The sequence below is a fragment of the Clostridium sp. MCC345 genome (genome assembly GCF_018785345.1).
Taxonomy (GTDB): domain Bacteria; phylum Bacillota; class Clostridia; order Lachnospirales; family Anaerotignaceae; genus Anaerotignum_A; species Anaerotignum_A faecicola.
In genome coordinates this window covers 3,103-60,773 of sequence record NZ_WQPP01000035.1, presented here as the reverse complement: position 1 = coordinate 60,773, position 57,671 = coordinate 3,103, and the positions used below count along the sequence as shown (strand labels likewise).

Below are 57,671 nucleotides of genomic sequence, written 5' to 3'. Positions count from 1 at the left end.
TTCACCAAAATACCCACATTGGTATGAAAACCACCCCAACATTGATATTCCCAAAACCAGACCAACAATATTGGAACCTTTTCTACCGAAAGGAACTCTAGATAACATTGATGTAGAAATGCCTTGATTTGCTCCGATTCCCCCAGTTAGCGAAGCAAGTATGGCCAAAATCACACTGCCTACAACAATTGCAATCGTGCCTTCTTTAAAATTCATAACTTCCGCCAGTGCTGATCCTGTATATAAAGTTGACATAGCAACTGCCATCCCAGTTGTAACTACAGCAATATTGATTGGACTTTTCCGTTTGTCATGTGGTACAGGTCTATCAGGATAATCATAATATTTATCCTCTGGCGTATAAACATTTTGATCCATAACAATTCTCCTTTCAGACTCCTTAAGGTTTATACGTCAACATATACAATCTTATTTATTTCATACGTTCTTCTACTGGAACATAGGAAATATCTTCGAAACCAAAATATTGAGGGTCTAATACCTTTTTGATTTTGTCTTGTCTCAATCTCTCATCACAAGGCAAAACAATGATTGCCACATCCTGCGCCTGACGCATCTTCGGATTTGGAATTGGTTCACCTGTATGACGATCAACAACACAAATCAAATCCGGACTGGAAACAAATGGTTCTCCATTTTTCCAGCATACATGGTTTTCATTTTTAAACCAGATTTTGTATTCATCTCCAGCATCGCTCTGAATGGTTGTCGTTCCCCAGTAGTATCCGATTCGATCTTCATCTTCAAAGTCTGTTCTTTTTCCTTCTGCCAACACCCAACCGCCAACTTTTTCTGCAATTTTCTGAGGAATATGATCCAGATGCGCTTCCTGAGCTTCACGAATAAACTTACCAAGTTCATAAGATTTGGAGAGAGTTCCAGCAATTACGGTTTCTTTCAGTTCTTTCCCACTCATAATAAAACCTGCCTGACCGGCCAAACCATATGCACCAGCGCTAATAAGCTTACCAATTCTTTCAACTACACGAAGATTGGTTGCCTTTTTGATAATACAAACATTATCCCATTCATCAACAGAAGCGACAGGAAGCCATTTTCTGTCATACAAATATGGTGTAATCTGCAAAATTTCCGGAATAGCACGTCCACAATAATCTCCATCAACTGCCATCATACCCAAAGAACTGCCTGCAGAAATGGGGCCAGAAGTATTCGCACCTGCCAGTTCAATAGGAACAACTACTGTTGTTTTTACCCCTATATATGCTTCCAGTTCCTGAATTGCTTTTGCCAGTCTGGCTTTTTCTTTATTTACGCCATCAATAAAACCAAAACCTGCCATTTCCTTAAGAGTTGCTTCATCATGCGGTGCAATAGAACCCATCAAAAACGGGCATACAGCAACAGCATCATCGGGAATCTCTGAAATATCTGTTATTTGTACAAAGCCTTTTTCATTAATTTCGCTCATCAAAGACTCAATCCCATTTTCAGGAAGTCCGCCCCCGCCAGTTGCATAAAATGTACAACCTCTTACAAAATCTGTTGCTTCCTGAATGTTTGTCAATTTTTTTGTTGCCATAATTACCACTCTCCTGTTTTGTATTTTTCTTTAATTATACAAATCCATAATTCTGAAACAATTGTCAAAAAAACAAAAATGCAAACCAAATTTTATAAAAAAAACAAACCAAGTTATGGTTTGTTTTTTTACACTTTATTCACTTTTCTTTCATCTTCATAAACAAAGCCAATGTATATAATGTATCCATATCTGATGGCCTTTTTAAGTTGATCTGCAGGAGTTCCTCAATTTTCTTCATTCGATATTGCACTGTGTTATAGTGGATAAATTCTGCCTTTGCCATCTCTTTCAAATTCATTTTATATTCTAAACAACAGTCAACAATCATTTTTTTCAAATTGCTTTTATTCTTCTTATCGTATATATCCAGCCTATTTTGCATGCTTTGATACAGTATCCGCATTGGTGAATGGAGAAGAAACTGCATTTGAAGAATTGATTGAATTTCACTTCGATCATATATTCTACTGTTTTTTATTTCTTTTAGACCAGCAAAAACCTCAATTACTTTAGGCAGAAATAAGAATAAATCTTCCTTTCCATATACTGTTGCTACAATTGTATGATACGGGAAATTAGATATATTCTCAATGGAATTCTTCACATCCAAAAATTTATTTTCTTCATGCCCAAATAATAGATAAACAGATTTTTGTTGAACTTCTGTGTGTACAACTCTAAATCCTTCTTGCTTTATAATAGAATCCATGAGTATCTTTATATTTCTATTTTTCTCAAAATCTCCTTGCTTCGCAATACAAATAACACCTACAGCTTTTTCCAGATCAATTTTCTGCTTTTCTGCAACAGCAAATGCCTGCGACCTATTATCACTCAAAATTGACAAAATCAATTCATGCTGACTCTTGTGAAGAATATCTTTTTCCCATATATCTATAATCATCTCAAAACTTTGCATAATAAAACTTACATTATGCAATTGCTGTGTTCTTGAAAACATGCCCAACCATAAATACGTATTATTATGCCATATCTTTTTCCAAACACACCGATTTCCATCATCAATGAAAAAAAAGACATTATCCTTTCTATCATCAAACAAACCCTGTTTTTTCAACAGCTCCTTCATCTGCAAGATATCTAAACCGCAGGAACAAATCTCTTCCATACTATTTTCCAATAGCATCAGTGTAATATCATATGAATCACTTAAAAATTTTAATCCTTCTGAAAAAGATCTTTGTTTCTGATTTAGTTCCATTATCCCCTTTAGAATAGTTCTCTCTTTCTTTGATTCATGTTCACTTTTCCTCATTAAAAGACCCATTATATCATTCATCACAGAAGCATAAGATATTTGGGGATCATTAGGTGGGCAAATTAATGGAAGATCCAGCTTATCACATAACGCAATCACACTATAATCCAAACTTTTTATAACATAGCCTATATAAAATAAAACAATACCTGCTATTTTTCTTTGTTTTAACGCATAAATTAACTGAAGCTGCTTTTCAACATTTTCTTTGATATCATTACAAGACGTAATTACAATTTCTCCTTGCTTCAGATTTAATAAAGAACTCCCCTCTTCATTTAGATCAGACATTTCTAAGACAGTAACACCAGATATCTTATTATTCAAACCTCTGCTTCCCGCTAAAATAGTTGTATTTCTTAATGAATTTGTATTATGTAATAAAGCATTGATGGTATCCATAACACACCTCTTTCCTTTGCTATATAGTGTTGTAATAATTGTTCGTTTCACAACTGCATGATGTTCTTTTTTTCAAAACACATATATAAATCAATCCCACATAGTTAATCCACAATCATTCTAGTTCCTTTTTATATTTAAAACCCCTAATAGACAAAGATCCACATTTATAAAAAAGTATATCACAAAGATTCTAGTACAACAACCTCTGTTAATTTACCAATATTGGCAAATATAGGTTTAAAATTCTTTCATGTTCTTCCATAAACATTCCATCCTTGTAGGTAGCACTTTATGTAAAACTTAAGATTTATAAAAATAAATCATTTCCTCTGTATTCAATTTTTTAAAGACTTCAGGATGTTCATACAACTTTACTTTTGGCACTTTAATGACATTTTCCTTCAAAATTTGTCGAAAAAATTTTTTCAAAAAATGGTTATATTTTTGGAAACCACTTTTTTGTAGATTTTCAGAGACGAAAAAAGGCCGTGAGATTTTTTTCACCTCACTGCCCGAAAATCGGTTTTTAACTCCAAAAACGCTATGTCATCTATAAAATTCGAATTTTTGGGGCTTTGAAAACCGCCCTCAAAAACCGCTGGAAGCCTTGATTTTACTGACTTTGCGGCTATGTCATCTATTTTGATCACTCATCCCATTTTGATTTAACTAAAAGTATGCCTGATGAAGCTGGTTGCCCCTTGCATAGGGTTATTTTTCAAAAAAGTGTTGCTCCTTATTTCTCTAAAAAATAGTGGAAACAAAAAAATCTAGAATGGTGATTTATTTTACATTCCAGATTTTTTTCTTTTCATTATGTATTGATATTATCCTTTTAATATTGTATCTTTCTCCATTTAACAATAAACTATATAAAATAGATTTATGCTAAAGAAATGATACTTGGTTTATACAAGCTATATATTATTTTTTAGATTAATTTTTTATTGCCTACCCCCACTATAAAATCACTTTATAGCAACATCATTTTATTTTGTAGCATTAAAAATAGTAATTTTCTATATCAGTAACAGATATTCGGTATGAAGACGTTGTCGTTGGTGTTCCGCATTTTTTAATATATTCATAAAATGATTTGCTTTGAAGTATTTCTTTGGCCTCATTTAAACCACTTTTATACTCATCTAAAGTTCGAATAAATACTCCAGCATACGGAATAGTATCAATTCCAGCATTATAAACATTTACATTATTTGTAATAACCACTGACATAATAAGTTTTTCTACAAAAATACTATTAATTGCTTGAACTCGACCATATTCAAACCATTGTACGCCTTCGCTAGATTTGCGCTTTAGAAGTTTATCCTTGTTTTTTAGCAGATAAGCATAGCATTCGGGAAATGTTTGTCTAAATTCTTTTTCAGAATAAGAAAAAATTTTTTTACCTATTATTTTATAAGGGAAAATTATTTTATCACGCTTCTCACTTTTTTGATATTTTTTCTCACTTTTAACACTAACCGCATCAAAAACTAAATCTTTCTCGATTTTTCCGTCTTGAAGATAAAAAAATAAATCATCCTCTTCTTTAGCTTCAAACACAAAAGCATCATTATACAACGTTGCAACACTATTTGAAACTTTAAAATAATCACCAAAGCGTCGCAAACTTTCTTCTTGTTCTTTATCAAAAATCCATTTACCAATTAATGATTCTTTTGATAAGTTTTTTTGTACTCCATCTTTCTTACTCCAATAATATATATTATCATTATTTTCTTTATTACACATAATAATAATAGAAGAAGTAAGTATTTTAGGAAAAAGTTGTATTCCTTTATAATCAATAATTCCTTTAAGGTATTCTTTAATCAACATCCTTACTTTTTCAGCATGTTTATTTCGTATCACACTATATGGAATTAGATAAGCTAGCTTTCCATCATCAGCAAGATCCCTTAAACCTGCTTCTATGAATGCATAGCAATAGTCAAAACGACCTTCTTTGCACGTTTCAAAATTCTCTTTTAAAAAAATTCTATGTTCTGTAGACAAATCATGGTATGTAATATAAGGTGGATTTCCAATAATAAAATGAAAACTATTTTTCTTACACTTTAAATAATCTTGCTTACATATATTCCATCGAATACCGGTTAATCCATATTCCTTCGCAACTGCATTTAACGTATCAATGCATTTAGTTATACACTTATGATCAATGTCATATCCTGTAATATGATTTTCTAACCCTACGATTATCTGCTCGTTACTATATCCATCTTCTAGTGAACTTGTTATATATCTTCTGACTATTTCTTTCAATATATTGCCTTCTCCACAAGAATTTTCCAATACTGACTTATCATACAAACCATGAGTATATCCAATACAATCCAAAAGTTCATTAGCATATTTTTGTGGAGTAGGCACTTGACAATTATTCCCCATGAACTCCACCTCTCATATATATTTTATTATCAGCAGCATTGACTAATAAAGTTTTATACTCCTCAACTAAATCAATGATAATTTTAAAAGTTGTTAAAAAATCTTCTTTATCCAAATCAGAACGTTCTCCATGAACAACTTTGTGACGTTTTTCTAGCAATGAACTATCTATATATGTAGCTTTTGTCTCAAATATGTCAGATTCAATACCAATCGTCTCTAAAATCTCTTCTAGTTCTGCAGAACTCGGATTTGAATGAGTAGAAATAAAAGGATTGTTTTCATCATATTTCTCTATAAATCTTTTTGTTAAAAGCTCCTTGTGCAAGATCAATAATTTTTTATGCACACTATGTTTATCCGATTTTGAACAAGACTTAAACTCTTTTTCCATCTTTAGTGCAGTAAAATTTTCTTTTAACTCACTATATAATTTTTTTTGTTGCGAAACATATCCTACATAACAGTTTGACGCTCGTTTTATAAATCCTTCAAAATGTGCACATAATAATGCAATTCCCGCTCTAAGCAAAATGGGTTCATTTACTTTATCTTTTTCAACTAAAATTTTCAATGAAATCATTTCTTTTTTCCTCCAAGCAAGATCTTGTACTAAAAGTTCTTCTAACTGTTCAACTGTTTTAATTTTAATATTACTCGCCACGTAAAAATATCTCCTTGCTAAATTCTGCTAGCCTTTTAATCCTTCCAACTGGTCTAACCCCTCTTTTGATCGCAGCTAAATACCCATCAGAACTATATACTTGTTTTATTACCTCACTAAGTTCCTCTGTATTTTCTTGATAATAATCAATATTAGCTGTCAATCCAGGAATTATCGCTTCATACGCTCCCACCAAAACAGGTCCATAACTCTTATTTTTTTCTTTGTCATATTTCTTAAAGGCATTTTCATCCATTACTTCGTATAATAAATCAAATGTCTTTTGAAATATGTCTTTTTCTTCTTCAAAATCGATATTATTTTTATTTATTAACTCCAAAATTTCATCAGTTAAAAAATTATTATAATTTTCAGAGTCACTTACATCAAACTTTGAATACCTAAGAATAAAAAATTTTACTACAAATTCTAAATAGCCCTGTTCTTCCGAGTCTTTTTCTGATATGGGAACTGAATTTATAAAATTAGTATATTTGCTCATATCACGCAACTTTTTATAAAATTCTTCATTTTTCATTACTATAATACAGTTACGAATTTCCTGAGGACTCAAATGACTTCCACCAGTATTCAAACGCTGGAACATCTCATACTGAGCAAACTCATCACTACTTTTATCAATAATTATAATAAGGATCTTTGATCTTTTTATATATCTACGTTGTGCATCAGTTAATGAAATATCTTCATCTTCATTATCCCAATATTTTCCTTCTAATGATGGTAAAAATTTTGTACAGGTCAAAGGTTCAACCTCAACCTCCTCTGTTGATCCATCCTCTGATTCGTTTTTTAAGATACCCATAAATTTGAAAATAGTTGACAATCTTTGCTGACCATCAATTAAATTCCATTTTCCCTTTTCATTTTGATATACATAGACAGGGGGAATCGGAATATTTAATAGAATTGATTCTATCAACGCAGACTGTTGTGTTATGTCCCATCGAAACATTCTTTGATAGATGGGATTTATTTGCAAGTCTCCATCTAGATAAAGATTTGCCAATTCCCCTATAGACATTGGATAGTTATCTGTTTTTATTGACTTAGCCATTAAATCAATCTCTTTCTGTAAGGAATTTTCCATTTATTTTATCCTCCCATAAGTAATCTTATTCATATATTTCTAATTTTAATGCAAACTGCATTTTTATATAGTCTTAAGTGTATATATAATATTGGGTTAAATTCTTATAAGTTCACCCTTAAAACATCTAATGATGAAATATTAACAGCTAAACAGATACAGAAACTACAAAGAGAAAATGCTCAGCATAAGGAAAAAACCTTAATCAAGAAAGTAATTGCCATCTTTATACTACACCCAAACAAAGATTAAGTTATATTTTATAATCTTTGATTTTTACATACTACCAAAATACTCTCCCCCATACTCAACATAAGCCGACGTATCATAATTTAGTAAAAAGTATTGCTATCTGTTTCTCTTAAAAACAGCAGAAACAAAAAAATCTAGAATAATTATTTTCTCTTGCTATTCCAGTCTTTTTTCGTTGTTTACCGTAAATGGAATTATCTCATCTAACTGAGGTTTATATTAATTTGTCATCACCTTGAATTTGAGGTAAATGCTGCACACTCAAAGATTCTATTGTTTCAAGCTGTTTTATCGCTAAATCATGCAAAAGAACCAATCTTTCTGATTGCGTCTTCCCCTGTTCGATTAAAATTGCATTATAGCTTTCCATATTCGCCAATACCAAAAGTTGCTGGATTGTTGCCTCATCCCTCATATTTCCCTTCTTCCCTGGATTAGCATCTCTCCACTGCTTCGCTGTCTGACCAAATAAAGCTACATTCAATAAATCTGCTTCATTCGCATATGTATAGACAATCTGTTCCTGTGTTAATTCAGGCGGAATTAAGTTTTGCTTGATCGCATCGGTATGAATGCGGTAATTCAACTTTGCCACCTCTCGATTCAAGTTCCAATTCAGAGATAAACGGCTGTTCTCATCCGCTTTCAGGCGTTTGTAATCTTTGATAATATACAGTTTGAATTCAGCAGAAATCCATGAAGCAAACTCAAAAGCAATGTCAGAATGTGCAAATGTACCGCCCCATCGTCCTGACTTTGATACAATACCAATGGCATTTACTCCGGAAATCCATTTTGTAGGTGACATCGTAAAAGCATTCAGCCCTGCCTGATTTCTAAACCCATCGAATTCGACGGGTTTAAAATTTGGATTATGAAGACTTTCCCATAAACCAAGAAACTCTATGGTATCTCGATTTCTCATCCAATTCCTAATCACATCATTTGGTTCATCACTTTTATATCTGGCAATATCCGTCAAAGAAATAAATTCATTTTGAAAATCCGTAGTATAAATTCCAATCTCAACACCCTTGGCATGGATCGTTTCTTTTATTGGTTTTTTGGGCATATGATACCTCATTTCTCTTTTTCATAATTACTTTCCACTTAAAATGGTTTCTTCTATATAAAATAAATAAAATGTCGAATGATATAAATTGTATATAACATAAATACACTTTATCTTAATCTATATTTATTATTTTACCACACAGCCTGATACAAAATCAAAAAATTTAATGCATTTATTTGTTGATGGCTGTTTCCAACTTTAAAACAACCACCAACTTTTTTCATCATCGTGTATTTAATATTCCGGAAGCATCTTCTCAACTATAATTCCAGATTTGAATACTACCTCTATCTTTCTTGCATTCACCACGTTGATATTCTGAATCAGCTGCCGCACCAATTTATCGTCATATTCTGTCAGTACGCAGTTTGTTTTGTCCAGAAAACGCCCGATATCTTCCATCTCTCTGCTTTTCTCGCCTCTGCTAGCTGCTTTGATCTGCTTTATTTCCAGTGCTTCTATCTGTGCTGTGATCGCCTGACAGCATTCCTCAAATGCGGTTTTATCGCCGTTCTGCTTGGCTTGCTGCTGTATCAGTTCCGCCATAGCTTTCTGCAAGTTTTTCTTTTCTTCAGCATATTCGGAATCCTCTGTGTCATGCGTCAAGGCTGTGACTACATTTTTTCTGAATGTCTGGACGAAGTCACCTTTGTTTTCAAGAACCTGATTGATAGCATGTAATACTGCTCTATGTAATACATTTTCCTCTATAGTCGGGGATTCCTTGCAGTATCTTGTCCCATTTCTCAGCCTGTTTTCGCATCTCCACACCGCTTTCTTTTCCCCATACTTAGACCAGATTTGTCTGCGGTACTCACATCCGCACTCTTTGCAAATGGTAATTTTCGACAAAGCGTATTTTCCACTATGCTTGCCCTTTGATTCTGTTTTCAGTTTACTGGACTTCTTATATATATTGGCTCGCTGATGCAGTTTTTCCTGCACTTTATAGAATACTTCCCTTGGAATAATTGCTTCATAGGTATTTTCCACATAATATTTTTGAAGTTCCCCTTGATTCTCTTTTCGTGTTTTGGTCAAATAATCTATTGTGAAAGTTTTTTGTGCCATGGCGTCACCGATATACTTTTCATTAATCAGGATTGTACGGATTGAATTCACATTCCATTCTGTATTGCCCCTTATGGTTTTAATACCCTTTTCTTTCAGTATGCGAGCGATACTGTTCAGGCTTTCCCCCTCCAGATATTTTCCGTAAATCAATCGTACCACTTCTGCTTCTTCTGGAATGATATACAGCTGTCCATCTGTGCTTTTGCCATATCCAAACATTCTTCTGACCAGCATCTCTCCTTTTTCATATTTTCGTTTTAAGCCCCATTTCACATTTTCTCTGATATTTCGACTTTCTTCCTGTGCCTGACTGCTGAGTATGGTGATCAGAAGTTCTCCTGTGGATTCCAGTGTGTTGATATGCTCTTTCTCGAAGTAGATAGCGATATTTCGTTCTTTCAGCTTTCGGATACAGGACAGACAGTCAACTGTATTTCTGGCAAATCGGCTAATGGATTTTGTCAGAATCAGGTCGATATCTCCATCTTTTTGCAAGCATCTTTCCATCATGGCATTGAAGTTGTCCCTTTTTTTCATATCCGTTCCTGAGATGCCGTCATCCGCATAAATACCTGCTAACTGCCAACTGGGGTTTTCTGTAATCAGCTTAGTGAAATATGCCACCTGCGCTTCATAACTGGTTTCCTGGTCCTCCTGTGCGGTACTGACTCTGCAATAGGCGGCAACATTGATTTTTTTACTTTCTTTTTCTTTTCTGTATTCATATTAGCTTTGGGCGGAATTATTTTGATTTTTCGATCAGTCGCTGTGCTATTCATAATATACTTCCTTTCTTTTTATGCTATTTTTTCTTCCATACTCTTTACACCGTTTTATGGCAGCATTTCTGTTACATTCACTCCGTTTTTCAGTGTGAACATCACTCTGCCATCTTTGTATATGGTAATTGTTTGGGTTATAAATTCGAATAAGTCTTTGTCGAATGTTTTTTCTTCTGTCTGCTCTTTATGCTGCTGAAGCAAGTCTAAAATTTTATTTGTATAGTATTCTGCTCCGCCATCATCGGAGTCTTCATACTGTAACGATGCTCTTTTATATATCAGCTCCAGCAATTCGTCTATGTTATGACTGCTGTCGTTTTTCAGAAGCTCTATTTCATGCTCTACTGCCTGTAAACGGATATTTCTTTTGAATATATGTATCGTAATTTTTCTAATCTTTTCCGGATGGTTTTTCATTTTAGTTACTGCCTGCATAAATAATTCTTTGATTTGGGCTTCCTGTATATGCTGATTTCTGCAGTGTACCCTGCCTTTTACAATTCGTTTACTGCAATCCCATATCTGTTTATCTCCATGCTTGTAGCAGTGATATTCACTGCCACATTCTCTGCATTTCATTTTATCACCCAGAAGGAAGTATTCTTTATAATAGATATAGGACTGTTCCTTGCCTATTGCTTTGCGTCTTTCCTTTTTCATTTGCTGTACCGCTTCAAATAATTCCGGTTCTATAATCTTTGGGAAGTTCTCATCCCCCATATACCTTTTGTCGCTGAGCATATCATTGAGCTTTACTCGATTGATTTCCAGTCCCTCAATATGGTCTTTTAGCCTTGATACTGAAATGCCGCTGTTATATACATTGAATATCTCCTGCACAAATCTACTTTGTTCCTTATCTGCCTGCAATATGCCATTTTTAAATTGATAGCCGTATACTGTTACTTTTCTTCCCATATTTATTTCCTTCTTTCTGTTAGCTTTAATCCGTTTGTCAGTTCAAATACTAACTCGTTGGGATTTACAATAATCTTTTTTACGATTGCTTGGAATAATGTCTTGTCATATACTTCCAGATATTGCGGTCCTTTTTTGAACTGCTTAATCAGTTCTTTTGTCTGTATCAATTCTTTTCTCTGTCTAGATTTCTGAAGATATTGCTCCTTTGCTCTCTGATACTCTTTTAGGTTTTTGCTGATCATATTTTGCTGTTCCATATAAAAAGCAGAGTCGATCATCTCTCCACTTGCCAAGTGGTTGAGACTCTCTCTCTGCTTTTTCTGTTCTTGTATTCGTTTGTCTAATTGTTCCAACTGCTTCTGTATCATGGGTGTTGCTTTTAACTGCTCCAGCTCGTTCACCAATGGTACCAGTATATCATCACAGTGGCTTGAAAGTTTGTTCCACATGATGATAAAGGCTTGTTCTAACTGACTTTCTTTTATTATGTCATTCTCACAAAGTTCTTTTGTCTGTATGCGTCTGACACAGCTCCAAGTAATATTGATCTTACCTGTTCTTTCTTTTCTCTCCTGACGATTGTATGAGGAACCGCAGATGCCACAGATAACTTTTCCTTTAAACTCTGAAGGTTCTTCCGACTGTTCTTCTTTGCCGGTTTTTTCTACTTTTGCCTTTTGTTTCAGCATTCGCTGAACGGCTTCATACTCCTCATGGGTTACGATTGGTTCATGATCATTCTCAATAAGCACCTGACTATATTCCCCATTATTTTTTCTTCTTACGAATGGTACAATGTCCTCACTGTATGTTTTCTGAAGAAGCAAGTCACCTGTGTAGATGTTGTTTTTCAGAATGATATAAATGGCTCCGCCTAACCATGCCGCCTTTCCTGTTTTTGTTGGTATCCTCTGTTCGTTCAGGCTTTTGGCAATCCGCCATATTCCATTCCCCTCCAGATATTCGTCGAATATAAATCTCACGACAGCTGCTTGCTTCTGGTTCAGCTCAAGCAATCCGTTTGTATTTGTACAGTAGCCATATGCCGGATTAGGCAATATGTATGTACCATTCATAAATCTTTTTTGTATGCTCCATTTCTGGTTTGATGAAATGCTTTCCGATTCCGCCTGTGCCACAGAGGAATAAATGGATATCAGAAATTCACTTTTTTCAGAAAGTGTATGAATATTTTCTTTTTCGAAATACACATCTATTTGCTTTTTCTTAAGCTCTCTGACAATCTTAATGCATTCTACTGTGTTTCTGGCAAATCTGCTGATTGATTTGGTACAGATAATATCAATCTCCCCTGCTTCACAGTCTTCCAACATACGCATAAAATCCGTTCTGCCTTTTTTCTTTGTACCGCTTTTGACGTAGTCGGCATATATTCCTATGAAGCTCCAGCCTACCTTGCTTCGGATCATATTTTCGTAATACTCAAGCTGAGATTCATAAGAGCCTTTCTGGTGAGGAATATTTGTGCTGACTCTGCAGTAAGCACAAACATTTTTCATCATCGGTTCTTCATTTATGTCTGTTGTTTTTGCTGTATCATTCATGTTTATGCCTCCTTTTTTCAAGCAAAGGATACCTGCTTTTCAGTGACACATCTACTATTTTTTTCATAAAGTTTGGCTTCTGCCGGCTGGAAGGTTTGCAAGTTCAAACTGTTCATCTGATTATATTCTTCTTCTGTGATCAGATTTCGAAAGAGCATTCTTGTCAATAACTCCTTGGAAAGCTGGTATCTGATTTCATTTTGCATCTGATCTTTTGACATATAATTTTTTCCCCCCTTAATGACTATTTTCCTATTTATGACCTTTCATCAAAGAGTCACTCTTTCTCTGATGAAAAGTCACAAATGTGTGCCGCTTAAAAACGGCACACTATTCTGACTTAAATTTGCCGTATTTGACACTACTTCCCGGACATTAGGCAGCAATATAAACTGTGCTTGGCTGCACACATAGGCTTTTCACCTCCCCCGTCATGCGGGCTGCCGTCCTTGCGATGTCTGGGACTCGGCAGAAGTATCATTGTGGCTCTGCTTCGGTCGTGGCATTTGATCTTGCCAAAAGATCAATCCCATACAGCAAAATCGCTCAAATTATGTATTACAGACAAACGAACCACTCTCAAAAATATGTTTATTTCACGTTCTGTTGTAACGAATCGTCATGGCGCACTGCATGGTACTGCTTGTCCCTTTCGGGCAAAACAGAGTAACGTATTTATATTGCTGGGTATGTATTTTTCAATGTGCAACGAAGGGAAAAAAAATACCCCTCACTTATAAGCCGAAAATACATACCCCTTAACAACCAATTTTTTTAAAATTTGTGCAATTTTTTTGATTTTTTCAGAATCTTATTTTGTGTTTATTGGTTTGTCTGTTATATTGCTCTAATTTTTGTTTTTGGGTAGGCATTTTCAATGCAAAACTGAAGGGAGGAAAAATAACCCTCACTTATAAGCCGAAAATACATACCCCTTAACAACCAATTTTGAAAATTTTGTGCAATTTTTTTAATTTTTTTCAAAATCCTTTTTTATTTCTATCGGTTACCTGCTGTATTGCTTTCATTTTATTTTTGTTTAACAACCAAACTTAAGAATTTTTTTCAATTATAGTCTTTAAACTATTCAAAACCCTTTTTTTGTTTTTATGGATTGCTTGCTGTGTAACATTCGCTACCTTTGCAATTTCTATCTCCGTAGTTCCTTTTGCTATCCCTTCACATATATGATATTTGTCATCTATCTGAGCAACATATGACCAAATATCTGACGCTATTACTGTCCTTATGGCTTCTTCTTCAACATTCACTGTGCTATCCATAATGTAATCAATTCCTCTGGTATCTTCAGTGTCCCAGCTATCATAGTATAAAAGACCATGGGCTTTATCTTTTTCTACCATATACTTTTCTTTGCGTTCCATCTCATAATAAGCTATGTATATTTCATCAGTTACTTCTACCAATGCGCCTTTGATTTTTATAAAATATTTCTTTCCATCATTGTTCATAGTTATTCCTCCGATTCAAATTTGTTTTTTCATGGCAAATTCAAGTCAGAGGCTGGTGGTGATCGGCACCTTTTTACGCAACAAAAAAAGCAAATCTCGGACTGAGATTTGCTTTTCGGCATAGTTATTTTATATATACAATTGAAAATATCAAATATTTGATGCTGAATGGCTTTTTTCACACAATATATTTAAAAATCGTGTCTTTTTTATTGACTATAGTCCATATCCATATACCATTTCTGTTAATCTCCTGTTTCTTCATGAAATTCAAGAACTAAAAAAACGCTGTCTTAAATCCAGCATATCATAAAAATCTATATCCATATTTCTTATTACATAATAATCCCTCGGTTTTTTGATAAACAGCTTATTTTCTTCTTTCAATCTATGAATCCTTTTATTAAAAAAGCGGTACTCAGACCATTCTAAGTACCACTAATTATCAAAACTATATCAGTCAAGCTCCCACTTATACTGTGTATAGGGGCATCCGACATGCTTCAGATCCCTCTGTATCATTTCTGCAAGATGATGAAACATATCCTTGGTTGCTGCAATCGCCGCAGGCTCCAGTTTATACACGACACTGTCATATACAAAATCAATATAGGCATACCCAATATTAGCCTTATTCTGGAACTCATTTCTGATTTTATTGATTTCATCGCTCCATTTTCTCAGAAGCTCACGAACCGCATGCGGCATTTCACTGCCTTCGGAAATAATATTGTTCGGTCTGATCCATTCATCCCATTTCACCCAGATTTCCTGATTCCTGCCATCATTGCTTTTCAGCATATATAACTTGCAATTGTTTTCTTTTCCAAAATGTGTATCCATAGCACCCTCACCGATTCTGTATTCTTTCAGCATTACACCACTCAGAAAAAATAATCTTAACCAAGCGCATAACTCATCAGTTATCATTGTATCAGGTACAACGCCTGCTCGCAATCATATTTTCTTTAGCACTGTTTATTCACCGGATACTATTCTGCTATAGAATGTTTTCACAACATCATTCAATAAAAAAAGAGACACTTAGAATCCACTTCCAAGTGCCTCATCATTTACCCTACAGCTGATATACTCTCATACAGTCGGTAGCCTATCAATATCCTGTTTTCGGCAGTTTCCCTCTGCTTGCCACAGGTGCATAAATCTTCGTTGTATAGGAATCCTCCGCCTTTACTTTCTGCATTTCATACATGCCGCCTACCTCCACTCTATTCGTAAACTGATAGCCGTTCGGCAGATTCTGATATGTTTTACAATAGATAAAAGGACGTTCTACTTCGCAGAAGCCAACGTCCACCGTACCAAATTCGTATTTAATATCAGTGATATATTCCCCTGCCATCAGGTCCTTTGTGCAATCGATTTCATAGACCTTATTGGTAAACAGATTATCCCGCAATACCTTAAAGCTGCCTGTTTTATTCGTCTTATAATAGATGGTATAGTTCAGGTTCTGATTGAATGTACCGGTAAACAGCCTTGTAATATATGCCGCATCCGCAGGCAGGCTTTCATGCAGATAGAAGTTCTCCAAAGGTACCAGAGATTTATTCTGGATATGATAGAGATCATATCTGATTACACTTCCGCCCATTGTCTCCTGATAGCCGCTTTTTTCCACATGCGTCTGCAAAGCCGTGCTTTTATTTTCCCTTTTAATCTCTACGATTTCTCCATCTATCTTGATTTCAAAAGAGATCGTTTCATCACTCAAAAGGAAATACAGCGGACTGGTTGTTTCCTTCATGGTATACTTGCCATATCTCAGCCAATCGGATTCCGCAAAGCCTTTACTGTCTGTTCTTAGAACAGTAACCTTCTTCCCGTCAGAATCATAAACCGTAAATTTTGCATCCTTTAAGCCATCCCCTTTTAAATGACCGGTGATAGCATTATTATCCGCAGCAGTTTTATGGATCTGTACTTTTCCTTGAATCGGCTTATTTTCCAGCTCTACATAGGTTGTCTTCCCCCATTTTGTTTTTACTGTCTGTAGGCCTTTTGTCACGACATAACCTTCATTTTCCGTTTCTTCGATATAGTAGGTAGCATCACCAAGGAACATCTTATCCAGATGAATTTCCCCATTACTGTCGGTGATATATGTGCCGATGGATTCCTTATTCTTATCGAAGAACTCAAACTTCACGCCGGAAATGGGTTTTCCCGTTTCCGCATCCGTTTTTTCAATCCGGATAGAGGCCAGAGGATAGTTCTCCCATTCAATGAGTTGGTCATCGCCCCAATCCAACGCAACTTTTCTTACATTGGTATCCAGTGCATAGCCTTTCAGTGTATTGGTTTCTCTGATGAGATAGGTGCCTGCGGGGAGTTTATATTCCAGATTGATTTCACCCTGTCTATTGGTGTAATGCTTTCCATAGGTCTTGCCGTCCTCACGCACAATGGTAAATTCCACATTTTCCATCGGCTCTCCTGTGACACTATTAGTTTTGGAGATACGAAGTGTCGCATTCTTATCGTTTTCAAATTTCACCATAGAGGGTGCATTGCTCTTTACCTGTACGTTCTTGCTGACTGCGGTATCAAAGCAATAGCCTTCGGGTGCCGCTGTTTCCTTTACCACATACCAATCGGGTTTCAGACCCGGAATGGTTATTCTGCCGTCTGCGGCGGTGATATATTCACCAATATAGGTGCCGTCAATCTTTCTTACTTCAAACTTTGCACCCTCCAGCGGCTTCTGTGTTTTTCGGTCTACCTTCTGAATGATAAGGCTGTTATGCGGCTGATTGAAAAATTCCAGAGAGTAACCTCTGCCTTTTTCAATATAAATCGTCTTTGCAGTATTATCAAGAAGATACCCGTCCTTCGTCTTTACCTCCTGTACGATATAGCCGCCAACCAGCTTTGGAATATAAATACTGCCTGTTTCATCAGTGCGATATTCACCATTGGACTCACCGACTACCGCGCCTTTGATGTCTGTTATCTTAAAGATAACATCACTCAACGGTTCTTTTGTCACAGCATCCATCTTTTTAATCAGCAGACCGCCTAACGGCGCATTTGTAAATTCAACGGTAACAACCGCATTATCATCCTTCAGTGTTACCGTTTTCAGTGTATCATCTAAGATATGGTCGCTGTCAGTAGATACCTCTGCCACGGAATACACACCGGGTTTTAAGCCTGCAACAGTAATCGTACCATTTTTCGATGTTGTATAAGTCCCGATTACAGTACCTTCTGTTCCCGTAGCACCGCTTAAATATCTTACCTCAAAACGAATACCGGATAAAGCTGCTCCTGTTTCTGCATCTATCTTTTTAATGATAATGGCAGACTGTGGACTGTTTTCAAAGGTAATCTCTTTATCCTCGCCTGCTTTCAGGAATACCTCCATGGATTCTGTTTTTCTCTCATAGCCAGCAGGAGCCTGTTTTTCTATAATACGATACCATCCGCTATCTGCCTGCTGCAGTTGGAACTGTCCATTGCTGTCAGATGTATATTCACCGACCTTTACTACCTCACCGCTAAGAGAGCCATTTACCGCCTTCAGCACCTCAAACCTTGCATTCTTCAAGGGTTCTTTGGTAATGGAGTCTACTTTATGGACTGTTAATGTTGCTTTTTTCGTATTTTCAAATACGGCTGTAAAATCCTGTCCTGCAACAAGATTTACTACACGTTCCTCATTGCCGCTCTCGTAAGCATTCGGTGCTTTTACTTCACAGATTTTATATGCGCCGGGTGTCAGACCTTTCAGCAAAATTTTACCATCAGTATCCGTTGTAAAGGGACTGCCGGATACAAAACCTTTATCAGGCTCCTGTAATTTTTCTACAGTAAACATTGCACCGGATAATGCAGCGCCTGTCTGGCTGTCTCGTTTGATAATCGTAAGGTCAGGTGCTCTATGATTCTGAATTGTTGCAGTGCCGGGCTTTCCGCTTTCTGCATAAACCTCATACACCTGCTCTAAAGGAAGATAGCCCTTTGCAGGCGTAACTTCCGTCACCTCGTACCAGCCTTCTTCTACATCTGACAGCGTAATGCGACCGTTCTGATCCGTTACACCTATATATACCTGTCTGGTATTCTTATTTGTGATTTCAAAGTGTACCCCTGCAATGGGTTCTGATGTTTCTGCATCAATCTTCTTAATCTCTACAGATGGCTTTTTCTTATTTTTCATTACAACAACTGTTTCCTTGCCCCAGTCAACCTCATCAATCTGCGGTGTGGCATCCAGAATATAATCAAATCTGGCCGCAAGCTCCTTAACCTCATAGCTGCCCTCCGTCAGGTCTTCAATCGTTACTTCGCCATTCTTACCTGTTTCTACTGTCTGTTCAAAGCCCGTAGTATGATTGATGACCTGAAAATAAAAACCGGCTAACGTCTCCTGTGTCTGGGCATCAATCTTTCGGATTGTAAGGGAGCCATACGGCTGATTTTCAAAGGTTACTTTCGGATGTACCTCTGCGTTGTTTTCCACACGAACGCTCTGAGAATTTTTCCCTACTGCACCAGAATAATGCGGCGGCGCAGATACCTCTGTTATTTCATATACCCCCGCAGGAATCCCTGTCAGTTTCAGGACACCATCGGAAATCGTAATGCTTGCACCTTTGCCAAGAACAGGCTCTGTTGCGCCATTTATTGCCTTTACAGTAATGTTGATGTGCTCATTGCTTTCCGATACGCCGCGGATATGGAACACGGCATCTGCAACTTTTTTCTTAGTCTGATAGTCCAATTTTTCTACAACCAGACTGCCTTTATCAGCGGATGCAGGCGTATCGGGATTCTCCGGTGTATCAGGGATTGTGGGGGATGCGTTGTAGGTCATTTCTGCAGAATCCGTTCCCTGCGGACGGAAGTTATAAATATACCCCTGCCAGTTACCGGACAGACCTACGGGGTTCCCAAGATAGCTGGCGGCTGTATCTAAAGAACCACCAACGGTTGTACCATACAGTGTATATCGAATCCCTGTGGATTCTGCCAATGTCTTTGGTACTTTTACCGTTACATCCTGCCCCATATCAACTGCAAACGCTTTCGATGTGTCCCATGCGCCGCTTACATTTGTCTGTGGCATGATTTTTTTACTGCCTGCATAGACCTCAATGGTTCCATTTTCCACCATTGCCATAATATCGTCCCCAAGAATACGGAACTTCCATTTATCTCTGGTAATGCTACTGGTAAAATGATAGGTATTTACAACCCAGTCACCTTCTGCAGTCGCTTCCTCAGAATCACTGACAGGCGCAAGCTGTACAGTTACTGCCGGCGGTGTATACGGGTTTGCAATGCCTTCGTTATAAATCTTTTTTAATGCATTCAATACGCGTGTATTTTTTGCCGTATCCCCACTCTGGATAGACCATTTGTCCAGAGAACCGCCAACAATAGCTGTATGAATCGCACCATGCGTTGCATAATATGCCTCATCTACACTATTACAGCCTAACTGTGCAGGCGTTTTATAAGGATAGCCTGCTCTGGCAATCCCAAGGATTTTCTTCTCTGTAACGCCGATGCTTTCTAATGGATCTACCTGATATTTCCCATCGGCATGCTGTGCAGTTCCCTTCCATCCCGGATTCTTGCAATATGCTGGATACTCCAAAGCCGCAGGATCATCAGCAATCCATTTCGCAATATGGATGTTGTCTACAATTTTGCCGTCATAATGCAGAATATTGTTCAAAGGCCTGTCTGCTGTAATGGTTACATAACCGCCATTTGCCTGCAAATAATCATACGGTCCCGAGCCTGTAGCAGAACGTGCCTTTGGTATAGAATCCGTCCCATAGATTTCTGTGTAGTTATCTGCCAGTAAAGGGACAGCAGAATATCTGGATTCTACTGAAAATGTCTTTGTATCCGGCAGCACTGCATCTGCTGTTTTCTCATCGGATTTTTTACTGCCGGTATCCTCTTTTTCTGTTGTATCCTCCTTCTTTTTATCCTCTGTTATACTGCTGCTGATGGTTGTGCTATCGCTCTTGTTCGTGGTATCCCAAAACAGGTCATCATAGCTATTACTACCACTGTTCTGCCCGGGAATAACAAATCCATCTTCCCATGCCGCAAAAGCGGATAACGGTGCAGCGACAGTCATCATAACCGCTAAAAGCAGGGATACCCACCTTTTTGTGTGTTTCATAAAACCACTCCTTTGATTGAATTGTATATATAAAAAAGAACCCTGATTAAATCAGAGCTCCTTTGCGTTTATAGTATTTATTTTTTCGCTGATTGGATAAAACTTACTGTTTTATTCTATTTCAGATTTTTCTTTGGCGCACGTTGTTTTGTTTTCAGTCCCAAGTCCTGAAGCTTTCTTCCTAACACATCATCCTTTGCTACTAACAGTAAATCTTCATCCATATTATTTAGTGCATGTAGGACTGCAGCGTACATACCAATAGATACAGACGGAGTTCCTCTCTCGATTGCCCATAGTGTAGCGCGGCTTATCCCAGCTCTTTCCGCAACTAATTCCATCGATAGCTTACGTCTTAATCTGGCATACTTGATCTGTTCTCCCATTTGTTCTAATATTTTCTGCGTTTTCGGTAAAAGAACCGCACTTTTTTTGCCATAAAAACCACCTCTTAATGTTTAATATTATAAACAATAATGGTGTTATTGTCTATTTTATCAAATATTATTATTAAGTTGTGGGTCCTTATTTTACATACGCAAACATCTGATAGGTTGCTTTTTCCCCTACTGCGAAGCCTGCAACCTCATACATCGGATTCAAATAATTCTTTCGATGTGCCTCAGAATCTGTCAGACGGTTATGTGCCTTTGCAGCATAAGGCGCATACAGGACTGCATTTTCTCCCACATAATAATCCGTCAGACCAAAGGCTCTTGCCATCGCAGTGCATCTGCCGTAAAACCTTGAAACATGTCCATCCGCTATGGTTTTACCGTCATACTGTATCTGCTTGGTAAAGGTATCCAATCCATAGATGGATTTTTCAAGCATTTTCACCTCACAGAGAGCATTTAAATCGGCATCATATTTCAGTTCTCTTGCACCGGCTTTCCGGCGTGCATCATTCACCAAATTCAAAAGCTTTTCTTCCTCATCCCAATAATAGGAGTGATACTTGCCATACAGGTTATCACTCACGATATTTCGGTCAAACTGTGATTTTTCCATGACCTTGTACAGCATTGCTGCAAGCTCTGCTTTTGTCACAGTACCCTCAGGGCGAATCGTACCATCCGCATAACATGAAATTATATTTTCACCCGTCAGCCGCTTCATTGCATCCTTACACAAAGCAGATTGAAAGCGTATTTCATCCGCAAATTGCTGTTCTGACACCCTTTCTTTCTCCTGCATCGGCAGCATGGAAACCAGAAAAGACGCGATATATTGTCGTTGCACCTGATCCTGCAGGCAAAAGCCAGAATACCCAAGCATGGTATAATTTGCCTCTGAAGGATTTCCCCATACACCGGCTTCGCCGCAAATAAGTGCCGCCTGTGCGTTAGGATATGCTGTATCCCAAAGAGCAGCGTCACGGAACACCTTATGCGAAACAGTACCGCCGTTAAACTCTACAGGCTTTAAGCCTAATCTTGCAACTACCGAAGCAAAGTCAGCATAGGTAATCGGTTCATTCGGATGAAATGCCGCTGCGCTCCCATCCATACAGCCTGCCTGCAAAAAATAGGTCAAATATTTTTCCGCCCAATGCCCTTTTACATCCGCAGGAATCCCGATATACGCATATTTTTGCAATGCAGCGTACTTTGATGCAGACGGTCTTGGTACAATAATGTCACTTTTGGCATAGGGCGCTGCGATATGGTTCCCTGCTGACACATCTCCAAATGCGGCAGCAGGTGCCGCAAATGCAGAAATATGTATGCTGAAAATCATTGCCGCCAAAGTGCCTAAAAATACTTTCTTTTTCATGTATACTCCCCCTTTTCAAAAATGAATGATACTTTAATAAACGATTCTCATTCCGGAAAAGCAACAAAATTTCAGAATTTTTTCAAAAAAAGACTGAAAAAAATAAATTTACTGCTGCTGCACCGCCTGCACCAACAGTCGTTTGGTCGGCTCATTTTCGATACAGGTTACCATTGTCAGCTTATTTCTTTCATCGCTCGTTGTAATATCTGTCCAATCTGTTTCATTGATTGCCTTTATGACAGAAACTGTATAGGTTCTGGTGCCAAAGCGTGTTTCATAAATGACCTTATCCCCTTTTTTGATATTTTTCAGGTTTCTAAAATCATATTTATAATCCCTGTTATGGGCGCAGAAAGCAACATTCCCATCCCATAAGGCGGATTCTGCAAAATGCCCGATTGCTGTTTTAATTGTCGCCAGATCTGCTCCGTCCTTTACTGGGTATTTTTTAATCCCGATTCGCTCAATCGTCAGATACCCCAGAATATCATGTGGCAACTGAACCGCAGTTGCTCCTGTTGTTCCTGTGCTTTTCACTGCCTGTGATAAGCCTGTCAGCTGAAACTGATAGCTTTCCAGTACCTTATACAGCATTTTAATCATTTCACTTCTGGTTACCGGGGTATTCCCTACAATCCGGTTTCCGCTATAGGTATCAATCACACCTGCTGCATATAGATTTCTGACTGCACTGTTCACCCAGGAAGGGATGTTATCCCTATCCCCATAAGGCAGCTGTACTGTGTTCTGTTTTTCACTTTTCACCAATTTCGATACCATAAAAATAGCCTCAAAGCGTGTGATTGTTTTCTGCGGTCGAAAGGTATGATCCTCATAACCACTGACCAATCCGCTTTTGACCGCAGCATCCACCGAATTATAAAACCAATCAGTCTTTGCTATATCCCGAAAGTCCGTCTGCTTTCCATTAATGGCAGGCAGATTAAGCTTTCCGAATAATACAGTTGCCTCCGCTCTGGTAAGTGTCACATCCGGTCGAAAGGTGCCATCGGGATAGCCGTTGACCAATCCAAGGTCACTATAGCCAACTACATATTTTTCATCCAAATGCCCTGCAATATCCGAATAAGCCGCAGCTGATGCAATATTAGGCAGTAATACGGCACACAGAATCAAGCCAATAGAAATTTTCTTATACATCCGCATCCTTCGTTTCCTCCTGTTCTGATTCTTCTGTTTCTTCCTCCAAACTGTTTCGTTTATCGCGAAGGAACAGATAGATACCCGTTCCAATCGCCGCCAATGCAAGTCCAATACCGCCAATGATGAAGCCTAACGGCAGTTTCTCCTCCTGCTGTGGCATCGACTCTTCTCCGAGATAGGTAATGGTATATGCCGTCTGCTCGGAAATTTCCTTCTTTGCAGTACCCTTATAAAGTACAGATGCGCGATAACCGGATGGGATTTTCACAGAATAGGTGCCGGTATAATAGCCTACTGCGGCATAGGTATTCCCTACCGCAGTATCGCCACTGGCAAGGTTATTATCTCCAATCCATTTCACATCCATCAGAGTCAGATATACACCGCCCTCCCAGATGCTTTTTGGAATCTGGCTGAAATCCATGGAAGACAGATTATAATATGTTCTGCTGCCATGCTTCGTCTGGTTCTTTGTGGTGTAGCCGGAAACCGTATAGTTGATACTTCCCTTCTCCGCCTTCAACGTAGCCTGATAGCCTTCCTCATCGGTGTATTGCTTGGTTGCACCCAGCTTTTTCAATACAGCCGCATCATTCCGGGATGCTACTGTTGTTTCCTCTGTCTGCTTCACATCTTTCGTCAATACCTCTACCACCGGCTTACTGGAAATATCAATCTGATGATACACCAGTCCATTCAGTTCAAAGGTTGTATCCATGGTATCAAAAATTTCTTCCGTATTATTGATGACATACGTTTTCTTAATATAGGAATTTCCGTTTTTTTCATAGGCTTCCTCTAATGGCTTTGGTGCGGCAAATGCCATTGTGTTACAGCATAATACGCCTATCACAGCCATTGCTGCTATTCGATAACCTTTCACATCCTCAATCCTCCTTTTCAAATATCCGATACAGATAAAAAACAAGCCACTCGCAGAACAGAAAGAATAATATGCTGCTGATGCCACAGGCCATTACTACGGAACCGGTAAACCAGAGTACATCAAAATATTGTCCGCAGATATAAAAAAGCAGCAGCAAACCGATGAAAATAAAAAAATCAGCAAAAAGCATGACAGCTGCCTGCTGCAGCTTTGGTGCATACCGTCTTTTCTGCTGATCGGATTGATACTGCTCTGTTATGATTTCTTTTGTGATATCATATTCCGGTCTGATAGCCATTGCCTTTTTCAGCTTATCACACATCCCGGGGAATAAAACGTTCGCCTCCTGATCCATCAGTATCTCCTCTGCTGCTATTGCTGCTCCCCAAGCCTTCCATTTTTTCTGTTTCCTGCGAAATCTCTTTTTTGCCGTCATTTTTCCATTCTCCCTTCCAGTAAATCATCCAAGGTATGCTCCACTGTTTCACAGTATCGTGCATGGCAGCATGTAAGGATGGAGAATAAATTCCCTTCCATAACATAACGCTCAATCTCTCTGCCAAAGGGCAGGATTCCATCAAAGCCGCCAATGGTTACATCCATTTCCTCATGCAGGGAATATGGTTTACTAAGTCCTTCCAACAGCAGACAATGCGTTAGCCGTCGGATTTTGTCCTGATACTGTTTGAAATAAAGCAGTCCCTTTACATCCGCAGTTAACAAACACGCCGTAACCTCCGCTTTTGCTGTCATTACAATCTGAAAAGCATCCGTCCAGTCAGAGGTTCCATCCCAGATTACCACCTCAGCCATACCATCCACAACGGTATATAGCTGCTGTATCTGTGCTGTGGTTCCTTCCTGTCTTTCCCGTTCATGCAGTTGAAAGCCCATTGCACCGATATTCGGAAATTCACGCAGAATTTTGATTGCATCCGCGGTACGCTGCGATGTAATCTCTCCTGCATAAAGCGTTCCCAGTCCGTCTGCATCCGTATTTCCGCAAAAAAATGACAGCATCGAAATTCTGCTGTCTCCGCTAATCAGTAATGTCTGTTTTTTTCGTTTGCTCGCTGCACTTGCCAGTGCTGCGCTGAATACACTTTTCCCACTGCCCGGACTGCCAATAATCAGGATATGCTTTGCCATAGATTCGCCCCCTACTCAAAAAATGATTCCTGCTCCGCCAATAGCTTTTCTGCCAGTTCTTCATTGCTCCGCACAATAACCGATGCATAGAATACTGTTTTCTTCTGCCGTTTTACATACTGCTGCTGTTTTTCGTTCAATGCTACTGTTACTGCTACGGTATCTTCCGCTTTTTTCGGCGGCACAACAGACAAGATTCTGACAAATTGCAGCTCGGGGATGTCCTTCCATTTCTTATCAAACAGATTTATCTTTATCACATCGCCTGTTTCGGGGACTGGGTATTCACTGCCTTCAATCATCCTTAGTGTCATCAGCTGTGCGGTATTTTCCTCCGGCAGAATATCCTTCGGCAGATCACCTTCTAACGGAAGCTGCGACAGCTTGGATAAAAAGAGAATGTCCTCCGCAACCAGATCCACCGCCGCATATCTGCCAATCACATCCTCTTCTGTCAGTGCAATCCCTTCCGATAGATGCAATGCGCCGACCGTAATCGGTTCTATGTCCTTATCTGTCAGCTGTTCGCCCTTTTCCATGGTATGCAGCACACGGATTGCCTGCTGTTTCGGATAAAGCCGATGGGTAAATAACGGGACTGCAAGAAAAAGCAAAATGACTGCAAGGAGAAAGCAGCTTATGGCATCGTATAGTCTGCTTTTCATACGGTACACCTCAGATATTCTGACGGATGATTCTTGTAATAATCCCCACCGCAACGCCGTTTTCCTGATCCAGACGATTCACAACAAAGCTGATGTCATCATTTTTACCTGGCAATCTGTAATCGTTGCAGCTATGTGCAATGGCATTCACCCCATTAGACAGCCTTACAAAAATCACACCCTTATGAATATCCGTAATCCTGCCGGAATACCGTCCCTGTACCTTACATTCCTTCAGTTTTTCCAGTACTTCATTTTTCATAAGACGTTTCATATCGGCAGTGATTTTTACATTCATTGTCTCTGCATCCGATTCTACGGATGTAACTACCGCCATCACTCTGTCACCTACATGATACTTCTCCCTTGCATCGCCGACCCATTCCCATGCAATATCTCTGGCAGGAACTGCGCACTCTGCGCCAAATACCTCCAGACGCACTACCTTTTCCGCTACTGCGATAACACGCGCCTGCACAACTCTGCCTTCGGTAATCTGGGCGTTGCCGTTTTCATTCGGGAAATAGAACTTCCTGCGTTTTGCAAGCATTGCCAGTCTGCGGCTTGCCACAACACTGCGTGCAGTATCATCCAGTGCTATTAGGATAAAATCAATCTCGCAGCCAACCATGTTATTTAAAATACGAACCTGACGGCCCTTCATTTCTCCATAGCCGTTCTGTTCGGAAAGATTCAGCTCCATCTCACTGACAGGGATAATCATACGCTGTCCTTTATAATAAACCACTGCGATACTGCCACTGCTTGTCTCCTCTACACCGCTTAATACACCGGACAGTATCCGTTTACTGCGGTATGCGTTCTGCAGCTCATGCCAGAGGAGCTCCGCTTTATCCTCCTCTGTTTCGTATACTCCATTTGCATCGATTGTAAGTACCTGCTGCATTTCATGTAATGTTTTTTCTGCTTCATTTGCCATACTTATTTTCCTCCTTTATTTACTCATCAGTTCTTTCTTGGAAATCTGTACTGTTCTGCTCTTTGGTTTTTCCTCTTTTTTCTCCTGTATTGTATCTTCCACAGACTGCACAATAGAATCGTCTTCTTTTTCCTTTCTCCAGTCCGGGATATAGGCAGCCGCCTTACACTTTTTCAGCTTTCGGCTTTCCGGATGCCTGGTATAATCGAATTTTTTCACTTTAAATACATTCTGTCCGCGTAGTATAATCAATGCCTCATCCAGCGGCATCCGCAGCACCTCATCCGCTGTCATCAGTTTTCTGCGGCCAACAGAGTTGGTCTCTCTGTATTCCGGTGTATAATCCGTCATCCGCATGGCATGCAGCTGCTTTGATTGGCTATTTACATCAATCGTTACCTCGCCGGTACGATTGGAGATAAAACGTGCAGTTACTTCATCCGTACAGCCCAGCGCTATCTGCGTATCACAATTCCCCAGAATCTCCAGGTATTCATCATTGGGATAACGGTTCTTCAGCTGTGCTATGTTCTGGAAAATAACAGAAATCCCGATATTTCTGCTGCGTACCGTTGAAATTTTCTTTTTAAAGTCATTGATAACGCCAAGGTTCGGGAATTCATCCAAAACGAAATTCACACCAATCGGCAGCTTTCCGTCTACCCCCTCTGCATCGGCATAACGCACCAGCTTAATAAACAGGAACGAAAAAAACAGCGAAGAAAGGAAGTCAAAGGTACTATCCTGATCGCTGCTGATACAGAAGAACGCGCATTTTTCCCGTCCCGGTCTGCTGAGGTCAAATTCATCCTGTGCCGTAATATCGCAGATAGACGCATTCTGGAACACCTGTAGCCTTGCACCCAGACCGATAATTACACCACCTCTCACCTTATCTCCTGCCTGCTGAAAAATATGGTAGGGTGCTTTTGCCGGATGCCCGCTTGGCAGCATCTCAAAACGCTGATTTAATTCATTCTCTGTCAAATCGGATAGCATCCGATATACTGCGCCCATGTTCCGCTCAGCAGGTGTCTTTTCATAGTCAACATATAAAATCAGTGCCTTTAGCAGATTCAGCTCCGAGGAATCCCAGAAATGATCCGTTTTTCCACCGCCTGTATTTTTGATAATCACATCCGCACAGATCTGTGCCATCATCTGATCGTGTGAAACCTCATTGATGCAGTTCCAACGGTCGCTATGCTCCGGCTGTACCAGATTAAAAACCCGAACGATATAGCCCTGCTCCTTCAGATACACCGACATATCCTCATACAGCTCGGATTTCGGATCGGTCAGAATCAGACTTTCCCCTCTTTTTACACTTTGGAAAATCATATTTCTGACAAAAGCTCTGGATTTCATACTGCCCGATGCACCAAAAACAGCGATATTACGATTCATCCTACTTGCAACAGGGATACTGACAACCGCACCGTCTACGGTTCCCAATATCGTTCCCTCTGTTTTCTGGATACCGGTAACATCCAACAGCTCCTTCATCCTTCGTTTATCCATAAATCGTGCTGTACCATAACTACCTTTTTCGGAGTAATGGAATTTCCGCTCCGTATCATAATCACCTTTTTCGCCCTTTCCGATAAACACTGCAAAAAGAACGATAACAGAAATCGCTAATCCAAGGAAAAACAGCACCTTTAGCCCCATCAGGGAAAATGCTGCGCTGAGACATACAGATACTCCCTTTTGGGGCAAGGACGGTGCAGTTCCGTCTCCCGGGATATGCCCTGCCTTCTGCCAGATGCTATAATTCTCTATCAACTGTGTCAGGTAGCCACCTGCATAAAAAACAGGAAATATCGCCATACAGACGTATCCGAACATCTTCATACTGCGCTTATTTATCTGCGAGGAAGTTTTTTCTGACGGTTTCCAGATTAACCGTCGAAATCTTTGTTTGTTCTCCACAATACTTCTCTATCGCCTCCTTCTGAAAATCAAAACAGATTACCTCTCCCTGCACACCGAGATATGAAAGCTGTGTCTGAAACTGTATCAATCGTTTCAAATCACAATCAACACAAATCAAGGTCGGTTGTCCATTCTGGTTATAGCCATCCTGTATGATAAACGGCTGCTCTTCCTTCTGCTGTAAGTCCTCCGCCAAAACAGCCAACAGGCTTTGATGAGCTTCTGCATCATATATGAGCTTCAACAGAAGAATCCCATTCTCATCCAATGGTATAAAACAGAATCGTTGAAATGGTGCATTTAAGATAGTCACCCGCATTTTTGCATCCTCTAAGCATTGTACTGCCTGCTGCATTCCTCTGCCAAATAACAGTGCATTTGTACCGTTAAAGCAAAGCTGCTTTGAGCGCAGTATCGACTGTATCAGAATATCGGCTCTGTTTTCCACCGTTTCAAACCACTTGGATACTGCCGCCTGCATGTTATAGCAAAGCCATACTTCTGCCTGCGAAAGCAAAACACCTGTCATTTTGGAGCTGATGATTTTCCTTGTGAAATCTGCTTGCGCCTTTACCTCCTTTGGATGAAAAAAAGCATCCTGCGAAAGCTCGCCTGACTGCATCAGGATATTTTCAAAGATTGGTTGTTTTTTACTGCGATCCATCAGAATCTCTGCACGTTCCATAATCGCCAGTATTTCCGAAATGCAGTGCTGCCGTTGTCTTTGTGTTAAGCCTGCCCTGCGCATGGAAAAATCTGCACCGTCTGCCAGATAAAAAGAAAACCGTTCCCACTCTAACTGTAGTAGGGTTTCTTTCCCCTTTCGCATCAGACGATAACCCTTTACGCCATCCTTCTGATACTTGGATAACAGCCTTTCCTCCAACAACCGCTGCAGCACCTTTTGCCGATAGCTTTCCTGCGGCAGCAAAAGCGTCAATGCCTCCTCTGCACATTCACCGGATAATGCGACCAATGCCAATACCCGATAAGCCTGCGAATCCTTTGTAAGAATTGTCCTCACCTCCTTTCCGATACCATTCTCAACATAAGCTCCTAAACTATGCCAAAAACCTACCTACTCCTTTCTTTGAAAATATGGAACTTCATGAGAAAATCTCTATTTTTCGACATATCCGAAAAACCTATGTCAATTACCGTTTATTTTCTGACACGAAACCAGACCTATATCCGAGCTTATTATTACTCTGGTGCCGTTTCTGTTTCCACGCCTTGTGCTGTAGTGCAGTTCACAAAATGCGCCGCCATCGTCCAGAAGAAAAAAGCTGTTAATAATATCCAATACTTCCTTCGTCTCGATATTATCGTAATCTCTGATGCAATGGATGGGCGTATCTTCTGTATACTCATAAATAAACCAGATCAGAGCATACTCCAAACGGCAGATTGGATGCACCGCAGTAAATTCCTTTAAGGCGTAGGTTAGCGGCTCCAGAAGAAATACGGTATGATTCCGATGATTTCGTTTTGGCATCAAATGCGGCAGAATCACTTCGTAGCCATAGGACTGCTCCTTAACTGTAATCCCCTGTGCCTCTGCGGCACAGCTTTGTACCTGTTCCCTGCCATTCATCTGAAAAATGCTTACGATATTTCTTGTATTGCACGCAATACTTTCTGCCTGTCTAGCCATATCCAGACCAAGCTTTTCAAAATTTTCCGGGTATCTGACTGCATCTGTTGTTTCATAGGCACAAAGCGTATTCTGAAACCGCAGTGCATCCTCACGCAGGTGATTCAGTTTCTGTCGAAACAGCAGACGATTCATAATACCTCACCTCTCCCTCTCTGCTTACAGTACAGAAAATGCAATTTATCCCTTGCAGCTTACCAATCTGCTCCGTATCCTCCAGCACAATCAGCACCTTTCCCTGTACTTTCTCCTGTAATCGCTCTATCACATGGCATAAAAACATTTCATCACCCTTTTTACAGGAATAGATTTCATACGCCTCACCATCTGCGTATACCGCAATCAATAACGGATACCTCCCGACGGCGTGAAATTCAATATTCTCCTTTAAATCAAGTACAACCCAGAAGCACTGTGCCAGACCTTCGTCATATGCTTTCTGTTCAGATGCTTTTATGTAACCGTTCTCTTTGTCAGATACAAGCCTGCCCTTCTTCACCAGTTTCCGTATTATTTTTTCCATCTGCGTATCTTCTATAGAAAAATATCTTTGCAGCTGCTCCACCCGTAATGCTCCATATTCACCAATCAGCTCCACGATTTTCCCTTCAATCGCTCCACCGCTCTGTAAGCAAATCATGCAATGCCTCCTTTCTACTCCTGTTTCCTTCGTATCATCTCGCGCAGCTGTTTGCGGTCTGTTGTAATCATTTCCGTTTCCAATCCGGATGCTTTAAATTCTACCGTCACTGTATTGTTATTGGTCAGAATCAGACCGTTCCCACGTGCAAAATGCGTGATATTCATAATCTCTGTATCACTTAAATTCAAAATATGCTGTACCCTTTGCGCCTCCTCATCCTCTAAATTCAGCACAATCTTTGTCTTACTGTTATTGATAATGCCTTTTCCGTACTTCCCATCATCCAAAGAAAGGAAGTCATTGATGTCCTGTGTGGCACAGATTGCAGCACCGCCATAGCCTCGGATAATTTTGAAAATCTCCAGAACAAACTCCGCAGCCAAGCGGTTGCTGGATGCTCCAATCAACTGCCAGACCTCATCAATAAAAATTGCTTTCTCCTGTGTTCTGTCTTCCTTCGCCTTATCCCAGACATAGTCCAGAGCAAGAAACATCCCAACCGTCAATAAATCTCCGGTTAGCTCTGAGATATCGAGAACGATATATTTATTATCTAACCGTACATTGGTCTGCTGATTAAATGTACTTGCAGAACCATGCACCAGTCGATTCAGGATATTCGCCATGCGTCTGGTCTCTGTGTTTTTCTTCAGAAAGTCATATAAATCACCTAAAACAGGCATTGCTTTATAGCTTCCCGTTTCGTCATACAGCGATTCATTCTGATGGGTAATGCCTTTTCCTGCATAGGTCTGGATCAACGCTTCATCCAATAGCTGTCGTTCCTCATGTGTCATATCTGGAATCAGCAGGGAAAAGAAAATATGCAGCCGCTGGATTTTTGCCGATAGCTCGGAACGCTCCGCTCTTTCGCCGTCTATCACATCCTCCGCAGTTTTATCATTCTTTCGGATTTCCATGATATTGATGCAGTTTTTCGATGCCGGAGAAATCTGTATAAACTCTCCACCGATGTTATGGCAGGCTCTGCGAAATTCATGCCCCTTCAATGGTGCCAGAATAAAGGTCTGAATATTCTTTTCTCGAAGTCTCAGTGCCATCAGCTGCATGGTGAAGGTTTTACCTGCACCGGATGTGCCAAGTAGAACCATGTTTGCGTTCTTATATATTCTGGAATTAAAAATATCCACAATAATCAAGGAGTTATTGTACTTATTTACCCCCAGCAAAATGCCGTTATCGTCACTCATTTCAAAACTGACATACGGATAACAGCTTGCTGCCCCTGTTGTTAAGGCATTGCGTTTTGATAATTCGTACAGACTCTTATGCAGCTGATTCAATGGCAGTACGGACTGAAATGCCAAATCCTGTCTGAAATAGCATGGTTTCAGAATAAGATCCTGCGACAGCATCAGCTTTTTCATTTCATTGGTACGCCATTCCAGTTCCTCCCGACTATCTGCGGTAATTGTAATCAAAGTATTGATATAGTAGAAATCCTGATTATTTGCCAGACCGTCCTTCAGATAATAGCCTGCTCGTACCGCACTGTCGATGTCATCAAAATCCGTATTGGTATCTGATGTTTCCTTCATTTTTGAACGATTGATACGGATTTGTCTGCCTAATTGAAACTGTATCTTTTCCTTCGGCTCCTTGCTGAGGAAGAGATCTACATCTATCCCTTCCCCTGCATTCACCAACAGCGACAGCCAGCCTGCGGTTACCTGTGTTTTATACCCTGTAGACGGAATCATGAAATAGGAATAGTACAGACCGTCAATCCTGCAATATGCCGCTTTACCGAAATCCATTTGCTCCGGCAAAAGAAAAGCAGAAATTGGAATGGCGTTGGCATCCCCTTCTGCGATATACTTTTCGACCTCCGCCGCAGCGCGCGCAGAGAATGGTGTTTCTGTACTTGTTTTGCGATTCAGCAGCATATATAAAACCTCCGCCATAAAGCTGTCCGCATTTTCATGCTCCACTACGTTATTGCCACACTGCATAAGATAGGTTCTTGCAGTGCGCTCCGCAATCTCCAGCTGATTCACAGCATCCTTTTCCTCATTCTTCTTACTGCTGCCGGGAATCGGTTCATACGTAAAGACAATAAAAAAACGCCGTGTCACGGCTTCTTTCAGCCCGATCCGACGAATCAGGTTATAATAATCCATCAATAACACCTTACACCGCTCATCCTGTTCCCACCGGATTGCCTCCTGTATCTTATCCAGATGATTTGATATATCAGCCTTCTTGGAAACAACCTTAATCTGCATCCGTACAGGACTGATTTTTAAATAGGACATGTAAGAATAGATGATATTACGCTGTTCTCTCGCAGAACGTAGCAGGAAGTTGATGGGTTCTACCTCTATAATTTTGATATAACGCTTATCTCTGAGATAGCAGATACCGTTTTCTATCTTTTCTACAGGAAACGGCTCATTCGCTTTTCCTTTTGCTGTTTTTCTGCTTTTCTTCAGCTTTTCCTCCTCTCCGTATTCCTCCGGCCATTCTCCCTCGGATTGCCAGAGAGACCACCTACTTTTCTCCTGCTCCGGCATGGCATCCAAACGATACTGCATTTTCCTGTTCCGCAGGAAACGGAAGAAGTTCATAAGAAAAGCTGTCAGGCTTTCCCCACCAACGCCGATTAACGCAAAAATGCAGATCGGTAGCGCTGTCAGACACAGAAGTATCGTTTTTGTGGTAAAAGAAAAGACTGTTATTTTCAGTATCGGGATTGTAATCCCGGCTACCAAAATAACAGCCTCTAATGTATTTCTTAGCTTTAGCATCCCACCAAACAACGAGCCTTCATTAAGGAAGTTTGGCGGGATTAGGAAAATGTCTCGCTCCTCTTTATTTTTGGCTATGATTCTCACTCTCCTTATCAAAAATATTTCTTCATCTGCAACAGCACAACATCTAAAATCCGCTCTTTCAGGAATGGTCTGAACATCGGCTGATACCAGTCCAGATATTTCTCTGCAATCTCCGAAACCTCTGCCGCACTGCATACAATTTTAAGCTGTGCGCCATATAAATCTCTTGCTGCGGAAAGAATTGTGCCAAACCTGCACTGAAACGGTTTCGCCCGTAAATGCTTCATCAATCCCCTTGTTTCTACATCAAATGGGTATTTTACATTGTCCAGCATCAGCCCTTCCCCGTTATCAAATAACGGACAATAGTGATATTTACCGTTTTCCTCAAGAATTGCAATATTGTTTAAATGCCTGTCCTCATTTGCAATCAGTGCATCTACCTCAAACAGCAAGGTCAGGTATGCCCCAAAATGCTCCAAACCACTGATGTCCTCTATTGTATCAACGATTTTTTTCAATCTGCCCGGAATCGTTTTTTCTGCCGCGAGGATTTTCTGATAGTCAGAGCCAAGGGCACGCTTTAAAATATGATACGCTGTCTGGATGCTCTGTCCTTCCCTCAAAAAGTTAAAGCTGACGCTTGCCCTTCTGGTATTTCTGTGAACCTCTACAGAGTCAATGCGATACGCTACAATTCTATATCCCAATTCTGTTTCAATATTGCTGTATCTCTGCAAAAGCCCACTTGTGACTGTCTCTGCTAATGCCTCGAAGCCAGTGCGATCCAGCTTATACCAGCAGTCTGTCGCCGCATCATACCATTTTTCCTGATTGCCCTTCGAGGAAGTGGCAGCAACAACATCTCCTGTATAAAGTTTTATAGCCTTGTTATTTTCAGCCATTGTGCATCCTCCGCCATTCTTCCCTGTGTTTTCTCTACAATCTGGATCGGGTCATATTCCGTCAAGCCCATTTCTTTCAGAAGAATATTGATATTTTCCCTGCTTTTCGGAACGCATCTTTCCTCCAGAAATTCAATGAAATCATCCCATGTTGGTCGTTCCTGTCGCCCGAAAGCAGTTTTTAAAATCTGATCCGTATGATTTTTTACCCGCAGTATTTTCTCCGTAAAATCACAGAGAATGGTACTGCAAAGGTTTTTTTGATCAAAATATTCATAGCGCACAACCTCATGTCCCGCTTTGAGTGCCTGCGATTGAAATAAAAGAATATCCTCTGCCGCCTTTGGACGAATGATAATGCTTGTACCGTCGAACACAACCTCTGCCTTCGCATCCGCATGATCTAAATCCAATTTTTTCACCCAGCTGGACGGTAATGTTATTCGGTATGTTTTTGCTCCTGCCGCCGCAGTACCGCCAGATGCATTCGCACTGATTTTTAGTTCTCTTGTTTCCATAAGAATCACCTCATATAAATTATAGCATATTCGTCACGAATATGCTATAATTTATATGTTTATTGCATTTAGCAGAGATTGACATTTTTGTTTGCTTTTTATACAGACTGACTCCCCAGATATCTTTTTAAGAGGAATACACAAAAATATGGAAATGTATAAACATCATCGCTATACCCGATATTTCCGCTTATAAACTTAATGCCACAATGAATATCAGGATACTTTTCACTACGAATCAGTGTTCTCAGCGACTTTGCAGTACCGTTTTTTGCTTTTACCTCAATCGGAATTAAGCTATCCGCAGTTCTCACAAAGAAATCCTGTTCCAAAGTGGAATCCTCTCTTCTGTAGTAATATAACCGATATCCTGCTTTAACAAGCGCTTCACCAACAACATTTTCATAAAGAGCGCCTTTATATACACCCAGATTTTTATTTGCCCTTAAATCCTCCTGTGCTTCTTCGTCAAGCATCGCAACCAATAAACCGCTGTCGGCAAAATATATCTTATACTTTGTTTCGTCATAATTTCCTTTCAATGGTAATTCCGGGAAATTCAGGCAATAACAGACATTAACCATTCCGGCATCATCCAGCCATTCTATACAACCACGATAATCGCGGAAACGTGCGCCTGATGCAACCTTGGAGATCTGGAATTTTTTATTATCCTTCGCCAATTGAACCGGAATATGATTATATACATTTAATATTCTGGTCTGATCCATACCCTCCGCATATTTTCGGATATCTTCTTTATAGTCTGCAAGCAACTGCTGCTGCACTTCAATAGAACCTTCAAAATTTCCTTTTTCGATATATTCTCGCACAACAGCCGGCATTCCTCCGAGAATACAATAATCAAGAAACATTTCCATGCAAACAGTCATTTCCAATTCACTGAAGGGGGTAAGCGTTTTCATATGCTCCAACATATCCTCAACAAAGGAATTATCATATCCCTTTGCCCATAAAAATTCTTCAAAATCCATGGAAAACATTTCGTAGTCAGTCTTATAGCCAACACTGTTGCTCTCAATCTTTCTATAATTGATTCCCAACATGGAGCCACTGCAAATAACATCGAATCTACCGTCTATCTTAAAAAACTTCAATGCTGTGGCAATCTCCGGAAATTCCTGTAATTCATCAAAAAATATCAGAGTTTCTCCTTCTATAAATTTCTTAGACGGATCTATTCTGGATATATTCTTAATAATATCAGCTGCTTTATAGCTATCCCCTGTAATCATCTTATACTTAGGCTCTTCTACAAAGTTAATATAAATCACACTGGAATAAGATTGATTCCCAAATCGATTTATCGATTCTGTTTTTCCGACCTGACGGGGGCCTTTTACAATCAGAGGTTTTCTATCCGGATTTTCTTTCCATGACACTAAAAAATCATCAATTTTTCTTTTTAGATAAATCATATCAGTATCCTCCTTTGATATTATTATATACCGAAAAAAAACTTTCATCAATCTTTTCCACAAAATAATATCGACTTTTTCTTTTGTTTTCACATTTTCTTAGCGAGTTTATTTGATATTTGCACAAAATAAGATAGTTTTTCTGATGTTCGCATATGATTTACTCTGTTATCCTCCGATATACTCCCTCGGGTTCACCTCTTTTCCATTTACCAGCACCCCCAGGTGCAGGTGTGCTCCTGTCACACGCCCCGTTGCACCGACCTCAGCAATGGGCTGTCCTGTTGAAATGCTTTGTCCTTTCGTTACAAGGATTTTGCTGCAATGCGCATACAGCACCGTAACCCCGTTCCCGCAGTCCACTCTCACATGATGACCATACCCCGTTTTAGAATAGACTACCGAAGTAACCACACCACCGGATACCGCATGGATTTTGGTTCCTGTGGGATATGCAATATCCAGTCCTTCATGGAAGGCTTTCTTTCCGTTCAATGGATCTGTTCTCCAGCCAAAATCAGAGGAAACTCTACTATTCCAATCCTTTCCTACAAATGGAGAGCCCCATTTCCCGTTACTCGAAAAGACAAGATATCTATATACCGCACTGACATATTTCGGGTTGCCATATCTGCTCCAGCCCAGCTTCCTTTGCATGATTTTGGAGAACTCCTGTGCATTGGCTTCTGTATATCCGCCATATTTCTGTATTGCCCATGAAATATAGCCGTTGCCATAATTATATCCCTGTAGGGCCAGACTCAGTTTCTCCGTCTGATTGGGTGCAGTACAGCCTGCCCCCTTCAGGCAGTCTGCCAGATAATGCACCCCCACCTCTATGGAATACTCTGTATTTTTGATACCATTCGGTTTTTTCGGGTATTTCTGATTATAGGGACATTCGCTTGCCTGCATTACATCAGTGCCGCGTCCGCCGCTTTCTGCCATCATTACTGCATTGATTACATCAGTAAAATTTGAAATACCATATTTTTCAGCACACTTTTTTACGAGAGTTCCGTATTTTAAAACATCCTCACTGACCTGTGCCGATACGCTGCCAAACTGGCTGCCATATAAAAACAATTCTAAATTAGCGGCATATAGCTCCGCTAATTTTTTCTGTTGCTCTGTCAGTTTAAAAACGTAGTCTGCGAAATAAGCATCCCCGATATAATAAATACGATATGTATGACCGGAGGTTTTTTGATAAGAAAACAGAGCATCCCTATGAGCTTTTATCAATCCTCTGATTTCCTTTGTATTGATTTTATCTGTCCCTTTTGCCGCAGAATACTGGCATAAAATCAAGGTTGCATTGACAGAACTGTAATGAAATTCATCAATAATTGTGATTTCCTCATCATCTTCTGCTATGCTTTCTATTTCCCGCAGCAAAGCATCGTGAGCTTCATCTATCGCAGACCACACAGCTGTCTGATATCGCTGTATATTCTGTAAGAGAACAGCGTTATCGTTCCATACATCTGTCATCTGAAAACCGCCGAATACAAAAGACGGCAGCAAACATAAAAACAGCACCGGAAGTAAAAATAAAAAGCCGAGACTTAGACCGATTTTCGCAATGCTATGCCTTTGCTGCCACGCCATATCCATAGCAGCAATCGGGCCTGACATACCATAGCGGAGTATTGCCGCTGCTTTTATCGCCCTTTGCATATCATTGTTCATTTTAGATTCTATCCTTTCTCTTCGGCGCATCCGGAAGCTTATTTTCTATATGCTCTTTATACTGAATTTCGCCGTTTTCTTTCATAAACGGCTCCTTTACGACTGTCGGCTGTGCATACTGATGATACCATTTGGAACCATCTACTGCTGTGACCGTTTTATAATCCCCTTGTGTCGGCGGCATATATTTATCTGTGGAATACATAGCAAATTTGAGACTACCGCCCAACTCTTTCGATGTTTCTGTTCCCATAATACGACCACCGCCAATCTCTATATGTGAATACTGTGCAGAGGAATCCACCGATGGCGTAAAACACTCCGCCTGTTCCACTCCTCTGTTTGCTAAAGGGATTGTCTGATGATCCGACAAAAAGGGGGAATGCGAATCATCAGACAGTTTTGTTCCTACAGAAAGGGGCTCCATACCAATGTTCTGCTGATACTCAGCCAATACCTGTTCCATGGATGTCTGCATCCCTTCGTAAGAACTATCGGAATATGTATTCTGATTTTCAAAAATATGTTCCATTGCAGGCGAAGGGGCTTCTTCCATGCCCGCTGTCGCACTTTCCTTTCGGCTATTTATCTGATCAATACCCATGTATGACTGAAATGCCCTTACAGCATCATCTCCTTTTATGGAGCCGATTCGGGATATATCGCCGTTTGCCACTTGGCTAATCACATTGGCAGAAAAACCGCCGCCATTTCGGATGGAGGAGTTATATACCGAACGGGCAATATTCGAGGCTATACTATCACTTTTGCCTGTAATATTACGGATAGCATTTTGATTAAACTGCCTGCCGACTGCACCTGCCAAACCGCCTTGCAAAATAGTTTCACTGCCGGAAGCCATATAACTCCCACTATCTGCTGCTCCGCTGCCACCGCCGCTGATTGTTTTCCCGGCTGCACTGATACCCTTCATAGCAATCACAGCCTCACCCAGCATCGCACTGCCTGTCCTGCCGACATTGATGCCCAGCATCTGCATGAAGTTATCAATCTTTTGCGAGATTTTCAAGAAACCGACGGCGCATAAAAACCAAATCAAAAAATTCCCATTCTCCAACTGCAACGGATTAGCGATGAAATTCGCAAACATTGAGGTAAAAATTCGCAGACACCAAACATTCATCAGTATCATAAAAATCTGCCCGCCCAACATCCTGCACCAGCTACGGAAAATATTGATGGTGTTCATAGAACCGCCCATGGAAAACGCCATCGGTGCTGTATAAACCAGAACACCCAACAGTACATATCGTTCCGCTGCTTCAAATAACAGCTTTAAATAATTCCATGCCAGCATCACAAGCAATATCAGCGCAATCAGAGCAATCGAACCATTCAGAGATACTCCCAGAATGGTCAGCAATACAGAGTTGAAGTCTGCAAAATTGATCGGCGGAAGCTCCTCTGTCATTAACCAACCAAAAGGTGTTCCGCCTATCTGTAAAATAATATCCAATATATCCTTTGCAAAAAGAGCCAAAAACAGAAACAGCATGGTTCTTGCTGTTAGCCGAACAGGGCTTTCTGCCTCTCCGCTTTGCATGATACCAAAGTTACGGAATAACTGAAAAATCAGGTTCAACAACAAAAGGCCCACCGCCAGTGCTACGATAATACTGTAAAAGGTCTTCGCCGCCGGAAAGTATCTGAGGAAGGTTTCCATGTCACAGCCCAATGCCCCCAGAACAGAGGTATTGATCATATCCAGAATGTTCATGACTTGCTCTGCAATCCATTCCACAATGCCGTCAAGTATGCCCAAGTTATCCCTCCTTTTTTTGCAAAGAAAAATCCCCCTCCGTATTTTTTACGAAAGGAGATTGCTCATTTCTATTTTTTCTTTTATTTCTGCCAGCTCATCGTATATGCTACTTCCGCTGTGTTTTCATCAATGGCCTCATCCGTTATCGAAAAGCCTTCTCTATAGTAGAACTGAACCGCTCGCATATTTTTCTGATATACCTCCAAGGTCAGCTTTTCCTTCTGACTCTTCGCATATGTAATCAGCTGCCTTCCGATTCCCTTTGCCTGCATCGGCTCTTTAACAAATAGCCCTGCGATATAATTCTCCATTAAGCCAATGAATCCATATATCTCTTTCGTAGCATCATCCTCGTAGACAAATACCTCTGCTTTCGGTAAACCGGATTTTACCATTTCATAATTGCTTAGCCAGTATTCCTCCGGGATAAAAGAATGTGCTTTTGTATTTGTTTCAAGCCATATCTGCATAATGGCAGTTAAATCTTTTTCTGTTTGTTTTCTTATCATTGCATTACCTCTATAAACCGGAATTTTTGTATACGTTATTCTTCTAATATTTTTGTAGGGTTCGCATCCGTTACAAATATCATACTATCATAAAGCTCCGCAGGAGGTTGAAACATTCGATAACTTGGAGGAAGAAGTCGCATAATGATTGAGTAGCTTTCTCCAAGTGTTCCCATATAGGTGTATTCAGAAGCCTGCCTACCCAGTTCAGAATTTTCCGGGACTTTAGTAAAATCCAACCAACAAATATCAAATCCCGCCAGTTTTGCCGCCTTTGCTAAAGGGTCATGGGAATAAAACACCTGAATTGTACGCTTTTCAGGCGAACGGGTCGGCATATTGCAATGGGTTTTATAAAAATCGGTACCAATGACATAGTAACCGTTTGCTGCGTCCTTGGAAAGAAGTTTACCCATCGAGTCAAAACTGCCCCATTTTGCGACATGGCTGTTGTGACCTGTCACAAAGATTTTTTCATGCCCATTTCGCTGCTCCTGCTGTAAAATCCACTGTACATTTTCTGCCATAAATTGATCTCTTAATGTAGCACCATCATCATTTGTCAGAGTTTGAAGCTCGGAATGCTGCATTAAAATATCTACAAAGTGAATTGCATTTTCCGAACCGTTCTTGCTTTCCAATTCTTTCTTCACTTGTGTAAGGGTTTCAATTCGAGTAAATAAATCGCATTCACTGCTCCAGTTTTCGCCTTCCACAAGTTTCTGCAAGTTTGTTGTGTCCACTTCCAGTTCTTTGCAGGATTCTTTCAAAAACCTCATGCTGTAAGAAATCCTCTGCATATCAAAACCGTAAAAGCGAAGGTCTTCGCCTTCCAATGCACTTTCATTGTACTGACGCATATAAGAGATGATTTCTGCCATCTCTTCCGTTCTATAAATGGAAAATCCAATCGCTGCGGCTGCTTCCTGTGCTGTCCCCTCACCGCCGTGTATATATCGGTTTACCTGCTCGCATCCGCCGTAGTCACCTTCAAGAGCAAACGCCCTAACACCATTCTTTTTTACCAGCTGCTTGAACACTTCCAGCTTCAACTGCTGAAATTCTGCATTTCCGTGAGTAGCTTCTCCCAATGCAATTATTTTTGCACTTTCAGGCACGGTTATATTTTCCACGGGTTCAGCATAAGCTAAAAACTCTTCTGGATTCACATTTTCTCCTGTGCCAAAACCTCCAAAACGCATAAATACAAGTGCCGCTAAAGCCATAACACCTAATAATCCAAAAACGATATATCTTATCTTAAATCTTCTTGTCTTTTTATTCTTCATATCTGATAGCCCTTTATAATGAATCAGTTGTCTTACATCCGTTTTCCACGCTTATTGTACTTCACGTAATAGTTCTTCTGCCGTAGTGTTGAACAATTTTGCAAGTGTAAGCAGATTGGAAGTACTTGGGTCAGATGCTCCGGTCTCCCATTTAGAGACAGCCTGCCTGCTTACGCCGATAGATTCTGCAACAAACTCCTGCGTCATCTTACACTCTTCACGATGCTGTTTCAAAACCTCACCGAGAGATTTCTTGATGCTGGACTTTTCTTTTCTGACATTGCCTGATTTGATATATCTACTCAATGCTCTTATGAGGAAAATTCCAACAGTGATAAATGCCGCTATCACCGCCACCCCGATTAGCAGTACAATACCAAAAACAACAACTCCTAAAAAATCGTATTTCACTTATAATCACCTCTTTTCGTGACTTAATGATAGCGAAATTTCATGGTTGCTACCACCAACTATCACGATATTTCTTTGGTTGCGAACGGTTGCGGAACTAAAATAACACTTTTTTATGTAAAAGGCATATATGTAAATTAATAAAACGACAAATTCCGATTTGTTATACTCTTTCTTTCTCCCATCTTCTTGCCCTTCGGACAAGAAGCATCCCCCTGTCATGAAATCCGATATAATTGATGACAGCAAACTTATAATAGGATACCGCCTGCTCATAAGTCCGCAACAAACCATCGGCAGATGTCATATTCTTTTCATGGCTTATCTCCCTCAAAAAACTATTTTTTCTTACTGATAGTTTAACAAAATATCAGCTACTTTTCAATGACAGCCTCTTTCTTCTCCATCAGGGTGTCCACTGCCCACCGGAGAAAAACGGTGTAATATAGGACATAATAAAGCCCAAACCATTGATAATCGCCCATGTAATCGCAATCCTTTTCAGCCATGCTCTCGATTCGTCAACCGTTCTGCCGCTCCGAGAAAAATTCATTAAAAGAAGTGCTATTGCCGCCGTCACAATCGCTGCTATCGTAGAAATCCCTATAATTTGCTTATAGACATCCTTCATAATCTCAGACGCTTTTTCCCAAACCGTAACGGCATAAACCGGTCGAATCCAATATGCCTGCATCGTAACCACACAGAAAAATAAATATCCAAGCTGTTGAATACTGATATGATTTTTCTTTTTCCCATTCTTTTTCATAAGCTGCCTCCTTATTTCAGGTACAAAAAAACACCTGAATCATAAAAATTCAGGTGTTCTTTGCTGTCTGTATATTTTTCGATACTATCATTATATAATAGAAGAATTTCATTGTAAATTCCAGAGATGTTCCAATTTCGTTCCAATCATATGCCAAAAATGTCTCTGCAGAACGAAAATCCGCTCCACACATTTGCAATGGTTCGCAAAACTTAAAATATTTCGTATTTGCGCCTTTCCTCACAATTTTCGGAACGGCGCAAATAGTCCTTAATACACATTCAGCAGTTCTGTCACAACATCAGAATGATTCTTCTTCAAATCAGACAGTTTCCATTCCGGATAATTCTGATAAATGCGTATGGAATTCGGGAACATTTCGATATTCTTCTCGAAATATTTTTCCTTTTTCTCTACATAATCTCTGTTGCCCTGAGAGGTATTCTTTCTTCTCGATATTAAGACAAGGTTCCCCAGCTTATTTGTCCATTCTTCTCGTTCTGCCGCAGAAAAATCTTTTACCCATTGACTATCTGCGGAAGGATTGCGAGGAAGAATATGTTCTATGCTTGCGATTGCCTGCGGAATCATAGGTGTAGAAGAACCTCTGTAAATGAGGTCTAATTTTAGAAGCAGATACTTTGCAAATGATCTTCCGTAAATATCTCCATTGATGACTCTTTCAAAATCGCTTTTGTTTATGGTAAAAGTCTTTGATTGGAGCAATACTGCGGAATCCTGACTTGCTTCAATCTCACGCAGAATGGCGTTTACATTTTCCATTCTCACAGTTGGAGTGGCAGCAGTAATCCAATCCGCCGATAACTTGCGGTCCAGTGCTTTCAGAAATGCAACAAAGCCCCATCTGCGGTATTTCCGATAATAATCTAAAACGGGTGCGATCCAGTAATCCGCACCAAATCCTGTTTCCATCAGCTTCAGATAGTTTGTAATTTCGTAATCACCGGTTACCACAGAATGATCCGTATCAAATACCTCCTGATATGTATGATAATAAGAATAAAGCAGCTCGAAGGTATCTCTCCCACGGCGCAGGATTGGAGTTCTGGGGACATATTTTTTCTGTGTACGGTCATATTCCTGATTAGAATAAACAAACTCATCAAATTCCTTTAATAATGTCGTTGTCTGCTTTTTCTTAACAAGGATTGTTCTGATATGCGAAAGAAATTTATCGAAGTCCTCGCCAAAGTACGTCTCCATTTCTTCCCATCTTGTTGCCCAGGATGTTCTGTCTGCAGCAGAGAGTTCTTTCAGATTTTCTGCCTTCAGAATATCACTGCTCGAAAGCTTAACCCCTCTGTTATTTAACACCGTAAACAGCTGAAAGGCATCCTGCAGTTCTTCTGTCGCAACATAAATCATCAGAACCTTATTTAAAAAATAGGACAGGTATCCAATAATTTCACTCTTGTTTTCTTCAAGAAATTCATGGGCAACCAGCATGGCGTTCGCCATATTTCTAATAGATATATTGACATCCTTCGCCTGCATCTTATCTTTCAGAAGCGCACTGTCACATGTACCATGCAACGGCTTTATATGCTCGTTCACAAAATCTCTGACATCCGAACGGATATTAAATATAATCCGCATCCGTTCCGGCTGCTGTAAAATGGCATCCTCCGCCTGATAAACAAAACCGGCTAACGAATTCTGATATTGCGGATAATCTGTAAGCATATCTCTCATGCACGCTAAAATCAGAAAAACCGTTGTGATTCTTTGCTGACCATCCAGCAATTCATATTCGGTGTAAGAAACATTGTTCTCAGATTTCTCATTTATTTTCAATACCATGGAGCCGAGAAAATACTGTGCCTCCTTATTTTCTCGATAAGCAGATATTGTATCATCCAGAAGGTCTCTTACCTGGTCTGTATCCCAAACATACGCCCTCTGGTAATCCGGAATACAGTACCACATATTGAATATCTCTCGAATCACCTTTTTCTCACATTTAATTTCAGTTGCCATATTCGCCTTCTCCTTCCGGTAAATCAGCTATGCTCGTAATTTTCTTATTCTATTTATTCAAAAAGCTCTGGCTCGTTCTCTTTCTCAAAAGATAATACCTTGAAATTATCCCATTCTTCAGATAATTCATAAATATTAACTATTGCAACCTTTCCCGTCTCATGCCCTTTCGAACTGTCCATTTCTTTGCCTGGTTCTCAAAAGTTGTGATGTAAAGACCTCGACCAAAATCCAAATATTTTTTCGAATGTATTACATCCGAATTTTTTATAATTTCTGTTGATCCATGATATACAATCATACATTAACTCCTTTTTCTCTCACATAATCAGTAATATCTTCTACCAGATATTCCTTTCCCTGTGTATGAAGAACATCGTAACATTTAATAATATAATTATCTAAAATTCCTGTTGTGTTTAATATTTTATACACTTCGGCTGGAGACATCTTCCATTTTTCCGCAAGACTATATAACATGAATATCGAAAAACTCAATTCTTTTTTCTCACACATAATTACTACCATCCTTTCTCTCATATTTATACTTAGATTATAACAAGTATTTTAAGTTATCGTTCAAGTTATTATCATAAAATAACAGATATCTATAAGAATCCGCCCACTATTCACCTTACCATTGGTTGCGATAATTATCATTATCTGAGCGTTCTGATTTTTCATAGCCAAGGTGTTCATCCATTTCAGCTTCCATTATTTCCTTGATGATGCCGCCCAAAAAAATCCTTGAGTGCATCCCGAATGTCTTCTACAAACGGGATATCGTACTCTTCAAGGAACTGATGGATGATGTTTCGTTTTCCTTCTGTCATTTGTACGCGATGTACAGGTTTCTTTTGCCTCGCCATAATAAAAGGTTCTCCTAATGATATTTATTGTATCATAGAAGAACCTTCTAAACACTATTTTATAGAAAAAAGCTCACATGCCCAAAACTGCCACAAAAAAATTGTGCTTAGCAACCAATTAGCTATTGCTCCTTAAAAGCCCTTTCGGTTGCTTGAATTGTTTTACTTAAAATATTCGTCTAACCTTTTGGGGTCAGTTCAAAACACTCCACAGTGAGCTTTTCTTTTTTTGCAATAAATACTTTTTATTAAGTTTTTCAGATTTGCAACGTATTTCGCACTCTCAAATACCCTACTCGCAGCCTCTATCTTAGGGAATGAATATTTTTATTCATATATTCCTTTGTTGCAATTCTTCAAACATTGCATGCGCCAATGCCCCCATAATAGCACGGTATTTTCCGGCGTCTTCAAATAGCTTCGTGTAGGTTTCTATACTTTCAGAATACGCTTCCTGCGCTGCATCATCAAACAACTGAGGAAAAATATTCTTCTCAAAAATCTGGCGACCATCTGTCTGAGCAGATTTCACCAGCTTTTTATTATTCTTTAGTTTCTGATGCAATGTGGTTATTACAACCTTATCTCCTTCGGTAAAGTTCCCCATGTATTGTTCATTAATTTTTTCAATTACCTGTTCTAATGGACTAAGGGTTTCTTCCATTTTTACAGGCTTTTTCAGTCTGGTCGATTCATAAATACCTTTTTCTTCTTTTACAAGGTCAATAGAACCTTCAAATGTTTTCTCAAGATTATAATACTCAAGTTTCACTCGGTCACCTAAAGCAAACGGAACGCTCGGGTCAGCAGGAATTACTTTCGCCAAGTAGGAGCAGAAGATGTATTCATTATGCATCTGCTTATCAAACATACGCGCAATCTGCGTAATATATCCATACCATTTTACAAATGTTCTGCAAAGTTTACGGAACTGGTATCTCTGTTCCTGATTCAATGCGTTATACTTCTGCTGAATCGGTAACAATGCATTTGTTATTGCTGCCTGAATCTTATTCGCCTTGCGTTTATCTCCATCGAAATAGATTTTATTTATTTTTTCGATGTCAGCATCATCATAAATTTTAAAAGCACGCAACATCCTTTGTGTCTTGTAAATCAAATCAGTATTGATTTCCTGAGCCAATGATGTTTCCTGATAGAACGGCTGAAACGCTTTCAAAATATCTTCTTTTGTATTCACAAAATCAATGATGAACGTATCCTGTTTATCCGGATGTGTACGGTTCAATCTGCTCAGTGTCTGAACAGCTTTTACACCTCGTAATTTCTTATCAACAATCATTGTATGAAGCAATGGTTCATCAAATCCGGTCTGATATTTCTCAGCTACAATCAGAATATTTCCTTCATCATGGAATACCTGTTTTGTCTGTGATTCATTCACGCCATTCAGCTTACTTTCTGTCCACTCTGTTTCTGTCACATCATCCGGGTCCTTGATAGAACCGGAGAACGCAGCCAGGATTTCCACATCATGATAACCATTTGATTCCAAATAATTCTTAATCTCATGATAGTAACGAACAGCAGCAAGTCTCGATGATGTTACAACCATCATCTTTCCTTTTCCCTTGATTTTCTGCTTCGTTACATTACGGAATGTTTCAACGATAATCGCTGATTTCTGCTGAATGTTATAAGGATGCAGCTCTTCGTATTTCTTGATTGTCTTGAGCGCCTTTGACTGCGGAACATCAGGATTATCCTTTGTGTTCTTCACAATCTGATAGCAGGTTCTATACGTTGTATAGTTCTGAAGAACATCCAGAATGAATCCCTCTTCGATTGCCTGACGCATCGAATATACATGGAATGGATGATAGGAACCATCATTCCATTCTGTACCGAACATCTCCAATGTTGCACCCTTTGGTGTTGCTGTAAACGCAAAGAATGAAAGATTCTTATGTTTTCCATGCGAAATCATTTCATGCACCAGACGGTCATTGTCATCCAGCAATTCATCTTCGGCTTTTCCTTCCAGTTCCGCATACTCTTTCAGAGCATCCGATACATCCGCAAGTGCAGCCTTTAATTTCATTGCAGAGGAACCGGTCTGCGAAGAATGTGCTTCATCTACGATAATCGCAAATCGCTTATCTGTTGTATCATCCACTTCTTCATAAATGACTGGGAATTTCTGTAATGTTGTTACAATGATTCTCTTTCCTGCGTTCAATGCATCCTTTAAATCCTTAGAGGATTTCTTTTCATCAATCGCACATACACTGCCGATTGTATGGTCAAATCCTGTGATTGTTTCCTGTAACTGTGCATCCAGATTACGTCTGTCAGTTACGATAACAACCGATGTAAATACAGGTTCATTGTCATCATTATGCAAAGATGTCAGACGATACGCCGTCCATGCAATAGAGTTTGACTTGCCTGAACCAGCTGAGTGCTGAATCAGATAATTGTTTCCTGAACCATTCTCACGCACATCAGCAATCAGCTTACGTACTACATCCAGCTGATGAAATCTAGGGAAAATCAGACGCTTCTTTGTAACATTCTTTCCATCTTTCTTTTCGGTCTTCACCTCAAAGCTGATGAACTTCTGAATAATATCCAGCAAGCTGTCCTTCTGTAATACATTTTCCCAGATATAAGATGTTACATAATTATCATCTTCTGCCTGCGGATTCCCTGCACCACCGTCATTTCCGGCACCGTTGGAACCCTGATTGAATGGCAGAAAATATGTATCTGCACCTTTCAACTCAGTAGCCATCCATGCTTCGTAAAGGTCTACTGCAAAATATGCCAGGATACGGTGATTCAGCCAAAATGCAGGTTCCCTCTGGTCACGGTCATACTGCCACTGCAATTTTGCATTGTCCACTGTCTGACCTGTCAGCTGGTTCTTTAATTCAATCGCAACCACCGGAATACCATTGATTGCAAGCATCATATCAACTGAATTGTTGTTCTGCTCTGAATAGTGCCATTGTCTGATACACTGACACACATTCTGCTTATATCTTTTTACAGCAACATCATTCAGAGTGGATTCCGGTTTGAAATAGCAAACCTTAAAATCCATTCCACGATGTTTAAATCCATGTCGCATGACAGACAGCAAGCCATCCATCTGCACGGCATCTTCAAAACATTTATAAAACTTCTCATATGGGTCAGAATTGCACTGCTTTTCAAAACGCTGCCACTGGGTAGGCTGGGTTGCTTTCACAAACCCAACCAATGTATGAATATCCAACGCAATACCGGAAGATGAGGCATATCCGGCATCTGTTGCCTTTTCATATCCACCATCAGGTGAGATAAGAAAGGCTTCGATATTGGATTCAAACTGTTTTTCATTTTCAGCCATAGCTTATACCACCCTTCTTTTTCCTGTTACCACTTCATAAATCAATGATTTCTTGTATGCTTCAAGGTCATTGATAAGAGATTCTTTAATGCAAATTAATGTTTCATATTCTGGAAGTTTATTATCTAAATACTCTACAATCTCATCCTCTTCATCTCTAGTTGAAGGTATTAATACTTTCATTTGTTTTATTTCACTAATAGATAATTCTGGTCTTGTTGCCTTCATACATGCAATATCCCAAAATTGTTTATAACCAATAAACGAGCTCAATAAATAAAATATGTATTTTGAATTATGTTCTTTTGATACGGTTATTTTACCAACATGTGATGTTGTATTTGATATAGGAATATTGTTCGGCACTATCGCAGTTTTACCAATTGTCGCTCCAGTTTTCACAAATAAAACATCACCAGGTTTTAATTGACTTCCTTTAATTCTTTCATTATCCTCTTTAGAAATGTATACTACATTATCCATTAATAAAGGTGTTCCCCATCCAATATTTTGAACTCTTATGTATGGTATACCTTCTGATTTATATGAATCTGTTTTGATTAAACCATGGTCCCCATCCCCAATAGGATAACTATCATTATCATCTAAAATATGTGTGATTTTCATAAGTGACCAATCTTCAGGAACTTTACCCAACCATTCGTAATCACATGTCTTATACTTCCTATCAGACTGAATTCCCCGCGTCATTGTCTCAAATAATATAGATTGTTTCAGTTCTTTATATTCTTCAATACTTGCCTTTGCTTCTGCAATGATTGCAACGGTGTACAAAGGGAACATAATAAAAAACTTAATAATGGACTGCCAATCTTACACAAAGTACCGCCCAAACGAGACTACGGGCGGTATTTTTGTATCATGGCGGAGAAAGGAGGAACTTCCCACGGGGGCTTGACTGAAAAGTTGAGCCTCTTTTTTCATGCCAAAAAACAGGAGGTAAATGCTTATGGCAGATGATAAAACCACAAAAACGCCGGAACAGCCGGTAACGGATAGCGGGCCGGGCAAGGAAACGCCTCCCGCTCCCCAAAAAGAGCCGGAGAAGGTTTCCGTTTCCCCGGAGCCGGGAAAAAAGACGGAACCAGAGGTAAAGACCCCACAGGTTTCTGTCTATAACTTCGCTGAAATTATGAAGGAAAAGAAGGTCGAGGAACGGGCGGCAGCTCCCAGCGGGGAAAAGCCTGCCCCGGCAAAAACGGAAAAACCGGAAAAGCAGCCGGGGGCTCCGAAGAAAGCGGAGGAAAAACCCAAAGAGCCGGAACAGCCGAAGCGCCGGGGCCGTCCCCCGAAAGCAGATAAGGACAAGGCCGCAACCCCGAAGCCCGAAGCTCCCGCACAGAAACCGGAAAATGCGGTCAAAAAGGAACCGGAGAAAAAAACGGCGCCAACGGTACAGGCCGCTCCCGCTCCGAAGGAACCCGAAAAACCGAAGGATGCACCACGCCGGGGCAAGGAACAGATCGTCTATATCAAGCTGAACGAGCTTCACGCCTTCAAGAACCATCCCTTTGAGGTTCGGGATGATGAAGAAATGCGGGCTATGGTGTCCAGCGTCAAGGACAAGGGCGTGACCCAGCCCGCTATCGTCCGTCCCCGTGAGGATGGCGGCTATGAGATCGTGTCCGGCCACCGCCGCCAGAAGGCCAGCGAGCTTGCCGGGTATGCGGATATGCCCTGTATCGTCCGAAACCTGACAGATGATGAAGCCATCACACAGATGGTCGAGGACAATCTCAACCAGCGTGAAGAAATCCTCCCCAGTGAGCGGGCCAAAGCCTTGAAAATGCAGCTTGAAGCCATCAAGCACCAGGGCTCCCGCACTTCGGGCCAGATTGACCCGAAGGACGCAGGCAAACGCTCCAACGAGATTGTGGCCGAGCGCAATAAGATGGCGGTCAAGCAGGTGCAGCGGTATATCCGTCTCAATGAGCTGGTTCCCGACCTGATGAAGCTGATGGATGAAAAAAAGCTGGGTTTTACTACGGCGGTGGAGCTTTCCTATATCGGCAAGAAGAACCAGAACTATATCGCCGTCGCCATTGACAGCCAGCAGTCCTCGCCTTCACAGGCTCAGGCAAAGCGTATGCGTGAGCTGGACGAAAAGAAGCTGCTCAACGGGGATGTGATCGACGGCATTATGATGGAGGACAAAAAGGAGGTAGACAAAGTGATTTTGACAGGTGCGGAACTGAGCAAGTATTTCGGCAAGGAAACTACGCCGAGGGAAATGAAGGACCAGATCATCAAGCTGCTGGACGACTGGAAGGGTCAGCAGAAGGAACACAAAAAGCCGGAGAAGAAAACCGAACAGGAAAAGTAAGCCCAAACTTCGGGTCAGCATGGCCCGAGGATTGCGGGGCTCTGCCCCGCGCCCCGAAGCTCTGGAGATATAAATGATTCCCCGTCGCCAGTTATTCCGTAGCATAGCCGGGAAAATCAGTCAAGGGCAGCGCCGCCGCAGGCGGTGCCGGAGGCACCCTTGACGGATTTCTCCCGGTTATGCTTTTTCCCGGTCAAGCGACGGGGATATAAATTCTCCAGAGCCGTTCCCCTTCCCGGGGGAAGGGGCGGAGGGGTTGGGCGATACCTTGCTTTTCCCTAAACCAAAACAGAAATGGAGGCTCAACCAATGAAACGACCTTTAGCATACCTGACCGCCGCATGGAGCGGTGAGCCGGATGTTGATATGGAGCTGGCGACCCACTACTGCCGCCTTGCTTATGAGGCGGGCTTTTCCCCGATCTGCCCGCTCTTGTATCTGCCGCTGTTTTTGAATGACAGCGTTCCCGAGGAACATAAGGCCGGGATCGATATGCGCCGGGATATGCTGCGGCGCTCCCACACCCTGATCGTCTGCGGCAGCGCTGTGGACGAGGATGTGAAAAACGATATTGCGGTTGCCGGACGGCTGGGCATTGCGGCGACAACGCTGGAAGGGGTGCTTGCCGTGAAGGGACACGGCACCCCGGGCCATGCCGGACATTAAGCTGGGGAGCCTTTTCGACGGGATTGGCGTGTTCCCTCTGGCTGCTTCCCGGTGCGGTATCCGTCCGGTCTGGGCCAGCGAGATTGAAAAAGCGCCCATCTCCATAACCAAAAGGCACTTTCCCGACATGGTGCATTTGGGGGATATTACGAAGGTGGACGGCGGGAAAATCCCGCCTGTCCATGTGATAACCTTCGGCTCTCCCTGTCAGAACCTTTCTCTGATCGGCAACCGCTCCGGCCTTGCCGGGGCAAAATCAAGCCTGTTCTATCAGGCGTTTCGTATCATACAGGAAATGAGGGATGCTACTGATAACCTATATCCAGCTATCGCTGTTTGGGAAAACGTCATGGGAGCGTTTTCTACAAATGACCGGATGGACTTTAGAGCCGTCCTATCCGCCTTCTCGGACACCGAAGTTCCAATGCCTCCTTCGGGAAAATGGGGAAACGCCGGAATGGTGCGAGGGGGAACGCCTGATGTGTGCTGGCGGCTCATGGACGCCCAGTATTGGGCAGGCTCCCGAAGGCTGGCACGAAGGCAGCGGATTTTCGTCGTGGCGGATTTTGGAGGCAGATGTGCCGCAGACATACTATTTAAGCCCCGTCCAATGCTCCCACTTCCTCCGCCTTGCGGAGAGGGCGGGCGGGCCGCCGCCGAAGGAGATCGAACAGCTTCTTTTGAAACAGGGCGGCAGATACCAGTCATCCACCCCTTTCAGTGCTTCCGTATGCGGGGAGCGGCAAAAAGGCAGGAAGAAACGGCCTTCCGAAACAGCTTCGGATTACCAACTGACCCTTTTCCCACTCTTTTAGCCAGTGACGTGACGCCCTTCGCCTTCTGGTATGAGGGCGACCCGGAGGGCGGCTGTATCCGTTTTCTGACGGAAACAGAGAGTGAACGGCTGATGGGGCTGCCAGAGGGCTGGACAAAGTACGGGGCGGACGGCGTGGAGATTCGGCCTCTGCAACGCTACAAGGCGCTGGGAAACGCGATTGCCCTCCCTTGTGCCGATTACATTATGGCCGGGATCTATGAGGTGCTGGCTGACCGGGCCGGAAAGGAGGAATAAGCCCATGTTTGAAGCCTATATAACCAATACAGCCCTGTACCCCTTAATGGGGATCGAGGTAGGGACAACGGTACATTTCCCCACGACGACACAGGAGTTGCAGGCCGCCCTTGCCAAAATCGGGATAGATGGGAAACGGTACAGCGAAGTGTTCTTTACCAGCTTTGACAGCGATGTGCTGGGGCTCTATGATCATCTCTACGAATGTGAGAACATCGACGAGCTGAACGAACTGGGCCACGCCCTGCTGGAAGTACGGGATAAGGGCGGACTGGAAACCTTTGAAGCCGCTCTTGTCTTGGGAAACCACACAAGGAGCGTGAAAGATTTGATAAACCTGACGCAGAACCTTGACCTGTACCGCTTTTACCCGGATATTTCCGATGATGAAGGGCTGGGCCGTCTTTACGCCGACGAGCTGGGGACCATCGAGATACCGGAGCACATTCAGAACTACTTCGATTATGAAGCATACGGGCGGGATGTGCGTATCAACGAGGGCGGCGTATTCGCTCCCGGTGGGTATGTGTCGGCAGTCCCGGAGGGCTTCAAGGAGTATTACCACGGGTCGCAGGACATTCCGCCGGAACACCGGATATTTACCTATCCTGAAAAGGCCGAGCCTGTCCACTCCATTCTCGCTGCACTCAAACGGTTTCAAGAAGCCCCGCCCGCTCCGAAAAAGGACAAGGCGGGGCCTTCCCATGAAGAACGGTAAGACTTCGGGCCAACATGGCCCGAAGCATGAAGGAGGTGCATACCATCAACTATTACCCTATCAATGAAGGAGCCGCCCGCCGGGCAAAAGAAATGAACAGCTTTTCCGACTACAAGGAAGGGAGCGCAACGGCGGAATACCGGGCAATGGTGGACAAGGCCGCCGCCATAGCGGAAAAGCAGAAATCCCGGGTGGACCCCATGTACCATGAGAAGATCGACCATCTGTTAGACACCTACGCCCGCAAGCTGGCCGAAAACATGAACCAGGGCTTTGCCATTGACGCAAGGGTTCCCTCTGTGATGATCGCCGGACCTGCCAATTTCCCGGTGGGAAAAAAGGAAAAGCAAAACCGGGCTCGGGACAGCAACATGGAGGAATGGCGGTATATTCAAGGGCTTCTGGATAAGATACGCAGTACCGGCATGGGCGGGATCAGCGCCGATGACCCGGCGGTCATCGAAAAGCTCCAGAAGAAGCTGGACGGGCTGGAACGCTCCCAGCTCATTATGAAGGAGGTCAACGCCTATTACCGCAAGCATGGCAAGCTGGATGGCTGTGCGCTACTGTCGCCAGACCAGATTGAAAAGCTGAAAGCAAGCATGGCGTCAAGCTGGCGGAGCGACCCGAGGCCCTTTGAAAGCTACCAGCTTACTAACAACAATGCGGAGATCCGCCGGGTAAAGGCCCGTATCGAACAGCTTTCCAAACAGGCACAGCAGGAATTTTCCGGTTGGGAGTTCGATGGGGGCCGTGTGGAAATGAACCGGGAGGACAACCGCTTGCAGGTGTTCTTTGACGGAAAGCCTGACGCGGACACCCGGGCCGAGCTGAAAAGCAACGGTTTCCGCTGGGCTCCCAGCGTGGGTGCATGGCAGAGGCAGCTCACGGACAACGCCATCCGGGCGGCTGACCGTTTGGAATGTATCAAGCCGCTGTCTGGCGAAAAGCCCTCCCAGCTTCAAAAGAAGCCCTCTATCTTGCAGACCATGCGGGAACAGGGCGAAAAAGTCCAGACGGAGCCGGAAAAGAAAGCTCCGTCCGGCAGGGATGCCGAGCGGTAAGCCTCGGGCCACATTGGCCCGAGGTTTTCTGTTCCCCGAGATTGTACGGGGGCCTCCCGGATAGCGGGAACCCCGACGGAAAGGAGGTTTTATGCAGGAAGAAGTAAACCAAAAAACGGTTGCCCTTTCGATCAGGACAACGAAGCTCACGGGAAAAGTGCTGGCTGCCGCTCTTGGAAAGGTGGCGCGGGCGGTGCAAAAGCACCACCGGAAGGCGCTGACCCCGCAGGGACGCCAGAGCGTAAAAAAGCTGATGAACCACTATGGCGGCAAAAGCGCTATGCCCTATGTGGGAGCCCCAAAGGATTTTGACCGGATTGCGAAGGAGTTCCATGTGGACTACGCTTTCCATAAAGTGAGCCCCGGTCATTACCTGCTGTTTTTCAAAGCCAATCAGGCGGACGTTATCACAGCGGCCTTCCAGAAGTACAGCGCAAAGGTGCTGAACAAAGAGCAGGACAAGGCTTCCATCCTCGGCCAGCTTCGGAAATTCACGGAGCAGATCAGGACACAGGCAAAGGAAAAGCAGCGAACCAGAGAGGCGGTGAAGGACGGACGTTGAGTGACAAGATCAGAAAATATGTGCTCCCAAACCTGCCGTACCTCTTTGTGTTCTGGTTCTTCTCCAAAATCGGGACGGCCTACCGGATCGCCCCCGGCACAGACTTCGGGACAAAGCTCGTGGGGATGCTTGATACCTTCCCCAAAGCCTTTGAAACCTACTGGCCGGGGCTGGGCGGTATTGACCTGCTGGTGGGCCTTGCCGGTGCGGCTGGGGTGTATCTGCTGATACAGTCAAAGATCAGGCAGGCGAAAAAATTCCGGCGGGATGCGGAGTACGGCACCGCCCGCTTTGGAACAAAGGAGGATATAAAGCCGTTTGTTGACCCTAAATTTCAGAACAATGTCATTCTGACCGGGACGGAGTTCCTTACCATGAACACCCGCCCGAAGATTCCCGCCAATGCCCGGAACCTAAACGCCTGTGTCATCGGCTCGTCCGGCTCGGGAAAGACAAGGTTCTGGCTGACCCCGCAGCTCCTTCAAGCCCATTCCTCGTATGTGGTGGTAGACCCGAAGGGCGGCACCCTCGACCAGTGCGGGCGGTTTCTGCAACGGGAGAAATACAGGGTGCGGGTGTTCAACAGTATCGACTTTTCAAAATCCATGCACTACAATCCGCTGGCCTATATCAAGACGGAAAGCGATGTTTTGAAATTCGTTACCGCCCTGATCGCCAACACCAAAGGCGACGGCAAGGAGGGCGACGAGTTCTGGACTAAAGCTGAAACCCTCTTGTACTGCGCCCTTGTGGCCTACATCGTCTTTGAGGGGCCGGAGGAAGAACGCAACATGAATACGCTGGTGGAAATGATAAACAGCATGGAAGTCCGGGAGGATGACGAAACCTTCAAAAATGCGGTGGACTATATGTTTGACGGGTTGGAACGTCGCAGCCCCCAGCACTTCGCCGTGAGGCAGTATAAGAAATACAAGCTCGCCAGCGGTGTTGTATGCTCTAAAAGACTTCTTAATCAAGCAGTTGGGAAGTCTCTTAGAACACACAACCCAAAATCGAAGAAAGGAGCGCAAGTTATGAGAAAAAATGAGAAAATCACAGCTCTGTACGAACGACTGAGCCGTGATGACTTTGGCAAAGATGATGACCAACAGCGTGAGAGCAATTCCATTTCCAATCAAAAGGCTATGTTGGAGGAGTTCGCCGCACGGCAGGGCTTTACAAACATTGTCCATTTCACGGACGATGGTATTAGTGGTACTTGCTTTGACCGTCCCGGATTTTTAGCAATGATGAAAGAAGTGGAAGCCGGGAATGTGGAGTACCTGTGTATCAAGGACATGAGCCGCATGGGTCGTGACTATCTGAAAGTCGGTCAGATTATGGAAATCT

The 57,671-nt window shown here is 41.4% G+C and carries 48 protein-coding genes and 1 pseudogene (1 of these 49 running past the window's edge); 7 read left to right on the top strand and 42 right to left on the bottom strand.

Translation table 11 applies throughout. The annotated features are described in order from the left end of the window. From GPK49_RS08300 to GPK49_RS08095, 42 genes and pseudogenes are all read right to left on the bottom strand, one after another. Positions 1 to 378 carry the beginning of a cytosine permease gene (locus GPK49_RS08300; protein ID WP_215677385.1) on the bottom strand. 891 nt of this gene lie to the left of the window's left edge, so only the first 378 of its 1,269 coding nucleotides appear in the window; it begins with the start codon at positions 376 to 378; its stop codon lies beyond the left edge, outside the window. A gap of 55 nt (positions 379 to 433) precedes the next feature. Then, complete coding sequence (locus tag GPK49_RS08295; protein WP_215677384.1) at positions 434 to 1,564, bottom strand: DUF917 domain-containing protein; 1,131 nt, start codon at positions 1,562 to 1,564, stop codon at positions 434 to 436. Positions 1,565 to 1,703: 139 nt separating this feature from the next. Beyond that, complete coding sequence (locus GPK49_RS08290; RefSeq protein WP_215677382.1) at positions 1,704 to 3,248, bottom strand: PucR family transcriptional regulator; 1,545 nt, start codon at positions 3,246 to 3,248, stop codon at positions 1,704 to 1,706. A 1,005-nt stretch (positions 3,249 to 4,253) separates the two neighbouring features. Next, on the bottom strand, positions 4,254 to 5,666 hold the full coding sequence (locus tag GPK49_RS08285; protein WP_118578575.1) for an Eco57I restriction-modification methylase domain-containing protein: 1,413 nt from the start codon (positions 5,664 to 5,666) through the stop codon (positions 4,254 to 4,256). After that, complete coding sequence (locus GPK49_RS08280; protein WP_215677380.1) at positions 5,656 to 6,330, bottom strand: MAE_28990/MAE_18760 family HEPN-like nuclease; 675 nt, start codon at positions 6,328 to 6,330, stop codon at positions 5,656 to 5,658. The genes GPK49_RS08285 and GPK49_RS08280 overlap by 11 nt, the downstream gene beginning before the upstream one ends. Then, positions 6,320 to 7,441 carry a GmrSD restriction endonuclease domain-containing protein gene (locus GPK49_RS08275; protein ID WP_118578571.1) on the bottom strand — a complete coding sequence of 374 codons (1,122 nt, stop codon included), beginning with the start codon at positions 7,439 to 7,441 and terminating at the stop codon, positions 6,320 to 6,322. Before GPK49_RS08275 ends, GPK49_RS08280 begins: the two co-directional genes overlap by 11 nt. 466 nt (positions 7,442 to 7,907) lie before the next feature. Continuing rightward, complete coding sequence (locus GPK49_RS08270) at positions 7,908 to 8,765, bottom strand: KilA-N domain-containing protein (protein ID WP_215677378.1); 858 nt, start codon at positions 8,763 to 8,765, stop codon at positions 7,908 to 7,910. Between the two features lie 237 nt (positions 8,766 to 9,002). Beyond that, a complete protein-coding gene (locus GPK49_RS08265) occupies positions 9,003 to 10,535 on the bottom strand; it encodes a recombinase family protein (protein ID WP_277119117.1) in 1,533 nt (510 codons plus the stop codon). Between the two features lie 140 nt (positions 10,536 to 10,675). Continuing rightward, positions 10,676 to 11,542, bottom strand: coding sequence for a zinc ribbon domain-containing protein (locus GPK49_RS08260; protein WP_215677376.1), 867 nt, complete (start codon positions 11,540 to 11,542; stop codon positions 10,676 to 10,678). A 2-nt stretch (positions 11,543 to 11,544) separates the two neighbouring features. Further along, positions 11,545 to 13,110: a recombinase family protein gene (locus GPK49_RS08255; protein ID WP_215677374.1), complete on the bottom strand. Its 1,566-nt coding sequence runs from the start codon at positions 13,108 to 13,110 to the stop codon at positions 11,545 to 11,547. 17 nt (positions 13,111 to 13,127) lie between these two features. After that, positions 13,128 to 13,331, bottom strand: a complete 204-nt coding sequence (locus GPK49_RS08250) for an SHOCT domain-containing protein (protein WP_118578565.1) — start codon at positions 13,329 to 13,331, stop codon at positions 13,128 to 13,130. An 831-nt stretch (positions 13,332 to 14,162) separates the two neighbouring features. Continuing rightward, positions 14,163 to 14,582 (bottom strand): hypothetical protein, encoded by a 420-nt coding sequence (locus GPK49_RS08245; RefSeq protein WP_215677372.1) that lies wholly within the window; start codon positions 14,580 to 14,582, stop codon positions 14,163 to 14,165. Between the two features lie 456 nt (positions 14,583 to 15,038). Then, a complete protein-coding gene (locus tag GPK49_RS08240) occupies positions 15,039 to 15,383 on the bottom strand; it encodes a hypothetical protein (RefSeq protein WP_124984475.1) in 345 nt (114 codons plus the stop codon). Between the two features lie 313 nt (positions 15,384 to 15,696). Next, a complete protein-coding gene (locus GPK49_RS08235) occupies positions 15,697 to 20,748 on the bottom strand; it encodes a SpaA isopeptide-forming pilin-related protein (RefSeq protein WP_215677370.1) in 5,052 nt (1,683 codons plus the stop codon). A gap of 116 nt (positions 20,749 to 20,864) precedes the next feature. Next, the gene (locus GPK49_RS08230; RefSeq protein WP_215677368.1) at positions 20,865 to 21,134 is read right to left on the bottom strand and encodes a helix-turn-helix domain-containing protein; all 270 of its coding nucleotides are present in this window, start codon (positions 21,132 to 21,134) and stop codon (positions 20,865 to 20,867) included. A 139-nt stretch (positions 21,135 to 21,273) separates the two neighbouring features. Beyond that, positions 21,274 to 22,524 carry an S-layer homology domain-containing protein gene (locus GPK49_RS08225; RefSeq protein ID WP_215677366.1) on the bottom strand — a complete coding sequence of 417 codons (1,251 nt, stop codon included), beginning with the start codon at positions 22,522 to 22,524 and terminating at the stop codon, positions 21,274 to 21,276. A gap of 108 nt (positions 22,525 to 22,632) precedes the next feature. Next, entirely contained in the window at positions 22,633 to 23,694 is a 1,062-nt protein-coding gene (locus GPK49_RS08220) for a sortase (protein WP_215677364.1), read from the bottom strand. Beyond that, positions 23,681 to 24,574: a hypothetical protein gene (locus tag GPK49_RS08215; protein ID WP_177968610.1), complete on the bottom strand. Its 894-nt coding sequence runs from the start codon at positions 24,572 to 24,574 to the stop codon at positions 23,681 to 23,683. Before GPK49_RS08215 ends, GPK49_RS08220 begins: the two co-directional genes overlap by 14 nt. 4 nt (positions 24,575 to 24,578) lie before the next feature. Then, entirely contained in the window at positions 24,579 to 25,013 is a 435-nt protein-coding gene (locus tag GPK49_RS08210; protein ID WP_177968609.1) for a hypothetical protein, read from the bottom strand. Beyond that, positions 25,010 to 25,726, bottom strand: coding sequence for a hypothetical protein (locus tag GPK49_RS08205; RefSeq protein WP_177968608.1), 717 nt, complete (start codon positions 25,724 to 25,726; stop codon positions 25,010 to 25,012). Before GPK49_RS08205 ends, GPK49_RS08210 begins: the two co-directional genes overlap by 4 nt. Before the next feature lie 11 nt (positions 25,727 to 25,737). Beyond that, the gene (locus tag GPK49_RS08200; RefSeq protein WP_215677362.1) at positions 25,738 to 26,391 is read right to left on the bottom strand and encodes an SAF domain-containing protein; all 654 of its coding nucleotides are present in this window, start codon (positions 26,389 to 26,391) and stop codon (positions 25,738 to 25,740) included. 10 nt (positions 26,392 to 26,401) lie between these two features. Continuing rightward, positions 26,402 to 27,331 carry a S1 RNA-binding domain-containing protein gene (locus tag GPK49_RS08195; RefSeq protein WP_215677360.1) on the bottom strand — a complete coding sequence of 310 codons (930 nt, stop codon included), beginning with the start codon at positions 27,329 to 27,331 and terminating at the stop codon, positions 26,402 to 26,404. A gap of 15 nt (positions 27,332 to 27,346) precedes the next feature. After that, positions 27,347 to 29,161 carry a VirD4-like conjugal transfer protein, CD1115 family gene (locus tag GPK49_RS08190; RefSeq protein ID WP_277119115.1) on the bottom strand — a complete coding sequence of 605 codons (1,815 nt, stop codon included), beginning with the start codon at positions 29,159 to 29,161 and terminating at the stop codon, positions 27,347 to 27,349. A 31-nt stretch (positions 29,162 to 29,192) separates the two neighbouring features. Beyond that, the gene (locus GPK49_RS08185) at positions 29,193 to 30,290 is read right to left on the bottom strand and encodes a hypothetical protein (protein WP_215677358.1); all 1,098 of its coding nucleotides are present in this window, start codon (positions 30,288 to 30,290) and stop codon (positions 29,193 to 29,195) included. A 126-nt stretch (positions 30,291 to 30,416) separates the two neighbouring features. Next, on the bottom strand, positions 30,417 to 31,055 hold the full coding sequence (locus GPK49_RS08180; protein WP_215677355.1) for a DUF6100 family protein: 639 nt from the start codon (positions 31,053 to 31,055) through the stop codon (positions 30,417 to 30,419). Further along, positions 31,012 to 31,560 (bottom strand): DUF5697 family protein, encoded by a 549-nt coding sequence (locus GPK49_RS08175; protein WP_215677354.1) that lies wholly within the window; start codon positions 31,558 to 31,560, stop codon positions 31,012 to 31,014. Before GPK49_RS08175 ends, GPK49_RS08180 begins: the two co-directional genes overlap by 44 nt. Positions 31,561 to 31,574: 14 nt before the next feature. Further along, on the bottom strand, positions 31,575 to 34,331 hold the full coding sequence (locus GPK49_RS08170) for a TraG/VirB4 family ATPase (RefSeq protein ID WP_215677352.1): 2,757 nt from the start codon (positions 34,329 to 34,331) through the stop codon (positions 31,575 to 31,577). A gap of 95 nt (positions 34,332 to 34,426) precedes the next feature. Continuing rightward, positions 34,427 to 35,263, bottom strand: coding sequence for a hypothetical protein (locus tag GPK49_RS08165; protein WP_215677351.1), 837 nt, complete (start codon positions 35,261 to 35,263; stop codon positions 34,427 to 34,429). Beyond that, positions 35,239 to 35,781, bottom strand: a complete 543-nt coding sequence (locus GPK49_RS08160) for a hypothetical protein (protein WP_215677349.1) — start codon at positions 35,779 to 35,781, stop codon at positions 35,239 to 35,241. The genes GPK49_RS08165 and GPK49_RS08160 overlap by 25 nt, the downstream gene beginning before the upstream one ends. A 98-nt stretch (positions 35,782 to 35,879) precedes the next feature. Continuing rightward, entirely contained in the window at positions 35,880 to 37,220 is a 1,341-nt protein-coding gene (locus tag GPK49_RS08155; protein ID WP_318283878.1) for an ATP-binding protein, read from the bottom strand. Positions 37,221 to 37,388: 168 nt separating this feature from the next. Next, positions 37,389 to 38,912: a lysozyme family protein gene (locus tag GPK49_RS08150; protein WP_215677347.1), complete on the bottom strand. Its 1,524-nt coding sequence runs from the start codon at positions 38,910 to 38,912 to the stop codon at positions 37,389 to 37,391. A 1-nt stretch (position 38,913) separates the two neighbouring features. After that, positions 38,914 to 40,695 carry a hypothetical protein gene (locus GPK49_RS13175; RefSeq protein ID WP_444876949.1) on the bottom strand — a complete coding sequence of 594 codons (1,782 nt, stop codon included), beginning with the start codon at positions 40,693 to 40,695 and terminating at the stop codon, positions 38,914 to 38,916. A gap of 80 nt (positions 40,696 to 40,775) precedes the next feature. Then, a complete protein-coding gene (locus tag GPK49_RS08140) occupies positions 40,776 to 41,204 on the bottom strand; it encodes an N-acetyltransferase (RefSeq protein WP_215677345.1) in 429 nt (142 codons plus the stop codon). A gap of 35 nt (positions 41,205 to 41,239) precedes the next feature. Continuing rightward, complete coding sequence (locus GPK49_RS08135) at positions 41,240 to 42,493, bottom strand: erythromycin esterase family protein (protein ID WP_215677343.1); 1,254 nt, start codon at positions 42,491 to 42,493, stop codon at positions 41,240 to 41,242. Between the two features lie 51 nt (positions 42,494 to 42,544). Beyond that, positions 42,545 to 42,904, bottom strand: coding sequence for a helix-turn-helix transcriptional regulator (locus GPK49_RS08130; RefSeq protein ID WP_215677341.1), 360 nt, complete (start codon positions 42,902 to 42,904; stop codon positions 42,545 to 42,547). A 406-nt stretch (positions 42,905 to 43,310) separates the two neighbouring features. Continuing rightward, the gene (locus tag GPK49_RS08125) at positions 43,311 to 43,673 is read right to left on the bottom strand and encodes a fimbrial protein (RefSeq protein ID WP_118578524.1); all 363 of its coding nucleotides are present in this window, start codon (positions 43,671 to 43,673) and stop codon (positions 43,311 to 43,313) included. Positions 43,674 to 43,943: 270 nt separating this feature from the next. After that, positions 43,944 to 45,671, bottom strand: a complete 1,728-nt coding sequence (locus tag GPK49_RS08120; RefSeq protein WP_215677339.1) for a DUF262 domain-containing protein — start codon at positions 45,669 to 45,671, stop codon at positions 43,944 to 43,946. Positions 45,672 to 45,810: 139 nt separating this feature from the next. Beyond that, the gene (locus GPK49_RS08115) at positions 45,811 to 45,972 is read right to left on the bottom strand and encodes a DUF3990 domain-containing protein (RefSeq protein WP_016408173.1); all 162 of its coding nucleotides are present in this window, start codon (positions 45,970 to 45,972) and stop codon (positions 45,811 to 45,813) included. After that, positions 45,969 to 46,187, bottom strand: coding sequence for a DUF3791 domain-containing protein (locus tag GPK49_RS08110; protein WP_016408172.1), 219 nt, complete (start codon positions 46,185 to 46,187; stop codon positions 45,969 to 45,971). The genes GPK49_RS08115 and GPK49_RS08110 overlap by 4 nt, the downstream gene beginning before the upstream one ends. A 127-nt stretch (positions 46,188 to 46,314) precedes the next feature. Continuing rightward, a pseudogene (locus GPK49_RS08105) lies at positions 46,315 to 46,540 on the bottom strand (transposase); the annotation flags it as partial. 331 nt (positions 46,541 to 46,871) lie between these two features. Continuing rightward, entirely contained in the window at positions 46,872 to 49,895 is a 3,024-nt protein-coding gene (locus tag GPK49_RS08100) for a DEAD/DEAH box helicase family protein (protein ID WP_215677337.1), read from the bottom strand. Between the two features lie 3 nt (positions 49,896 to 49,898). Then, positions 49,899 to 50,699, bottom strand: a complete 801-nt coding sequence (locus GPK49_RS08095; RefSeq protein ID WP_215677335.1) for a restriction endonuclease subunit S — start codon at positions 50,697 to 50,699, stop codon at positions 49,899 to 49,901. A gap of 160 nt (positions 50,700 to 50,859) precedes the next feature. Between GPK49_RS08095 and GPK49_RS08090 the strand changes: the two genes are divergently transcribed. The 7 genes from GPK49_RS08090 to GPK49_RS12975 form a co-directional block, all read left to right on the top strand. Next, positions 50,860 to 52,239 (top strand): ParB/RepB/Spo0J family partition protein, encoded by a 1,380-nt coding sequence (locus tag GPK49_RS08090; RefSeq protein ID WP_215677333.1) that lies wholly within the window; start codon positions 50,860 to 50,862, stop codon positions 52,237 to 52,239. Between the two features lie 309 nt (positions 52,240 to 52,548). Further along, positions 52,549 to 52,905: a DUF7768 domain-containing protein gene (locus GPK49_RS08085; protein WP_173015368.1), complete on the top strand. Its 357-nt coding sequence runs from the start codon at positions 52,549 to 52,551 to the stop codon at positions 52,903 to 52,905. Further along, the gene (locus GPK49_RS08080) at positions 52,892 to 53,977 is read left to right on the top strand and encodes a DNA cytosine methyltransferase (protein ID WP_154251803.1); all 1,086 of its coding nucleotides are present in this window, start codon (positions 52,892 to 52,894) and stop codon (positions 53,975 to 53,977) included. Before GPK49_RS08085 ends, GPK49_RS08080 begins: the two co-directional genes overlap by 14 nt. Positions 53,978 to 53,981: 4 nt before the next feature. Next, entirely contained in the window at positions 53,982 to 54,695 is a 714-nt protein-coding gene (locus tag GPK49_RS08075; RefSeq protein ID WP_215633905.1) for an antirestriction protein ArdA, read from the top strand. Between the two features lie 26 nt (positions 54,696 to 54,721). After that, the gene (locus tag GPK49_RS08070; RefSeq protein WP_252198715.1) at positions 54,722 to 55,759 is read left to right on the top strand and encodes a hypothetical protein; all 1,038 of its coding nucleotides are present in this window, start codon (positions 54,722 to 54,724) and stop codon (positions 55,757 to 55,759) included. Between the two features lie 91 nt (positions 55,760 to 55,850). Further along, a complete protein-coding gene (locus GPK49_RS08065; RefSeq protein WP_118480871.1) occupies positions 55,851 to 56,321 on the top strand; it encodes a PcfB family protein in 471 nt (156 codons plus the stop codon). Further along, positions 56,318 to 57,671 (top strand): type IV secretory system conjugative DNA transfer family protein (locus GPK49_RS12975; RefSeq protein WP_444876948.1); only part of this gene is annotated, 1,354 nt, incomplete at its 3' end. The genes GPK49_RS08065 and GPK49_RS12975, both read left to right, overlap by 4 nt.

Coding starts and splice junctions, on each gene's coding strand:
- GPK49_RS08205 (WP_177968608.1), bottom strand. CDS start 25,726: ATGGCAAAGCATATCCTGATTATTGGCAGTCCGGGCAGTGGGAAAAGT.
- GPK49_RS08210 (WP_177968609.1), bottom strand. CDS start 25,013: ATGACGGCAAAAAAGAGATTTCGCAGGAAACAGAAAAAATGGAAGGCT.
- GPK49_RS08220 (WP_215677364.1), bottom strand. CDS start 23,694: ATGCGGATGTATAAGAAAATTTCTATTGGCTTGATTCTGTGTGCCGTA.
- GPK49_RS08080 (WP_154251803.1), top strand. CDS start 52,892: ATGCCGGACATTAAGCTGGGGAGCCTTTTCGACGGGATTGGCGTGTTC.
- GPK49_RS08275 (WP_118578571.1), bottom strand. CDS start 7,441: ATGGAAAATTCCTTACAGAAAGAGATTGATTTAATGGCTAAGTCAATA.
- GPK49_RS08235 (WP_215677370.1), bottom strand. CDS start 20,748: ATGAAACACACAAAAAGGTGGGTATCCCTGCTTTTAGCGGTTATGATG.
- GPK49_RS08295 (WP_215677384.1), bottom strand. CDS start 1,564: ATGGCAACAAAAAAATTGACAAACATTCAGGAAGCAACAGATTTTGTA.
- GPK49_RS08075 (WP_215633905.1), top strand. CDS start 53,982: ATGTTTGAAGCCTATATAACCAATACAGCCCTGTACCCCTTAATGGGG.
- GPK49_RS08150 (WP_215677347.1), bottom strand. CDS start 38,912: ATGAACAATGATATGCAAAGGGCGATAAAAGCAGCGGCAATACTCCGC.
- GPK49_RS08190 (WP_277119115.1), bottom strand. CDS start 29,161: ATGGCGATATTTCCTGTTTTTTATGCAGGTGGCTACCTGACACAGTTG.
- GPK49_RS08140 (WP_215677345.1), bottom strand. CDS start 41,204: ATGATAAGAAAACAAACAGAAAAAGATTTAACTGCCATTATGCAGATA.
- GPK49_RS08250 (WP_118578565.1), bottom strand. CDS start 13,331: ATGTCAAAAGATCAGATGCAAAATGAAATCAGATACCAGCTTTCCAAG.
- GPK49_RS08290 (WP_215677382.1), bottom strand. CDS start 3,248: ATGGATACCATCAATGCTTTATTACATAATACAAATTCATTAAGAAAT.
- GPK49_RS08070 (WP_252198715.1), top strand. CDS start 54,722: ATGAAGGAGGTGCATACCATCAACTATTACCCTATCAATGAAGGAGCC.
- GPK49_RS08255 (WP_215677374.1), bottom strand. CDS start 13,110: ATGAATGATACAGCAAAAACAACAGACATAAATGAAGAACCGATGATG.
- GPK49_RS08090 (WP_215677333.1), top strand. CDS start 50,860: ATGCTTATGGCAGATGATAAAACCACAAAAACGCCGGAACAGCCGGTA.
- GPK49_RS08095 (WP_215677335.1), bottom strand. CDS start 50,699: ATGTTCCCTTTGTACACCGTTGCAATCATTGCAGAAGCAAAGGCAAGT.
- GPK49_RS08230 (WP_215677368.1), bottom strand. CDS start 21,134: ATGGGAGAACAGATCAAGTATGCCAGATTAAGACGTAAGCTATCGATG.
- GPK49_RS08225 (WP_215677366.1), bottom strand. CDS start 22,524: ATGAAAAAGAAAGTATTTTTAGGCACTTTGGCGGCAATGATTTTCAGC.
- GPK49_RS08135 (WP_215677343.1), bottom strand. CDS start 42,493: ATGAAGAATAAAAAGACAAGAAGATTTAAGATAAGATATATCGTTTTT.
- GPK49_RS08115 (WP_016408173.1), bottom strand. CDS start 45,972: ATGATTGTATATCATGGATCAACAGAAATTATAAAAAATTCGGATGTA.
- GPK49_RS08270 (WP_215677378.1), bottom strand. CDS start 8,765: ATGCCCAAAAAACCAATAAAAGAAACGATCCATGCCAAGGGTGTTGAG.
- GPK49_RS08100 (WP_215677337.1), bottom strand. CDS start 49,895: ATGGCTGAAAATGAAAAACAGTTTGAATCCAATATCGAAGCCTTTCTT.
- GPK49_RS08065 (WP_118480871.1), top strand. CDS start 55,851: ATGCAGGAAGAAGTAAACCAAAAAACGGTTGCCCTTTCGATCAGGACA.
- GPK49_RS08125 (WP_118578524.1), bottom strand. CDS start 43,673: ATGAAAAAGAATGGGAAAAAGAAAAATCATATCAGTATTCAACAGCTT.
- GPK49_RS08285 (WP_118578575.1), bottom strand. CDS start 5,666: ATGGGGAATAATTGTCAAGTGCCTACTCCACAAAAATATGCTAATGAA.
- GPK49_RS08160 (WP_215677349.1), bottom strand. CDS start 35,781: ATGGAAACAAGAGAACTAAAAATCAGTGCGAATGCATCTGGCGGTACT.
- GPK49_RS08195 (WP_215677360.1), bottom strand. CDS start 27,331: ATGGCAAATGAAGCAGAAAAAACATTACATGAAATGCAGCAGGTACTT.
- GPK49_RS08240 (WP_124984475.1), bottom strand. CDS start 15,383: ATGCTGAAAAGCAATGATGGCAGGAATCAGGAAATCTGGGTGAAATGG.
- GPK49_RS08120 (WP_215677339.1), bottom strand. CDS start 45,671: ATGGCAACTGAAATTAAATGTGAGAAAAAGGTGATTCGAGAGATATTC.
- GPK49_RS08165 (WP_215677351.1), bottom strand. CDS start 35,263: ATGGCTGAAAATAACAAGGCTATAAAACTTTATACAGGAGATGTTGTT.
- GPK49_RS08245 (WP_215677372.1), bottom strand. CDS start 14,582: ATGAACAATGATGGAAAGAAATATTTTATAAAAATCAAAGGCGCATTG.
- GPK49_RS08175 (WP_215677354.1), bottom strand. CDS start 31,560: ATGATTTGCTTACAGAGCGGTGGAGCGATTGAAGGGAAAATCGTGGAG.
- GPK49_RS08155 (WP_318283878.1), bottom strand. CDS start 37,220: ATGATTTATCTAAAAAGAAAAATTGATGATTTTTTAGTGTCATGGAAA.
- GPK49_RS08200 (WP_215677362.1), bottom strand. CDS start 26,391: ATGAAAAGCAGACTATACGATGCCATAAGCTGCTTTCTCCTTGCAGTC.
- GPK49_RS08260 (WP_215677376.1), bottom strand. CDS start 11,542: ATGGGAAGAAAAGTAACAGTATACGGCTATCAATTTAAAAATGGCATA.
- GPK49_RS08110 (WP_016408172.1), bottom strand. CDS start 46,187: ATGTGTGAGAAAAAAGAATTGAGTTTTTCGATATTCATGTTATATAGT.
- GPK49_RS08170 (WP_215677352.1), bottom strand. CDS start 34,331: ATGCTAAAGCTAAGAAATACATTAGAGGCTGTTATTTTGGTAGCCGGG.
- GPK49_RS08180 (WP_215677355.1), bottom strand. CDS start 31,055: ATGAATCGTCTGCTGTTTCGACAGAAACTGAATCACCTGCGTGAGGAT.
- GPK49_RS08085 (WP_173015368.1), top strand. CDS start 52,549: ATGAAACGACCTTTAGCATACCTGACCGCCGCATGGAGCGGTGAGCCG.